This window comes from Methylibium sp. Root1272, from assembly GCF_001425905.1.
In the GTDB taxonomy this organism is placed as follows: domain Bacteria; phylum Pseudomonadota; class Gammaproteobacteria; order Burkholderiales; family Burkholderiaceae_C; genus Methylibium.
In genome coordinates, this window is record NZ_LMDY01000019.1 from 109160 (window position 1) to 159036 (window position 49877).

At 69.9% G+C, this 49877-nt stretch carries 44 protein-coding genes (1 of these 44 cut by a window edge); 21 read left to right on the forward strand and 23 right to left on the reverse strand.

From position 1 onward, the window contains the following. Positions 1–457 carry the 3' portion of a fumarate/nitrate reduction transcriptional regulator Fnr gene (fnr, locus tag ASC67_RS19860; protein WP_404932895.1) on the forward strand. The gene continues 284 nt to the left of window position 1, outside the view, so 457 of the gene's 741 nt are visible here — the last part of the coding sequence; its start codon lies beyond the left edge, outside the window; the stop codon is at positions 455–457. A gap of 29 nt (positions 458–486) precedes the next feature. On the opposite strand, the gene ASC67_RS19865 is transcribed toward fnr, so the two are convergent. From ASC67_RS19865 to ASC67_RS19905, 9 genes are all read right to left on the reverse strand, one after another. Continuing rightward, the gene (locus tag ASC67_RS19865) at positions 487–741 is read right to left on the reverse strand and encodes a hypothetical protein (protein WP_056326584.1); all 255 of its coding nucleotides are present in this window, start codon (positions 739–741) and stop codon (positions 487–489) included. 31 nt (positions 742–772) lie between these two features. Continuing rightward, positions 773–1021 carry a nitrogen fixation protein FixH gene (locus ASC67_RS19870; RefSeq protein WP_156466840.1) on the reverse strand — a complete coding sequence of 83 codons (249 nt, stop codon included), beginning with the start codon at positions 1019–1021 and terminating at the stop codon, positions 773–775. A 26-nt stretch (positions 1022–1047) separates the two neighbouring features. After that, positions 1048–2538: a cytochrome c oxidase accessory protein CcoG gene (gene ccoG / locus ASC67_RS19875; protein WP_056326443.1), complete on the reverse strand. Its 1491-nt coding sequence runs from the start codon at positions 2536–2538 to the stop codon at positions 1048–1050. Positions 2539–2566: 28 nt separating this feature from the next. After that, positions 2567–3487, reverse strand: coding sequence for a cytochrome-c oxidase, cbb3-type subunit III (gene ccoP / locus ASC67_RS19880; protein WP_056326448.1), 921 nt, complete (start codon positions 3485–3487; stop codon positions 2567–2569). Continuing rightward, a complete protein-coding gene (locus ASC67_RS19885; protein WP_056326451.1) occupies positions 3480–3650 on the reverse strand; it encodes a CcoQ/FixQ family Cbb3-type cytochrome c oxidase assembly chaperone in 171 nt (56 codons plus the stop codon). The genes ccoP and ASC67_RS19885 overlap by 8 nt, the downstream gene beginning before the upstream one ends. Positions 3651–3666: 16 nt before the next feature. Next, positions 3667–4296 (reverse strand): cytochrome-c oxidase, cbb3-type subunit II, encoded by a 630-nt coding sequence (ccoO, locus tag ASC67_RS19890; RefSeq protein ID WP_056326455.1) that lies wholly within the window; start codon positions 4294–4296, stop codon positions 3667–3669. Between the two features lie 22 nt (positions 4297–4318). Further along, complete coding sequence (gene ccoN / locus ASC67_RS19895; protein WP_056326458.1) at positions 4319–5761, reverse strand: cytochrome-c oxidase, cbb3-type subunit I; 1443 nt, start codon at positions 5759–5761, stop codon at positions 4319–4321. A gap of 70 nt (positions 5762–5831) precedes the next feature. Further along, a complete protein-coding gene (ccoS, locus tag ASC67_RS19900) occupies positions 5832–6029 on the reverse strand; it encodes a cbb3-type cytochrome oxidase assembly protein CcoS (protein ID WP_082536137.1) in 198 nt (65 codons plus the stop codon). A gap of 28 nt (positions 6030–6057) precedes the next feature. Continuing rightward, on the reverse strand, positions 6058–8352 hold the full coding sequence (locus ASC67_RS19905; RefSeq protein ID WP_056326462.1) for a cation-translocating P-type ATPase: 2295 nt from the start codon (positions 8350–8352) through the stop codon (positions 6058–6060). 93 nt (positions 8353–8445) lie between these two features. Between ASC67_RS19905 and ASC67_RS19910 the strand changes: the two genes are divergently transcribed. Beyond that, a complete protein-coding gene (locus ASC67_RS19910; RefSeq protein WP_056326466.1) occupies positions 8446–8913 on the forward strand; it encodes a DUF192 domain-containing protein in 468 nt (155 codons plus the stop codon). Between the two features lie 60 nt (positions 8914–8973). Here the strand turns inward: ASC67_RS19910 and sodB are convergent, their stop codons facing one another. After that, on the reverse strand, positions 8974–9555 hold the full coding sequence (gene sodB, locus ASC67_RS19915; RefSeq protein WP_056326472.1) for a superoxide dismutase [Fe]: 582 nt from the start codon (positions 9553–9555) through the stop codon (positions 8974–8976). Between the two features lie 94 nt (positions 9556–9649). Continuing rightward, positions 9650–10993 (reverse strand): exodeoxyribonuclease VII large subunit, encoded by a 1344-nt coding sequence (gene xseA / locus ASC67_RS19920; RefSeq protein WP_082536138.1) that lies wholly within the window; start codon positions 10991–10993, stop codon positions 9650–9652. A gap of 333 nt (positions 10994–11326) precedes the next feature. Between xseA and ASC67_RS19925 the strand changes: the two genes are divergently transcribed. From ASC67_RS19925 to ASC67_RS19970, 10 genes are all read left to right on the forward strand, one after another. Continuing rightward, complete coding sequence (locus ASC67_RS19925; protein WP_056326477.1) at positions 11327–11968, forward strand: MotA/TolQ/ExbB proton channel family protein; 642 nt, start codon at positions 11327–11329, stop codon at positions 11966–11968. Between the two features lie 30 nt (positions 11969–11998). Further along, entirely contained in the window at positions 11999–12436 is a 438-nt protein-coding gene (locus ASC67_RS19930; protein ID WP_036235919.1) for a biopolymer transporter ExbD, read from the forward strand. Beyond that, positions 12433–13509 carry a tetraacyldisaccharide 4'-kinase gene (lpxK, locus tag ASC67_RS19935; protein WP_056326481.1) on the forward strand — a complete coding sequence of 359 codons (1077 nt, stop codon included), beginning with the start codon at positions 12433–12435 and terminating at the stop codon, positions 13507–13509. The genes ASC67_RS19930 and lpxK overlap by 4 nt, the downstream gene beginning before the upstream one ends. A gap of 2 nt (positions 13510–13511) precedes the next feature. Continuing rightward, positions 13512–13709, forward strand: coding sequence for a Trm112 family protein (locus ASC67_RS19940; protein ID WP_056326484.1), 198 nt, complete (start codon positions 13512–13514; stop codon positions 13707–13709). Next, positions 13706–14500, forward strand: coding sequence for a 3-deoxy-manno-octulosonate cytidylyltransferase (kdsB, locus tag ASC67_RS19945; protein ID WP_056326487.1), 795 nt, complete (start codon positions 13706–13708; stop codon positions 14498–14500). Before ASC67_RS19940 ends, kdsB begins: the two co-directional genes overlap by 4 nt. A 133-nt stretch (positions 14501–14633) precedes the next feature. Continuing rightward, on the forward strand, positions 14634–15287 hold the full coding sequence (gene adk, locus ASC67_RS19950; protein WP_056326490.1) for an adenylate kinase: 654 nt from the start codon (positions 14634–14636) through the stop codon (positions 15285–15287). Positions 15288–15399: 112 nt separating this feature from the next. Further along, a complete protein-coding gene (locus tag ASC67_RS19955) occupies positions 15400–16158 on the forward strand; it encodes a 3-hydroxyacyl-CoA dehydrogenase (RefSeq protein WP_056326493.1) in 759 nt (252 codons plus the stop codon). Between the two features lie 47 nt (positions 16159–16205). Then, positions 16206–18026, forward strand: a complete 1821-nt coding sequence (dnaG, locus tag ASC67_RS19960) for a DNA primase (protein ID WP_056326496.1) — start codon at positions 16206–16208, stop codon at positions 18024–18026. A gap of 316 nt (positions 18027–18342) precedes the next feature. After that, positions 18343–20586: an RNA polymerase sigma factor RpoD gene (rpoD, locus tag ASC67_RS19965; RefSeq protein WP_056326499.1), complete on the forward strand. Its 2244-nt coding sequence runs from the start codon at positions 18343–18345 to the stop codon at positions 20584–20586. A gap of 121 nt (positions 20587–20707) precedes the next feature. Then, positions 20708–21649, forward strand: a complete 942-nt coding sequence (locus ASC67_RS19970) for an adenylate/guanylate cyclase domain-containing protein (RefSeq protein WP_056326502.1) — start codon at positions 20708–20710, stop codon at positions 21647–21649. A 6-nt stretch (positions 21650–21655) separates the two neighbouring features. On the opposite strand, the gene ASC67_RS19975 is transcribed toward ASC67_RS19970, so the two are convergent. Next, positions 21656–22363 carry an HAD family hydrolase gene (locus ASC67_RS19975; protein ID WP_056326507.1) on the reverse strand — a complete coding sequence of 236 codons (708 nt, stop codon included), beginning with the start codon at positions 22361–22363 and terminating at the stop codon, positions 21656–21658. 127 nt (positions 22364–22490) lie between these two features. Between ASC67_RS19975 and ASC67_RS19980 the strand changes: the two genes are divergently transcribed. The 8 genes from ASC67_RS19980 (at position 22491) to ASC67_RS20015 (ending at position 34414) form a co-directional block, all read left to right on the forward strand. Then, entirely contained in the window at positions 22491–26450 is a 3960-nt protein-coding gene (locus ASC67_RS19980) for a PAS domain S-box protein (protein ID WP_056326512.1), read from the forward strand. Further along, on the forward strand, positions 26450–27541 hold the full coding sequence (gene hemH / locus ASC67_RS19985) for a ferrochelatase (RefSeq protein ID WP_056326515.1): 1092 nt from the start codon (positions 26450–26452) through the stop codon (positions 27539–27541). Before ASC67_RS19980 ends, hemH begins: the two co-directional genes overlap by 1 nt. Continuing rightward, positions 27538–27951 carry an RNA-binding S4 domain-containing protein gene (locus ASC67_RS19990; RefSeq protein ID WP_056326518.1) on the forward strand — a complete coding sequence of 138 codons (414 nt, stop codon included), beginning with the start codon at positions 27538–27540 and terminating at the stop codon, positions 27949–27951. The genes hemH and ASC67_RS19990 overlap by 4 nt, the downstream gene beginning before the upstream one ends. A gap of 141 nt (positions 27952–28092) precedes the next feature. Then, positions 28093–28641 (forward strand): nucleotide exchange factor GrpE, encoded by a 549-nt coding sequence (grpE, locus tag ASC67_RS19995; protein WP_056326521.1) that lies wholly within the window; start codon positions 28093–28095, stop codon positions 28639–28641. A gap of 76 nt (positions 28642–28717) precedes the next feature. Beyond that, entirely contained in the window at positions 28718–30679 is a 1962-nt protein-coding gene (gene dnaK, locus ASC67_RS20000) for a molecular chaperone DnaK (RefSeq protein ID WP_056326526.1), read from the forward strand. A gap of 79 nt (positions 30680–30758) precedes the next feature. After that, positions 30759–31901: a molecular chaperone DnaJ gene (dnaJ, locus tag ASC67_RS20005; protein WP_056326529.1), complete on the forward strand. Its 1143-nt coding sequence runs from the start codon at positions 30759–30761 to the stop codon at positions 31899–31901. Positions 31902–31986: 85 nt separating this feature from the next. Further along, positions 31987–33708, forward strand: coding sequence for a phosphoethanolamine transferase (locus ASC67_RS20010; RefSeq protein WP_056326531.1), 1722 nt, complete (start codon positions 31987–31989; stop codon positions 33706–33708). Beyond that, positions 33695–34414 (forward strand): phosphatase PAP2 family protein, encoded by a 720-nt coding sequence (locus ASC67_RS20015; RefSeq protein ID WP_235566400.1) that lies wholly within the window; start codon positions 33695–33697, stop codon positions 34412–34414. Before ASC67_RS20010 ends, ASC67_RS20015 begins: the two co-directional genes overlap by 14 nt. A 12-nt stretch (positions 34415–34426) precedes the next feature. Here the strand turns inward: ASC67_RS20015 and kdpE are convergent, their stop codons facing one another. The 10 genes from kdpE to ASC67_RS20065 form a co-directional block, all read right to left on the reverse strand. Next, positions 34427–35131 (reverse strand): two-component system response regulator KdpE, encoded by a 705-nt coding sequence (gene kdpE / locus ASC67_RS20020; RefSeq protein ID WP_056326534.1) that lies wholly within the window; start codon positions 35129–35131, stop codon positions 34427–34429. Further along, on the reverse strand, positions 35128–37848 hold the full coding sequence (kdpD, locus tag ASC67_RS20025) for a two-component system sensor histidine kinase KdpD (RefSeq protein ID WP_056326539.1): 2721 nt from the start codon (positions 37846–37848) through the stop codon (positions 35128–35130). Before kdpD ends, kdpE begins: the two co-directional genes overlap by 4 nt. A gap of 125 nt (positions 37849–37973) precedes the next feature. Then, entirely contained in the window at positions 37974–38939 is a 966-nt protein-coding gene (gene corA / locus ASC67_RS20030) for a magnesium/cobalt transporter CorA (protein ID WP_056326594.1), read from the reverse strand. A 37-nt stretch (positions 38940–38976) separates the two neighbouring features. Further along, positions 38977–39552, reverse strand: a complete 576-nt coding sequence (kdpC, locus tag ASC67_RS20035) for a potassium-transporting ATPase subunit KdpC (RefSeq protein WP_056326543.1) — start codon at positions 39550–39552, stop codon at positions 38977–38979. Between the two features lie 16 nt (positions 39553–39568). Then, positions 39569–41665 carry a potassium-transporting ATPase subunit KdpB gene (gene kdpB / locus ASC67_RS20040; RefSeq protein ID WP_056326546.1) on the reverse strand — a complete coding sequence of 699 codons (2097 nt, stop codon included), beginning with the start codon at positions 41663–41665 and terminating at the stop codon, positions 39569–39571. Positions 41666–41681: 16 nt separating this feature from the next. Further along, complete coding sequence (kdpA, locus tag ASC67_RS20045) at positions 41682–43412, reverse strand: potassium-transporting ATPase subunit KdpA (RefSeq protein ID WP_056326548.1); 1731 nt, start codon at positions 43410–43412, stop codon at positions 41682–41684. Beyond that, positions 43412–43501 carry a K(+)-transporting ATPase subunit F gene (kdpF, locus tag ASC67_RS20830; RefSeq protein WP_011830096.1) on the reverse strand — a complete coding sequence of 30 codons (90 nt, stop codon included), beginning with the start codon at positions 43499–43501 and terminating at the stop codon, positions 43412–43414. Before kdpF ends, kdpA begins: the two co-directional genes overlap by 1 nt. A gap of 230 nt (positions 43502–43731) precedes the next feature. Next, complete coding sequence (locus ASC67_RS20055) at positions 43732–44832, reverse strand: PA0069 family radical SAM protein (RefSeq protein ID WP_056326551.1); 1101 nt, start codon at positions 44830–44832, stop codon at positions 43732–43734. A 43-nt stretch (positions 44833–44875) separates the two neighbouring features. Continuing rightward, a complete protein-coding gene (locus ASC67_RS20060; RefSeq protein WP_056326555.1) occupies positions 44876–47356 on the reverse strand; it encodes a bifunctional diguanylate cyclase/phosphodiesterase in 2481 nt (826 codons plus the stop codon). Then, positions 47353–48693 carry an HD-GYP domain-containing protein gene (locus ASC67_RS20065; RefSeq protein WP_056326558.1) on the reverse strand — a complete coding sequence of 447 codons (1341 nt, stop codon included), beginning with the start codon at positions 48691–48693 and terminating at the stop codon, positions 47353–47355. The genes ASC67_RS20060 and ASC67_RS20065 overlap by 4 nt, the downstream gene beginning before the upstream one ends. A 119-nt stretch (positions 48694–48812) precedes the next feature. Between ASC67_RS20065 and ASC67_RS20070 the strand changes: the two genes are divergently transcribed. Continuing rightward, positions 48813–49442, forward strand: a complete 630-nt coding sequence (locus ASC67_RS20070; RefSeq protein ID WP_056326561.1) for a LysE family transporter — start codon at positions 48813–48815, stop codon at positions 49440–49442. Positions 49443–49472: 30 nt separating this feature from the next. On the opposite strand, the gene ASC67_RS20075 is transcribed toward ASC67_RS20070, so the two are convergent. Further along, positions 49473–49877, reverse strand: a 405-nt coding sequence (locus ASC67_RS20075) for an AMP-binding enzyme (RefSeq protein WP_404932896.1), incomplete at its 5' end; no start/stop codon positions are given.

The window sequence follows — 49877 nt, forward strand, 5'->3', positions numbered from 1 at the left end:
ACTGTTGGGCCTGGACGGCATCAGCACCGACCGCCATGCCTGCGACGCGGTGGCGCTGGAGGACTCGCAGGTCTGCCAGATCCCCTATTCGCAGCTGGAGAAGCTGTCGCGCGAATCCATACCGCTGCAGCACCAGTTCCACAAGATCATGAGCCGCGAGATCGTGCGCGACCACGGCGTGATGCTGCTGCTCGGCAGCATGCGGGCCGAAGAGCGGCTGGCCGCCTTCCTTCTCAACCTGACGCAGCGACTGCAGGCGCGCGGCTTCTCGGCTTCGTCGCTGGTGCTGCGCATGACGCGCGAGGAGATCGGCAGCTACCTCGGCCTCAAGCTCGAGACCGTCAGCCGCACGTTCTCGAAGTTCCAGGACGACGGCCTGCTCGAGGTGAAGCAGCGCGACATCCGCGTCCTCGACGAATCCGGTCTGCGCCGGCTCGTCAACGGCCCGGCCTGCTGAAGACTCGCCGCACTGCCTCGCCCGGCGACTCAGGGCCAGCGGCGCGGTTCGGTATTTGCCGGCTCCGGCGTCGCCAGCAGCAGCGTCAGCATCGACGCCAGCGCACACACGATCCAGAACGCGAAGAAGGCCAGCGTGTAGACGCCGGCCGGCGACACCGTCGCCAGCGCGCGACCGACCCAGCCGCTCAAGTCCGCCGGATCGGCAGCGCTGAACACCAGGATCTCCAGCACCCCGGCCATCAGGAACGACGGCCAGGCGATCCACAACGTGCGTTGTCTCATCGTCGCCATTTCGGGTCGGTACGCGCCACGTTCAGCGCTCGGGTCGCGGCGTGGCCGCGTGATTGCGCGCCTGCACGGCCGGCGTGTCGCTGCCCAGCGGCTCGCTGCTTCGACTGAGCACCGGATCGCTGCCGCGCACGGCGATCACCGCGGTCGCGATCGCGGCCACCACCACCGCGAGCGGACCGCCCAGCACCAGCCAGAGCATGGGCTCGCGCCACCAGGGCAGCGGTCGGTCGGGTGCGGGCATCGCGCTCGGGGTCTTGTCGCTCGGGGCCATGGGCATCTCCGGTGAGGCGTGCGCGCTCATCGCGGCACGACGAAAGTGGATTTCTCGGTCACGCTGGCCGCCGACTGCACGCCATCGGCCTCGCGGGTGATCTCGAAGCGCAGCGGGTGAGCGCCCGGGCCGAGTGCCGCGGCGGTCTGCGGCGGCACCTGCACCGCGACCGGCACCCAGCGCGATTCGGCCGGGGCCAGCAGCACCTCGCCACGCACCTGCGCCTGTGCGCCGGCAATGCCGCTGACCACCACCCGGTAACGCTGCGCCGACTCGGTGGCGTTCATGACCTGCAGTCGGTAGACGTTCTCGATGCGGCCTTCGTCCACCAGCCGCGCCAGCGTGCCGCGGTCGCGCACCACGTCGACGCGCAGCGGGCTGCGCAGCGCGAGGCTGGTGACGAAGCCGCCCGAGATCAGCAGCAGGATCACGCCGTAGACCAGCACCCGCGGGCGGAACACGCGCGGCCAGTCCAGCGCGCTCCGGCCGGAAGCGAGGCCGTTCTGGGTGGCATAGCGGATCAGGCCGCGTGGATACGCCATCTTGTCCATCACGCCGTTGCACACGTCGATGCAGGCCGCGCAGCCGATGCACTCGTACTGCAGCCCCTCGCGGATGTCGATGCCGGTCGGGCAGACCTGCACGCACAGCGTGCAGTCGATGCAATCGCCCTTGCCCTGCGCGGTCAGCGCGTCATGCGCCAGGCTGCGCGGGCGCGAGCCCCGCGGTTCACCGCGCGCGGGGTCGTAGCTGATCACCAGCGTGTCGCGATCGAACATCGCACTCTGGAACCGCGCATAGGGGCACATGTACTTGCACACCTGCTCGCGCATGAAGCCGGCGTTGCCGTAGGTCGCGAAGCCGTAGAACAGCACCCAGAACGCTTCCCACGGGCCTGGCCCTGCCGCGCCTGCACCCGCGCCGGCCAGGCCCACCAGGCTCAGGGCCTCGCTGCCCAGTTCCCGGATCGGCGTGAAGTAGCCGACGAAGCTGAAGCCGGTCCACAGGCCGATCGCCAGCCACACCGCGTGCTTGGCCGACCGGCGAGCCAGCTTCGCGGCGCCCCAGGGCGCAGCGTCGAGCTTCAGGCGCGCCTGGCGGTCGCCCTCGATGTGGTGCTCGACCCACATGAAGATCTCGGTGTAGACCGTCTGCGGGCAGGCGTAGCCGCACCACAGGCGGCCGGCCACCGCGGTGAACAGGAACAGCCCGTAGGCCGACAGGATGAGCAGGCCGGTGAGGTAGATGAAGTCCTGCGGGTAGAGCACCAGGTCGAAGATGTAGAAACGCCGCGCGCCCAGATCGAACAGCACTGCCGGGCGGCCGTTCCATGGCAACCAGGGCAGCCCATAGAACACGAGCTGTGTCGCCCACACCAGCGCCCAGCGCCAGGCGGCGAACCAGCCGTGCACCGAGCGCGCGTGGATCGTCGCCTGCTTGGCGTACAGCGAGACCATCTCGCCGGTGTCGTCGGACACCGGTTCGATCGGGATCACGCGTGACGCCGATCGGCTCATCGGCAGCTCGCGTCGGGTCTGCAGCGCGTCATTTCGCCGCAGCCGTCATGGCCCCGCTGTTCGAGAGCCCCCACACGTAGGCGGAGAGCACCTGGATCTGCGCGTCGCTCAGCCGCCCGGCGTGCGCCGGCATCACGTTGGTCTTGCCCTCGGTGATCATCCGGACCACGGCCTCCTCGCCCCAGCCGTGCAGCCAGATCCGGTCGCCGAGGTTGGGCGCGCCGAGCGCCGGATTGCCCTTGCCGGTCGGACCGTGACAGGCCGCGCAGGCAGTGAACTTGGTGCGTCCGATCTGCGCGGCGATGCTGTCGTGCGCGCTGCCCGACAGGCTCAGCACGTAGTGGGCGACGTTGCGCACGTCGTCGGCACTGCCGACCGCCGCCGCCATCGGCGGCATCATGCCCTGGCGTCCCTGGGCGATCGATTGCGCGATCTGCTCGGGCGAACCGCCATGCAGCCAGTCGGCGTCGGTCAGGTTCGGGAAGCCCTTGCTGCCGCGTGCGTCGGAGCCGTGGCACTGCGCGCAGTTGTTGATGAACAGCCGCTCGCCCAGCGCTCGCGCCTGCGGGTCGCGTGCCAGATCGGCGGCCGACATCGAGGTGAAGCGCGCGTAGAGCGGCTCGACCTGGGCGCGGCCAAGCGCCATCTCCTCCTCGTATTCCGTCTGCGATGTCCACCGCAGCTGCCCGGGGTGCGTGCCCAGGCCCGGGTAGAGCACCAGGTAGAGCGCACCGAACAGCACCGTGAGCACGAACAGGCCCATCCACCACAGCGGCAGCGGGTTGTTGAGTTCGCGCAGGTCCTCGTCCCACACGTGGCCGGTGGTGTTGTCGCCGGCCATCACCTTGCGCCGGCTGGCGATGAACAGCAGCACCAGGCACGCCACCAGGCCGGCGATCGTGACGATGGCGATGAACAGCGGCCAGCCGACCGCGACGAAATCACTCATGACGGTCCCCCAGCAGGGATCCCGCCTCGTCGGCCGCGAACGGCAGGCGGGCGGCTTCGTCGAAGCTCTCGCGGCGTCGGCGTGACATCGTCCAGGCGACGATGCCGACGAAGACCAGGAAGGACAGCAGCGTCACGGCCGCCCGCAGTTCGTTCAGGCTCATTTCGCGTATCTCCTTTTTACTTCACCGCGGTGCCGAGCGACTGGAGGTAGGCCACCAGCGCGTCGAGCTCGGTCTTGCCCTTCACGTCGTCACCAGCCTTGGCGACCTCGGCATCGCTGTAGGGCGCGCCCAGCGTGCGCAGCGCTCCGAGCTTGGTGGGCATCACGGCGGCATCGACCACGGCCGTCGCGAGCCAGGGGTAGGCCGGCATGTTCGACTCGGGCACCAGGTCGCGCGGGTTCTCGAGGTGCAGGCGGTGCCATTCGTCGCTGTAGCGACCGCCGACGCGGTGCAGGTCGGGTCCGGTGCGCTTGCTGCCCCACTGGAACGGCCGGTCGTAGACGAACTCGCCGGCCATCGAGTAGTGCCCGTAGCGCAGCGTCTCGGCACGGAACGGGCGGATCATCTGCGAATGGCAGTTGTAGCAACCCTCGCGCACGTAGATGTCGCGCCCCGCCACCTGCAGCGCGGTGTAGGGCTTGAGGCCGGGCACCGGCTCGGTGGTGCTGCGCTGGAAGAACAGCGGCACGATCTCGACCAGGCCGCCGACGGCCACCACCACCAGGATCAGCACGATCATCAGCCAGTTGGTGGTCTCGATGCGCTCGTGGCCACGGGCCGGCGTCGCGTTGTGTTCGTTGCTCATGTCATCGGGTCCTTGGCAGGGTTCAGGCGCGCGCCAGCGCGGTGGGCACCGGCACGTGCGCGCGGCGGCCCGCCTTCACGGTCATCACGACGTTCCACGCCATCAGCAGCATCCCGCTCAGGTAGAGCAGTCCGCCCACCAGGCGCACCAGGTAGAACGGGAAGGTCGCCTTCACGCTCTCGACGAAGCTGTAGACCAGCGTGCCGTCGGGGTTGATCGCACGCCACATCAGGCCCTGCATCACGCCGGCGATCCACATCGCGGCGATGTAGAGCACGACGCCGATGGTCGCGATCCAGAAGTGCAGCTCGATCGCCCGCACGCTGTACATCGCCTTGCGGCCGAACATGCGCGGGATCAGGTAGTACAGCGAGCCCATCGAGATGAAGCCCACCCAGCCTAGAGCTCCACTGTGCACGTGGCCGACGGTCCAGTCGGTGTAGTGCGAGAGCGCGTTGACGGTCTTGATCGACATCATCGGCCCCTCGAAGGTCGACATGCCGTAGAACGACAGCGAGACGATCAGGAACTTGAGGATCGGGTCGTCGCGCAGCTTGTGCCAGGCCCCGCTGAGGGTCATGATCCCATTGATCATCCCGCCCCAGCTCGGCGCCAGCAGCACCAGCGAGAACACCATGCCCACGCTCTGCGCCCAGTCGGGCAACGCGGTGTAGTGCAGGTGGTGGGGCCCCGCCCACATGTAGGTGAAGATCAGCGCCCAGAAGTGCACGATCGACAGCCGGTAGCTGTACACCGGCCGCTCGGCCTGCTTCGGGATGTAGTAGTACATCATCCCGAGGAAGCCCGCCGTGAGGAAGAAGCCCACCGCGTTGTGGCCGTACCACCACTGCACCATCGCGTCCTGCACGCCGGCGTAGGCCGAGTAGCTCTTGGTCAGGCTCACCGGCAGTGCGGCGCTGTTGACCAGGTGCAGCAGCGCCACCGTCAGGATGAAGGCACCGAAGAACCAGTTGGCCACGTAGATGTGGCGCACCTTGCGGATGCCGATCGTGCCGAAGAACACCACCGCGTAGGCCACCCACACCAGCGTGATCAGGATGTCGATCGGCCACTCGAGCTCGGCGTACTCCTTGCCGCTGGTCATGCCCAGCGGCAGCGTGATCGCCGCCAGCGCGATCACCGCCTGCCAGCCCCAGAAGGTGAACTGCGCGAGCGCCGGCGCGAACAGCCGGACCTGACAGGTGCGCTGCACGACGTGGAAGGAGGTGGCCATCAGCGCACAGCCGCCGAACGCGAAGATCACCGCGTTGGTGTGCAGCGGCCGCAGCCGCCCGTAGCTCAGCCAGGGGATGCCGAAGTTGAGCTCCGGCCACGTCAGCTGCGCTGCGATCAGCACGCCCACCGCCATGCCGACCACGCCCCACAACACGGCCGCCAGCGCGAACTGCGTGACCACACGATCCTCGTAGACCGGCGCTGCACCCTGGGCCGCCATTGCGTTCATCGCACTCTCCTCGCATCCTGTCGATGACAGGGAGTGTCCGAACCGAAACCCGAATGCGGCTTGACGCCGGTCAAGCTTCGATCGATGCGTTCGCCATCGAACCCGCGGCCGTGGCGGGCGCGCCGCAGGCGCCGGGTTCCTCGAGCACGCGGGCGGCCTCGCGCTCGAGGTCGTCGAACTGGCCGTGGTGCACCGCCCAGGCGAACACGCCGAGCACCACGAGCGCGAGCAGCACCGACAGCGGCAGCAGCAAGTAGAGGCTGTCCATCCGGTCCGCCGTTCCTTCTTCTTTCTTCTCAGCGCGCGAGGCGCAGCGCGTTGCCGACCACGACGAGCGAACTCAGCGCCATGCCCAGCCCCGCGGCCCACGGCGGCAGCCAGCCCAACAAGGCCAGCGGCACGCACACCGCGTTGTAGGCCACGGCCCAGGCCAGGTTCTGCCGGACGATGCCGGCGCAGCGCCGGGCGACCGTCCGCGCTTGGGCGATCTCGCCGAGCCGGCTGCCCAGCACCACGATGTCGGCGCGCTGCTGCGCGAGCGCAGCGCCGTGGCCGAGTGCGATGGACACGTCGGCCTGGGCCAGCACCGGGCCGTCGTTCAGGCCATCACCCACCATCAGCACGCGGTGGCCCTGGCGCTGCAGCGCGCGCAGGCTGGCCAGCTTGTCCTGCGGCGTGGCGTCGTGCTGCGCACTCCCGAGGCCCAGGCGCTGCGCCACCGCCTGCACGGCCCCTGCGCGGTCGCCCGAGAGCAGGCGCAGCCCGATGCCCTGCTCCCGCAGCGACTGCAGCAGGCTGGCCGCATCCGGGCGCAGCGCCTCGTCGAACTCGAAGCGCGCGTGCGGCGGGGCCGCCGTCCCGTCCTGCGGCGCCAGCCACACCGCCGGCCGCGCGAGATCGGTGGGCGGCACGGCGCCGACCCAGGCCGCCGAGCCGAGCCGCCAGCGCCGGCCGTCGGCATCGAGCGCCTCGAGGCCCTGCCCGGCCTGCTCACGCACGCCGTGCCAGGGCCAGGACGGGGTGTTTGCGGAGGGCGTCGCGCGCACCAGCGCCTGTGAGAGGGGATGCCGGGAGTGGGCGGCCAGCGCCGCCGCACGCACCTGCCACGCCGGGCGGTCGACACCGTCCGGACAGGCCACCTGCGCGAGCGCCAGGCGGTCCTCGGTCAGCGTGCCGGTCTTGTCGAAGCAGGCGACGTCGATCTGGGCCAGCGTCTCGAGCGCATCGAGGCGCTGCACCAGCACGCCACGACGCGCCAGCGCGCCGGTGGCCGCGATCAATGCCGACGGCGCGGCCAGCGACAGCGCGCACGGGCAGGTCACGATCAGGATGGACACCGCCACCCAGACGGCCCGCGACGGATCGATGTTCATCCAGGCGCCGAAGGCCACGGCCGCCAGCAGCAGCACGCCGCCGACGAAGGGCGCGGCGATGCGATCGGCCCAGCGCACCGTCGCCGGCCGCTCGGTCAGCGCGCGCTGCATCAGCGCGACGATCTGCTGGTGGCGCGTGCCGCCGCCGGTCTGCGTGATCCGCATCAGCACCGGTACGCCGAGGTTCAGGCTGCCGGCGATCACCGCGTCGCCGACGCCGCGTGTCTGCGGGCGCGCCTCGCCGGTCAGCAGCGATTCATCGGCCTGGGTACGGCCTTCGATCAGGCAGCCATCGGCCGGAAAGGCCTGCCCCGCCGCGACGCGGACCCGATCGCCGATCGCCAGCCGCGCCACCGGCACCCAGGCCACGCTGCCGTCTGCGGCGAGGCGCTCGACGCTGTCGGGCAGACGGCGCAGCAGGGCGTCGAGCGAGCGTGTGCTGCGCTCGCGCGAACGCGCCTCCAGCCAGCGGCCAGCCAGCAGGAAGCAGACGAACATCGTCAAGGAGTCGAAGTAGACCTCGTGGCCGAACAGCCCACCGGGGTCGAAACTCGCGCCGCTGCTGGCGACGAAGGTGACCGCGATGCCGAGAGCCACCGGCACGTCCATGCCGATGCGCCCCTGGCGCAGCGATTGCCAGGCGCCGCCGAAGAAGGGCCGCGCCGAGAACAGCAGCACCGGCAACGTCAGCACCCAGGCCGACCAGCGCAGCAGTGCGGCCAGGTCGGGCGCGATGTCGCCCGACGCCGCGAAGTAGCCTGGCGCCGCGGCCATCATCACCTGCATCATGCAGAAGGCCGCGACGAACAACCGCCACAGCGCCTGGCGCGACTCGGCCTGGCGGGCCCGCAGGGCGTCATCGGCGTCGGCCAGATAGGCCTGGTAGCCGGCCCGCTGCACGGCGTCGATCAGGACGGACGCGCGGGTGCGGGCGGGGTCCCAGTCGACCTCGGCGCGCTCGGACGCACCGTTGACGCGCGCTGCATGCACGCCATCGAGCCGCTCCAGTGCTGCTTCGATGAGCCCGGCGCAGGCCGCGCAATGCAAGCCTTGCAAGACCAGCCGCGTGCGCGCCTCGCGCCGGCCGTCGCTGCCGGTTTGCCAGGTGGTGCAGGCGGCCAGCGCCGCGTCGTCGTCGAGCGCGACGCGCTGCCGCCCCGACAGTTCGATCGGCGGGGCAAGCGCAGGGGTGGCAAGCGTCAGGCTGGTGGCAGGCATGGGGCGTCGTCGGGACCCGGCAGGCGTCAGCTTGCGGTCGGCTGCGCAAGGCCCCGTGCGTTAATCTAGGACTGAACTCCGCCTGCCGAACTGATGCAGATCAAGCCCGCACGACTCCACCGCCTCCGTCTCGTCGTTCCCGCGCTGCTTTCGCTGCTGGCGGCAACCGCGCCCGCGCAATCGGGCCCGCAGAAGCTGCCGTCGGTGCGCCTCAATGCGGGCATCCACAACATCCAGGCCGAGGTGGCTCGTACGCCCGAGCAGCGCGCCATCGGCCTGATGAACCGGCCGACGATGCCCACCAACGACGGCATGCTGTTCGTCTTCGACGAGGCCGCGACACAGTGCTTCTGGATGAAGAACACGCTGCTGCCGCTGTCGATCGCCTACCTGGCCGACGACGGCACGATCACGCAGATCGTCGACATGCCGCCGCAGACGCTGGATTCGAAGTGCTCGACGCAGCCGGTGCGGCTGGTGCTCGAGATGAACCAGGGCTGGTTCGCCAAGCGCGGGCTCAAGCCGGGCAGCCGGCTCAGCGGCGCCGCCTTCAAGCCCTGAACGCTTGCGGCATGAAAAAGGCCGGCACGCGGCCGGCCCGGGTGTTCGCGAAAGCGTCGCTCAGGCGAAGTTCTTCGCCGCGAAGTCCCAGTTCACGAGCGAGCCGAGGAAGGTCTCGACGAACTTCGGGCGCGCATTGCGGAAGTCGATGTAGTAGGCGTGTTCCCACACGTCGACCGTCAGCAGCGCCTTGTCGGCGGTGGTCAGCGGCGTGGCGGCGTTGCTGGTGTTGACGATGTCCACCGAGCCGTCGGCCTTCTTCACGAGCCAGGTCCAGCCGGAGCCGAAGTTGCCCACGGCACTCTTGGCGAAGGCTTCCTTGAAGGCCGCCAGGCTGCCCCACTTGGCGTTGATGGCAGTCGCCAGCGCGCCGCTCGGCTCGCCGCCGCCCTGCGGCTTCATGCTGTTCCAGAAGAAGGTGTGGTTCCAGATCTGGGCGGCGTTGTTGAACACGCCGCCGCTGGACTTCTTGACGATCTCTTCCAGGCTCAGCGACTCGAACTCGGTGCCCTTGATCAGGTTGTTGAGGTTGGTCACATAGGCTTGGTGGTGCTTGCCGTAGTGGAACTCGAAGGTCTCCTTCGAGAGGTGCGGCGCGAGGGCGTCCATCGCATACGGCAGCGGCGGCAGGGTGTGTTCCATGAGGTCTGTCCTTCCTTGGTCTTGAGCCTGGGGGATGAGACAGCCATTGTAGGCAGCGCCTGTCGGCTCGCCGGCCGCGCGGGCGATGCCTGCGTCAGGTGGGGGGCTTGTCGGGCTCGATGCCGATCACCTGCGCCTCGATGCGTCCGTCGGCCAGCCGCGCCTGCACGGCCTGACCCGGCTGCAACCCGGCCACCGAGGTGAGCGCGCGGCCCTCGGCGTCACCGAGCCACGCATAACCGCGCGACAGCACGCGCTGCGGGTCGAGCGCACCCAGTCGGGCCGCCAGCACGTCGAGCCGCTGGACGGCGCGCAGCCGCAGTTGCCGCGCCGCCTGCATCCAGCGCGAGGCCAGCACCGCCTGGCGCTGCTGCTGGCGCTCAAGGTGGCGGTGGACCGCGGTGTGCTGCCGTTGCGCCAGCAGCGCCAGCCGCTCGCGGTGGGGCGCCAGCGCCTGGGCCGGCCGCGCGAGCCGCAGCGCAGTCCGGTCGAGCCGCTGGGCCTGGCCGTCGAGCCGCAATGCCACGCCGCGCCGGGCGCGCCGCGCCAGGTCGTGCAGCACCGCCAGCGCCTCCTCGCGCGGCATGGCGGCCAGTTCGGCCGCCGCAGTGGGTGTCGGCGCGCGCAGGTCGGCGGCGAAGTCGACCAGGCTCACGTCGGTTTCATGGCCGATGCCGGCGATCACCGGAATGCGGCTGGCTGCAACAGCGCGCACCACCACGGCCTCGTTGAAGGCCCACAGGTCTTCCAGCGAACCGCCGCCTCGCGCGACGATCAGCGTGTCGGCCCGGCCGTGCCGGCCGGCGGCCTCGATCGCCGCGGCCAGCGCGGCCGGGGCCTCTGCGCCCTGCACCGGGCTCGGGTAGACGATCACGCGCACCTGCGGCGCTCGGCGCTGCAGGGCGGTCAGCACATCGTGCAGCGCCGCCGCCGCGAGCGATGTGACCACGCCGATGCAGGCCGGATGGCGGACGATCGTTCGTTTGCGCGCCGCGTCGAACAGGCCCTCGGCCTCGAGCTGGGCCTTGAGCCGCAGGAAGCGCTCGTAGAGGGCGCCGGCGCCGGCGCGCTGCATCGATTCGACGACGAACTGCAGCTCACCGCGCGGCTCGTAGACCGCAAGGCGGCCGCGCAACTCGACGAGATGCCCCTCCTCGGGCATGAAATCGAGCAGGCTCGCCGCGCGGCGGAACATCGCGCAGCGCAGCGCGGCCGTGCCCTCGGCATCCTTCAGCGTGAAGTAGCAATGGCCGCTGGCGGCTCGGGTGTAGCCCGACAGCTCGCCGCGGACGGCGACGGACGCGAAGCGCGCCGTCAGCGCGTCGGCGACCGCATGCACCAGCGCCGCGACCTCCCAGACCCGGGGCCCGGCGGCACGGCCTGCGCCTTCGTCCGTCGGCAGCACACCGCGCCCCGCGTGGCGGTCAGCCGAGGTCATTGCAAGAGGCTCGACCCGCTCCGAACCCCCTCGATATGCGGGGCCGGAACTCCACAGCCGCGCCAAATAAGGCCGCGCACCGCACTGACCCCGTCATGAGCCTGTCAAAGTTGTGCAAGCCGTTGATTCTCAAGCGTTTTTTTGTGCTCATTGTTTGAGCAATCTGTTCGCGGCCTTGACTGGCGGGCGTTTGGGGCGGGGGGCGAGGCGGTTGCCCACAAAGTTATCCACAACAACGGTGGACGATTGCGGTGGTGAGCTCGAGGGCACTGTCACGGCGGGCACCGCCAGGGCCGGGCCATAATCGCCGCGACTCGAATCAGGAGAACCTCGTTGTTTTCGATCATACAAGCCGCGGGCTGGCCGATCTGGCCGCTGATCCTGTGTTCCATCGTTGCGCTGGCGCTCGTGATCGAGCGATTCAGCAGCCTGCGCAGCGTCCGCGTCGTGCCGCAGCGGCTGCTCGATGAAGTCATCTCGGTCACCAGCAAGAGCCTGCCGGCCCCCGAGGTGGTGAACAAGCTGTCGGCCAACTCGGTGCTGGGCAGCGTGCTGGCCAGCGGCCTGCGCGCGGTGATCGCCGACCCACGCATCACGGAGGACGGTCTGCGCATCGCCTTCGAGACCGCCGGACGCGCCGCCGTGCACCGGCTCGAGCGCTACCTGAACACGCTGGGCACCATCGCCTCGGCGGCGCCGCTGCTCGGGCTGTTCGGCACGGTGGTCGGCATGATCGAGATCTTCGGTTCCCAGGCTCCGGCGACCACCGCCGGCGTCGGCGGCAACCCGGAGCAGCTGGCGCACGGCATCTCGATCGCGCTCTACAACACCGCCTTCGGGCTGGTGGTGGCCATCCCGTCGCTGATGTTCTACCGCTACTTCCGCGGGCGGATCGACGAGTACACGATCGATCTCGAGCAGGCCAGCGAACGCATCATGCCGCACCTGCTGCGCTTCACCTCGCGCCAGAGCTGAGCGGCAGCACCGGGCCCGACGACCATGGCGATGAACTTCCGCCACCGCCGCAGCGAGGAACCGGAGATCAACCTGATCCCGTTCATCGACGTGCTGCTGGTGATCCTGATCTTCCTGATGCTCTCGACCACGTACTCCAAGTTCACCGAGCTGAAGGTGAACCTGCCGGTGGCCGATTCGGAGCGCGCCCGTGACTACCCGAAGGAGATCATCGTCGGCGTCGCGAGCGACGGCCGCTACACGGTCAACCGCGACGCGGTCGCGGGTCGTGACCTCGCCACGCTGACGGCCGCCCTGGCCGCCGCCGCCGCGGGCCAGAACGACCGCGTGGTGATCGTCTCCGCCGACGCGAGCGCGGCCCACCAGAGCGTGATCAACGTGCTGGATGCGGCCCGCCGTGCCGGCCTGCAACAGCTGACCTTCGCGACCCAGGGCAGCCGCAACGGCGCCGACGCCGAGCCGCGTTGAATGCGGACCCGCCCCGCGAGCCGCGGCGCGCACGGCTCGAAACCTTCCTGACCCACCACTGGCTGCGCCGCGGGCCGGTCGCCTGCGCGCTGTGGCCGCTGGCCGCGCTGTACGGCGCGGCCGTGGCGCTGCGCAACCACCGCTACCGGCGGGACCCCGGTCGCAGCGTGCGGGTCGACCGGCCCGTCGTGGTGATCGGCAACCGCATTGCCGGCGGCGCCGGCAAGACGCCCACGGTGATCGCCGTGCTGGAACACCTGCGCCGGCAGGGTTGGCGTCCCGGCGTGGTGTCGAGGGGACATGGCCGCGCGGACGACAGCGTGCGGGCCGTCACCGTCGACACGCCCGCCGACGTGGTGGGGGATGAGCCCTTGCTGATCCATCTGCGCAGCGGCGCGCCGGTGATGGTCGGCCGTGACCGGGTGGCGGCCGCCCGCGCGTTGCTGCAGCGCTGGCCGGATGTCGACGTGGTCGTGGCCGACGACGGCCTGCAGCATCGGCGCCTGGCGCGCGATGTCGAGGTGGTCGTGTTCGATGCCCGAGGGGCCGGCAACGGCTGGCTGCTGCCGGCCGGACCGCTGCGGGAGCCGATCGACACACCGGCCGGCGCCGGGACCGCGCTGGTGCTCTACAACGCCGACCGGCCCAGCACGCCGCTGCCCGGCTACGCGACGCGGCGCACGCTGACCGGCGCCGTGGCGCTCGCCGCGTGGTGGCAGGGCGCGTCGGCCGCCGCCGCCGCCCTCGACTCGCTGCGCGGCCGGCCCGTGCTCGCCTGTGCCGGCATCGCGCAGCCGCGGCGCTTCTTCGAGCAGCTGCGCAGCGCCGGCCTCATCGTGCAGGAGCGGCCCTTGCCAGACCACGCCGCGTTCGACGCCCTGCCCTGGCCGGCCGAGACCCGCGACGTGATCGTGACCGAGAAGGACGCCGTCAAGCTCCCGGTCGACCGTGTGCGGCGCGAACGACCCGGCACGCGGGTCTGGGTCGCGCCGCTAGACTTCTCTCCCGAGCCGGCGTTCTTCGCCGCACTCGACGCCGCATTGGCACCCCTGTCACCGCGCCGCGAAGGATGAGCATGGACACCCGATTGATGGACCTGCTGGTGTGCCCGATCTGCAAGGGCCCGCTGACACACAACCACGCCAGCCACGAATTGAATTGCGCCGCGGACCGGCTGGCGTTCCCGATCCGCGACGGCATCCCGGTGATGCTCGAGTCGGAGGCGCGCGCGTTCGACGAGTCCCCGTCGCAAGCCGCGCCCTTGTCGGAATGAGCTTCACGGTGCTGATCCCGGCACGGCTCGGCTCGAGCCGCCTGCCGGACAAGCCGCTGGCCGACATCGCCGGCCTGCCGATGGTGGTGCATGTGGCCCGGCGGGCCCTGGCCAGCAGCGCGGGCGCGGTCGTGGTGGCGGCCGACGATGCGCGCACCGTCGACGCCTGTGCACGGCACGGCGTGCATGCGCTGCTGACGCGCCGCGACCACGCGACCGGCAGCGACCGCCTGGCCGAGGCCTGCGACCTGCTCGGACTGCCGGATGCCGAGATCGTCGTCAACGTGCAGGGCGACGAGCCGCTGATCGAGCCGGCGCTGATCGACGCCTGCGCGCGGCTGCTGGCCGAGCGCCCCGAGTGCGTGATGGGCACCGCCGCGCACGCGATCGACAGCATGACCGAGTTCGAGAACCCGAATGTCGTGAAGGTGGTGTGCGATGCGCACGGCCGCGCGCTGACCTTCTCGAGGGCGCCAATCCCCTGGTGGCGCGACGGCTACGCCGCCGGCCTGCACCAGGCGGCCGCGCTGAGCGATCCACCGCCGCTGCGGCACATCGGCCTGTATGCCTACCGAGCCGGCTTCCTGCGCCGCTACCCGACGCTGCCGCCGAGCCCGATCGAGGCGATCGAGTCGCTTGAACAGCTGCGCGTGCTCTGGCACGGCGAGCGCATCGCGGTGCACGTGAGTCCGCTGCGTCCCGGACCCGGCGTCGACACGCCCGAGGACCTGGCGCGCGTGCGCGCTCTGCTCGTCAACCAGGCGCAAGAACGGCCGCGCGAGTCAGGCTGACGAAAGGCTGCGTGGTATTCTCATTTGGTCACCGAGGGAGCTCATCCGTCGGAGTCGAACCCCTGCGAGACAAGCCGCGTGCCGCCCCGGGCGTCATCGTGCGCGAACCGACAAGAAACCACGAGGACCCGCGATGAAACTGATCCTGTTGGGCGCACCCGGCGCTGGCAAGGGCACGCAAGCCACCTTCATCTGCCAGAAGTTCGGAATCCCGCAGATCTCGACCGGCGACATGCTGCGCGCAGCCGTCAAGGCCGGTACGCCGTTGGGCCTGGAGGCGAAGAAGGTGATGGACAGCGGCGGCCTCGTCAGCGACGACATCATCATCGGCCTCGTCAAGGAACGCATCACGCAGCCGGACTGCGCCAAGGGCTTCCTGTTCGACGGTTTCCCGCGCACGATTCCGCAGGCTGACGCGATGAAGGCCGCCGGTGTGAAGCTCGACCTCGTGCTCGAGATCGACGTGCCCGACGAGGCCATCATCGAACGCATGAGCGGTCGCCGGGTGCACGTGGCCTCGGGCCGCACCTACCACGTCAAGTTCAACCCGCCCAAGGTGGCCGGCGTCGACGACGTGACCGGAGAGCCGCTGATCCAGCGCGACGACGACAAGGAAGCTACCGTGCTCAAGCGCCTGCAGGTCTACCAGAGCCAGACCCGGCCGCTGGTCGACTACTACGCCGCCTGGGCCGCCACCGGCGACGCGGCAGCCCCGAAGTACCGCAAGATCGCCGGCACCGGCAGCGTTGACGAGATCACGACGCGGGCACTGGCGGCCCTGGCCTGAGGCCGGCCGACGGGCGGCTCGCGGCTCTTTCCTCTTTTTCCTTCTTGCACCGGGGCCGCAGCAGCGGCCCTTTTTCTTTCCTTCCTCCACCCACTCACCACCGGAGCTCCGCATGGACATCGCAGGCAAGGTCTACATCGTCACCGGCGGCGCCTCGGGCCTGGGTGAAGGCACCGCGCGCATGCTGGCCCGCGAAGGCGGCACCGTCGTGGTGGCCGACCTGCAGGCCGAGGCCGGCGAGGCGGTGGCGCGCGACATCGGCGGCGCCTTCGTCAAGTGCGACGTCGCCAGCGAGGCCGACGGCCAGGCGGTCGTCGCGAAGGCCGTCTCGCTGGGCAAGCTGATGGGGCTGGTGAACTGCGCCGGCATCGCGCCGGCCGTCAAGACGGTGGGCAAGGATGGCGCCCACCCGCTGGCGGTGTTCTCCAAGGTGATCACGGTCAACCTGGTCGGCACGTTCAACATGATCCGGCTCGCCGCCGAGGCGATGAGCCGCAACGCCCCCGAAGCCACCGGCGAACGCGGTGTGCTCATCTCGACCGCCTCGGTGGCGGCCTACGACGGCCAGATCGGCCAGGCCGCGTACGCCGCCAGCAAAGGCGGCGTGGTCGGCATGACGCTGCCGATCGCGCGCGACCTGGCCCGCAGCGGCATCCGCAACATGACGATCGCGCCGGGCATCTTCGGCACGCCGATGCTGTTCTCGATGCCGCAGGACGTGCAGGACGCGCTGGCCGCCGGCGTGCCCTTCCCGTCGCGCCTGGGCACCCCCGCCGACTACGCGAAGCTGGTGCAGCAGATCCTCACCAACGAGATGCTCAACGGCGAGGTGATCCGCCTGGATGGCGCCATCCGCCTCGCGCCGCGTTGATGAAGTCCGGTGGTCCCGCGGTGGCCCTGCGGTCTTAGACTGAGTCTGTGATCCCGCCCGCCTTCATCCAGGACCTGCTGGCCCGCACCGACGTGGTCGAGGTGGTCGGGCGGCACGTGCAGTTGAAGAAGGCCGGCGGCACCCTCAAGGGACTGTGCCCGTTCCACGGAGAGAAGTCGCCCAGCTTCACGGTCAGCCCGACGCGCCAGACCTACCACTGCTTCGGCTGCGGCGTGCACGGCAACGCGATCGGTTTCCTGATGGAACAGGCCGGCCTCGGCTTCATGGATGCCGTGCGCGACCTCGCGCAGCAGGCCGGCATGACGGTGCCCGAGGACGACAGCTCGCCCGAGGAGCGCGAGCGCGCCAGGGCGATGAAGGAGCGTCAGGCCACGCTGAGCGAGGTGCTGGCGAAGGCCGGCGAGCACTGGCGCAAGCAGCTCAAGGTCAGCCCGCGCGCGGTGAACTACCTCAAGGGCCGCGGGCTGACGGGCGAGATCGCGGCACGCTTCGGCATGGGCTACGCCCCCGAAGGCTGGCGCGGCCTCGCCAGCGTGTTCCCGCGCTACGACGACCCGCTGCTCGCCGAATCGGGACTCGTGATCGTGCAGGGCGACGACGGCCCGGACCAGAAGCGCTACGACCGCTTTCGCGATCGCATCATGTTCCCGATCCGCTCGGTGCAGGGCGAGGTGATCGGCTTCGGCGGCCGGGTGCTCGACGTCGGCGAGCCGAAGTACCTCAACTCGCCGGAGACGCCGGTGTTCGTCAAGGGCCGCGAGCTCTATGGCCTGCACGAAGCCCGCCAGGCGCTGCGCGAGCGCGGCTACGCACTGGTGGTCGAGGGCTACATGGACGTGGTGGCCCTCGCGCAGCTCGGCTTCCCGAACGCGGTGGCGACGCTGGGCACCGCGTGCACCGCGGAGCACGTGCAGAAACTGCTGCGATTTACCGACCGCATCGTCTTCAGCTTCGACGGTGACGCGGCCGGCCGCCGTGCCGCCGGTCGCGCGCTGGAGGCGGCCCTGCCGCACGCCGGCGACACGCGCAGCGTCAAGTTCCTGTTCCTGCCGGCCGAGCACGACCCCGACTCGTTCGTGCGCGAGCACGGCGCTGCCGCCTTCGAGGCCTGCGTCGAGCAGGCGGTGCCACTGTCGCGCCAACTGCTCGAGGCGGCCCGCGAAGGCTGCGATCTCGACAGTGCCGAAGGCCGTGCCCGCATGCTCGCCAACGCCAAGCCGCTCTGGTCGGCGCTGCCGGACGGCGCGCTGCGGCGCCAGCTGCTCGGCGAGCTCGCGCGGGCCGGAGCCCTCGAGTCCTCGGAGCTGCAGGCGCTGTGGGGCGGCCCGGCGCTGCCCCGGCGCGAGGCCGCGCGCCCGCCGCCGCGATCCAATCGGCGGGCGCTGCGTGCGGCGACCAGCTCGCTCGACCGCGGGGCTTGGCTGCTGGTGCAGCGCTGCGACCTGTGGGATCGGCTCGACGTGGCGACCCACGAGCTGTTGTGCGAGGTGCTCGATCCCCACGGCAGCTTCTTCCGGTGGCTCGATCGCCGCTACCACGAGGAAGGCCCGCTGTCGCCGCAGACCCTGCTCGCCGAGATGCAGGCGGGCGGCGAGGGTGCGGGGCTGGCGGACCTGGCCCAGCGCATCGGCGCGCTGCACGAGGTCGAGGTCGGCGAACACGCCGAAGCCGAGTTGCGCGTCGTGGCGGACCGCGTGCGCCTGGATGCACTGGAGCGCGATCTGGAAAGCCTCACCGCTGCCGAACCGCTCACCGCGGACATGCTGGACACGATCCGCCGCACCCGCCAGAGCGCCGACGAGATCAAGCGCCGCCTCGCCCGCGGCCAGACCACGGCGAGTTCCTGATCCTGCGGCCTTTGACGCCCGGCCGGGAATCGCCGATAATGATCGGCTAGTCGTATGCGGCAAGAGTGAGCGCAGCACCTCCGGGCCCCGGCCACCCTCGACAAGGGTTACCAACAGGCCATCCTCCCCCGCCAGGGCTGCACCTTCCGGACACTCACGCGAGCTTGCCCGCCAACGCCGAAGACCCGACGGCCGCCTCCGGCCCGAAGGCTGCCCGACCTGTGTTTGCACGGTGCCTTTCGAGGCCGTCCAATGCCGGGCCGGAGCACGGCGCATGGCTTCAGGCACCCGAGACACCCATCCTCCAAGGAATCGCATGACCGCGAAGAAGAGCGCTCCCGCCCCTGCGAGCAAGCCGGCCAAGGCCGCCGCGCCGGCGCCCGCCGCCAAGGCTTCGGCCAAGGCGGGCAGCAAGGCCGAGACCGACCCGAAGAAGGCCAAGGCGGCTGCCGCCCCGGCCAAGCCCGCCGGCAAGATGGCCAAGGCCGCCGCGGCCCCGGAGCCGGCCAAGGGCAAGCCGGGCCGCAAGCCGACCGCCAAGCAGGCGATGCCGGTGATCGACGAGGACCTGGGCGACATCGAAGCCGACATCGAAGGCGAAGCCAGCGTCGAGGACACCGGTGGCGACAAGCCCAAGGCCAAGCCGCTGCGCATGAAGGTGTCGCGCGCCAAGGAGCGCGCGCTGATGCGCGAGTTCGGGCTCGACGAGACGGCGCTGACCGAGGACGAGGTCGCCAAGCGCCGCCAGGAGCTCAAGACCCTCATCAAGATGGGCAAGACCCGGGGTTTCCTGACGCATCAGGAGATCAACGACCACCTGCCCGAAAAGCTGATCGAGGCCGAGATCCTCGAGGCCATCGTGTCGATGCTCAACGACATGGGCATCGCCGTCTACGAGCAGGCGCCGGATGCGGCCACGCTGCTGATCGCCGGCGGCTCGACGGCCACATCGACCGATGAGGAAGCCGAGGAAGAGGCCGAGGCCGCGCTGTCGACCGTCGATTCCGAGTTCGGCCGCACCACCGACCCGGTGCGCATGTACATGCGCGAGATGGGTACGGTCGAGTTGCTGACGCGTGAGGGCGAGATCGAGATCGCCAAGCGCATCGAGGGTGGGCTGCAGGCGATGATGCTGGCGATCAGCGAGTCGCCCACCACGATCGCCGAGATCCTGGTGCTGGCCGACAAGATCCGCGCCGGCGAGATGCAGATCTCGGAGGCCGTCGACGGCTTCGTCTCGAACGAGGAGGCCGACGATTACGTGGCCGAGGAAGACTTCGACGAATTCGACGAGGAAGACGACGACGACGGCAACGGCGGCTCGAAGGCGCTGACCAAGAAGCTCGAGGAGCTGAAGACGCAGGCGCTGGTGCGCTTCGACGAACTGCGCACGCACTTCGACCGCATGCGCAAGGCCTACGAGAAGGAAGGCTACAAGTCGCCGGCGTACAACCGTGCGCAGATGGGCGTGAGCTCCGAGATCATGAGCCTGCGCTTCACGGTCAAGACCATCGAGCGGCTGTGCCAGATCCTGCGCTCGCAGGTCGACGACATCCGCCGCTACGAGCGCGAACTGCGCAAGATCGTGGTCGACAAGTGCGGCATGCCGCAGGACCACTTCATCAAGACCTTCCCGCCGAACTCGCTGAACCTGAAGTGGGCCGAGAAGGAGATCGCGGCCAACAAGTCCTACAGCGCGGTGATGGCGCGCAATCTGCCGCCGATCCAGGACCTGCAGCAGAAGCTGATCGACCTGCAGAGCCGTGCGGTGGTGCCGATCGACGACCTCAAGCTCATCAACAAGAAGATGAACCAGGGCGAGAAGGCCTCGCGCGACGCGAAGAAGGAAATGATCGAGGCCAACCTGCGCCTGGTGATCTCGATCGCGAAGAAGTACACCAACCGCGGCCTGCAGTTCCTCGACCTGATCCAGGAAGGCAACATCGGCCTGATGAAGGCCGTCGACAAGTTCGAATACCGCCGCGGCTACAAGTTCTCGACCTACGCCACTTGGTGGATTCGCCAGGCCATCACGCGCTCGATCGCCGACCAGGCGCGCACCATCCGCATCCCGGTGCACATGATCGAGACGATCAACAAGATGAACCGCCTGTCGCGCCAGCACCTGCAGGAGTTCGGCTTCGAGCCGGACGCCCCGACGCTGGCCGAGAAGATGGAGATGCCCGAGGACAAGATCCGCAAGATCATGAAGATCGCCAAGGAGCCGATCTCCATGGAGACGCCGATCGGCGACGACGACGACTCGCACCTGGGCGACTTCATCGAAGACACCAACAACACGGCGCCGATCGAGGCGGCGATGCAGGCCGGCCTGCGCGACGTGGTGAAGGACATCCTCGACTCGCTGACCCCGCGCGAGGCCAAGGTGCTGCGCATGCGCTTCGGCATCGAGATGTCGACCGACCACACGCTCGAAGAAGTGGGCAAGCAGTTCGACGTGACGCGCGAGCGCATCCGCCAGATCGAGGCCAAGGCGATCCGCAAGCTCAAGCACCCGAGCCGTTCCGACAAGCTGAGGACGTACCTGGACAATCTCTGAGCACGGCCCTGCCCGCCCGAAGCCCGGCCTTGCGCCGGGCTTTTTTGTGGCCGTCTTGTTGGGGATGGAGGCGTCATGCCACGCGGGATAAACTTTGCGTGACATATCTCACGCCGGCTTGATGACCTCATTGCTCCAACGCACCGTTCTGTTTGCCGACCTGCGCGGCAGCACCGGCCTGTTCGAGAAGCTCGGCAACGCCGAGGCGGCCTCGGTCGTGACGCAGAGCGTTGCCTTGATGGCTCAGATCGTCGGCAGCTGCGGCGGCCAGGTCGTCAAGACGCTGGGCGACGGACTGATGGCGGTGTTCGAGCAGCCGCAGGGTGGCATCGAGGCTGCCGACGAAATGCACGAGTCGCTGGACCGCATCGTCGCCGGCGCTCCGCAGAGCGGTGCGCGCCGGCAGGCGCTGAAGCTGCAGGTCGCGATGGCGCACGGCGAGGTGGTGGAACTCAACGGCGACTGCTTCGGCGACGCCGTGAACGTGGCAGCCCGCCTGCTCGACAGCGCCGGCGACAACGAGACGCTCACCACCCAGCAGGTCCTCGACGGGCTGGAAGCCGAGCACCGCAGTCGCTTCCGCTCGCTCAGCAAGCTGCAGTTGCGGGGCCGCCAGGAGCCGGTGCAGGTCTACCGGCTCGATGCGCGGCGCTTCGGCGAGACCGTGGCCACGCTGTTCGAGGGCTCGGCGCCGATGCTGGCGCCGGATGGCATCCGCCTGGCCTGGCTGGACGTCACCCGGGTGTTCGCCGGCGTCGACCTGCCCGCCGTGCTGGGCCGCAGCCCGCAGGCCACCTACTGCATCGACGACACGCGCGTCTCGCGCTCGCACGCCCGTGTGGAATGGCACGGCGGCACCTTCCAGGTCAGCGACCTCAGCTACAACGGCACCTACGTCCGCTTCGCCGGGCGCGATGAGGTGATCGCGCTGCGCCGCGGCAGCTGCACGCTGCACGGCCGCGGCGTGATCTGCCTCGGCGCCTCGCCGACCGACCCGACGGCCCCGACCGTCAACTTCGACGTGCTGAGCTTCCAGGACACCGAGCCGCGCTCGACCGACTGAGCCCCGTCAGACGCCCAGTCGGTCGGCGAGCGCGAGCAGATCGGGCCCCTGCCAGCAGCGTGCCCCGAGGGCCGCGTTGTCGTCTAGTCCGCGCTCGCCGTCGCGGCGCACCCAGGCGGCCTGCAAGCCCGCGTCGAGCGCGCCGTGCACGTCGAGCCTCAGGTCGTCGCCGACGTGCAGCACCTCGTTTGGCGCGCAGCCCAGGCGTTCGCAGGCTGCCGCGAAGATGCGAGGATCGGGCTTGCCGACACCGAATTCGCGCGCCGCGAGGCTCCCTCGGAACCAGGGCTGCAGCCCGATCTGCACGAGATCGGCATTGCCGTTGCTCAGCGCGAACAGCGGCCAGCGCGCGGCCAGCCGCCGCAGTGCCGGCAGCGCGTCGGCATAGAGATCGACGCGCTGCCGCTCGGCGAGAAAGACCGAGAACGCGGCGTCGAGCAAGGATTCCGCTTCGCCCGCTGCGACCAACAGGCGCCGGATGCTTTCGCGCCGCAGGGCGCTGAGATCGTGTGCCCAGTCGGGTCGCTCGCGCGCCACCGCCTCGCGGTCGGCCCGCATCGCGGCCAGGTCGAACCGCTCGGTGACGCGCGGCGCGTGCCGCTGCAGCCAGGCCTGCAAGGCGGATTCGGCGCGCGCGATGGTCGGCCAGATCGGCCACAGCGTGTCGTCCAGATCCAGCGTCAGTGCGCGGAACTTGTCAATGTCCAGATTCATTGCAGATCGTCCCTGGCCGCAGTGTGACCGAAGCACGACGCCCCGATGCCGGCCGCGGTCGGCGCCGCCTCCGGGCATGGCGCTCCGCTACATTACGTTGCCCTTCCACCCGGTGACCGACCGCTGAATGAAATCGGCCCCAGCGCCCGCCGACGATGCCGAGCGCCTGCGCGTCCTGCATGAACTGCGCGTCCTCGACACCGAGGTGGACCCCGCTTTCGCGGCGATCGCGCGGCTTGCTCAGCAACACAGCGGCTGGTCCGTCGGCGCCATCAGCCTGGTCGCCGCCGACCGCCAGTGGTTCCCCGCAGCGGTCGGCCTCGAGGTTCGCGAGACGCCACGCAAGCTCGCGTTCTGCGCGCACACCATCCTCGGGGACGATGCGATGGAGGTCGTCGATGCGCTGCAGGACGAGCGCTTTGCGGACAACCCGCTCGTCGTCGGCGCACCGCACATTCGCGCCTATGCCGCGATGCCCGTGCAGGTCGACGGCCAACGGATCGGCACCGTTTGTGCGATCGACGCACGGCCCGGGCGGCTGACCCCCGATGCCTTGGCCACGTTGCGCGACCTGGCGACGTTGGCCGGTGCCCTGCTGCAGGCACGGTTGCTCGAACAGCGCTCTCGCCTGCAGGAAAGCCGCGTGCGTGCCGCCAGCCGCGCCGGCAGCGACTGGCTCTGGGAGACCGACGAGCACGGCACGATCAGCTGGGTGTCGGACAGCGTGGAGGCCCACACCGGCCACCCGCCGAGCCATGAGGTGGGCCGGTTCGGCCAGGGCATGCACCGACCGCGCGAGGACGAGCACCGCGCATCCTGGGAGGCTCTGGTGGCTGCCCGAGCGCAGCGGCGGCCCTTTCGCAACGCCGTCGCCGACCGCGACGCGGCCCACGGCACGATCACGATCTCCACCAGCGGCGACCCGGTGTTCGACGCCGCGGGACAGTTCCAGGGCTATCGCGGCGCCGCGCGCAACATCACCGAGGAGCTGAACCGGCGCACCCAGGAGCAGCGCACCCAGGCGCTGCTGCAGGCGGCCATCGAAGGCGTCGCCGCCGGCGTGATGGTCAGCGACCCCAGTGGCCGCATCGTGCTGAGCAACACCGCCTGGCGCACCGGCATGCAGCGCTTCCTGCCCGAATGGCCGTCCCACTGGCCCGATCTCGTTCAGGCACTGCTGCGCGCCGGCGCCTACCCTGACGCCATCGGTCGCGAGGCCGAGTTCGCCGCATGGCGGCTCGGACTCACGACCGCCGAAGGTCGCCAGCACGAACTGCGCTTCGGCGAGCAGCACGTGCTGGTGACCGACCAGTTGCTGGCCGACGGCAGCGTCATCCACCTGTCGATCGACATCACGCGGCGGCGCCGCACCGAGCTCGAACTCGCCGAACAGCAGGCCCGGCTCGGCGCCGTGCTGCGTTCGCTGCCGGATCTGTGGTTCGTGATCGATGCCGAAGGCCGCCACGTCGAGTGCAGCGACGAGCGGCACCCGAGCCTGCTGCGGCCTTTCGAGGAGTTGCGCGGCAAACGCTTTGCCGAGGTCGTTCCCGAACCGCTGGCCAGCCTGGCCATGCGCGCCATCGCCGAGGCGCTGCGCAGCGGCGAAGTGCAACGGATCGAGTACGAATTGCCGACGCTGGACGGCCGGGTCCGCAACTTCGAGGCCCGCATCTCGCCGATGGGCGGTGACCGTGTGCTCTACCTGACGAGAGACCTGACCGAATTGCGCCACCTGGAGCGCAATGTGCACCTGATGCAGCGCGCACTGGAGGCCGAGGCCGCCCTGCCGATGGTGGTGGCCGACGCCACCCAGCCCGATCTGCCGCTGATCTACGCCAACACCGCCTTCGAACGCCTGAGCGGCCTGCCGCTCGACCAGATGATCGGCCGCAACTGTCGCTTCCTGCAGGCCGGCGATCGCGACCAGCCCGGGCTGGCCCTGCTGCGCGAGGCACTCGCCGCCGAACGCGCCTGCACCGTCACGCTGCGCAACCGGCGCGCCGACGGCACGTCTTTCATCAACGAGCTGCACGTGGCGCCGGTGCGCGACGCGCTGGGCCGCGTGACCCATTACATCGGCGTGCAGCACGACGTGACGGAGCGCAGCCGCGCCGAGCGGCAGCTCGCGCTCAGCGAGACGCTCTACCGCTCGGTGGCGGCGTCGATCACCGACGGGCTGCTGGTCATCGGGCCGGACCGCCGGATCGTCACCGCGAACCCGTCCGCCTGCGCCCTGCTGGGAGCCCGCGCGACGACCCTGGCAGGTCAGCGCCTCGGGCGCCTGGGCTATCAGCTGCTGGAGGAAGATGGCCGCCTGGTCGAGCGAGACCGGCACCCGGTGCGGGAGGTGCTCCGCAGCGGCCGGAGCGCGCTCGATCGCGTGCACCGGTTGCGGCGACCGGACGGCAGCGAGCGCCTGGTGCGCCTGAACGTGCAACCGCTGCGCGCCCATCCCGACGACAGCCAGCTCTCCTGCGTGGTGACCTTCCGCGACATCACCGCGCAGCGCGGCGCGGAGGCCGAACTGGCCCAGGCCGAGGCGCGCTGGAAGTTCGCCCTCGAAGGCGCCGGCGACGGTATCTGGGACTACGACGAGGACACGCAGCGGGTCTTCTTCTCGCCGCGCTGGAAGGCCATGCTCGGCTACCGCGACGACGAGATCGGCACCTCGACGCGCGAATGGTCGCGCCGCATCCACCTCGAGGATCGACCGGGCGTGATCGACGCCCTTCGGCGCTACCGCGCCGGCGAGATCAGCGAATACCGCACCGAGCACCGCCTGCGCCACAAGGACGGCCACTGGATCTGGGTCTACGAGCGCGGCAAGATCGTCGAGCGCCGGCCCGACGGCAGCCCGCGGCGCATCGTCGGCACGCACACCGATGTCACGCGCCAGAAGATGGCCGAGCAGGCGATGCGCGACAAGGCCGCCGCTGAACTGGCGAGCCAGGCCAAGAGCGCATTCCTCTCGCGGATGAGCCACGAGATGCGCACTCCGCTGAATGCCGTGATCGGTTTTGCGCAGTTGCTGCGCAAGGACGACGCGACCGGCAGCGCGCGCGTCGCCCAGTTCGGCGACCACATCCTGCAGGCGGGCGAGCACCTGCTGGCGCTGGTGAACGATGTGCTCGACCTGCAGCAGGTCGAGGAGGGACGGCTGTCGATCCGGCTCGAATCGCTGCCGCTGCGTGAAGCGGTCGACGCGGCGCTCGAGTTGATCCGTCCCCAGGCGGCGCAGCGCCGCGTGACGGTGCTCAACCGCATCGAACCGGACCTGGCGGTGCTGGCCGATCCGCAACGCTTGCGGCAGGTGCTGCTGAACCTGCTGTCCAACGGCGTCAAGTACAACCGGGAAGGCGGCGATCTGCACTGCTCGGCGGTGCTCGACGGCGCGACCCGGTGCTGCACGCTGCTGATCGAAGACCAAGGCTTCGGTCTGGAGGCCATCGATCTCGCCCGGCTGTTCCAACCCTTCGAGCGGCTGGGCCGCGAGACCTCGGGGATCGAGGGCACCGGACTGGGGCTGTTCATCGCGCGGCGGATGACCGAGGAGATGGGCGGCCGCCTGTCGTTGAACAGTCGCCCGGGGCACGGTGCGCAGGCACGGCTGGAGTTGCCGCTGCCGCCGCCCGCCACGCCGGCCGGCGACGGGGACATGGCGACGAGCACGGCTTCGCCTCCCGCGGCGGATGGCCGCACCACCACCGCCCTGCCGCTGCGCATGCTCTACGTCGAGGACAACCGCATCAACGCCATCCTGTTCGAAGAAGCGATCAAGCTGCGCGGCGGGATCGACCTGCGAATCGCCGAGGACGGCCCGGAAGCGCTGACAATGGCCGACGAATGGCAACCCGACGTGCTGGTCCTCGATGCCCACCTGCCCAGCACCACGGGCTATGACGTGCTGGCCGAGTTGCGTCGCCGGCCGGACTTCGAGCACACGCCGGCCTTCATGTGCTCCGCTGACACGATGCCGCAGGATCTGCAACGCGCGACCGACGCCGGATTCGCCGGTTACTGGACCAAACCGATCGACATCGACCGCGTGATGAACGACCTCGACGCCCTGCGCCTCGCCGCCCGCTGATGAAGCACGCCCCCGAACCCGCGCACCGCCACGGCGGAGCCGAACGCTGCGCGATCCTGCTCGTCAACCTGGGCACACCGGACGAACCGAGCGCGCCCGCGTTGCGCCGCTACCTCGCCGAATTCCTGAGCGACCCGCGCGTTGTCGAGATCCCGCGCGCGGTGTGGCTGCCCATCCTGCACGGCATCGTCCTGCGGGTGCGTCCCGCCAAGTCGGCCGCCAAGTACGCCAGCATCTGGACGGCCGAGGGCTCGCCGCTGAAGGTCTGGACCGAGAAGCAGGCCAAGCTGCTGACCGGCTACCTCGGCGAGCGCGGGCACCCGGTGCTGGTGCGCGCGGCGATGCGCTATGGCCAGCCCTCGGTGGCGAGCCAGCTCGACGCACTGAAGGCCGACGGAGCGACGCGCATCCTCGTGTTGCCGCTGTACCCGCAGTACGCCGCCGCCACCACCGCCAGCGTGTTCGACGCCGTCTATGCCTGGGCCGCTCGCACCCGGCGCGTGCCGGAGCTGCGCTTCGTCAATCACTACCATGACGACCCGGGCTACATCCTCGCGCTCGGTCGCTGCATCGAGGATCACTGGATGCGCAACGGCCGGGCCGAGCGGCTGGTGCTCAGCTTCCACGGCGTACCGGAGCGCACGCTGCGCCTCGGCGATCCGTATCACTGCGAGTGCCAGAAGACAGCGCGGCTGCTGACCGAGCGACTCGGACTGCGGCCCGGCCAGGTGCTGGTGACCTTCCAGAGCCGCTTCGGCAAGGCCAAGTGGCTGGAGCCCTACACCGAGCCGACGCTGGTGCAGCTGGCGCAGCAGGGTATCAAGCGCGTGGACGTGGCCTGCCCCGGCTTCACGTCGGACTGCCTGGAAACGCTGGAAGAGATTGCACAGGAAGCCCGCGATGCCTACCTGCATGCCGGCGGCGAGGAGTTCCACTACATCCCCTGCCTGAACGACCGGCACGAGTGGATCGCCGCACTCAGCGACATCGCGATCCGCCACCTGCAAGGCTGGCCGACCCAGGCGGTGCCGGACCCGGCGGCCCTGCAGGCCCAGGCCGAACGCGCGAGGCAGCTGGGGGCCCCGGCATGAGCGCAGCCGGACCCGGGGTGCGCCTCGACAAGTGGTTGTGGGCGGCGCGCTTCTACAAGACACGCAGCCTGGCCGCCGAGGAGATCGGCAAGCACCGCATCGAGGTCAACGGCCTGCCCGCCAAGCCGTCGCGCGAACTCCGGGTCGGTGACGAACTGCTGCTGCGCCAGAGTGGCGGCCTGTCGCGCACGGTGATCGTGCGCGGGGTGTCGAGCGTGCGCGGCCCGGCACCGCAAGCCCAGGCCCTTTACGAAGAGACCGCGGCGAGCGTCGCGCAGCGTGAAGCGCGCGCCGCGCAGCAGCGCATCGCGCCCGAGCCGGCCCTCAGCATCGATCAGGGTCGCCCCACCAAGCGCGACCGGCGCCAGCTCGCCGACTGGGACCGCTGGAGCGCCGCGCTGGACAAGTAGCGCGATCGGCGGGCCGCCGACCGCGGCGACGCCCCGCCGCACCGGTCGGAGCCGGGGCTCGCCACAGATCAAAATGCCCCTCTTGAAAATACGGGCTCCGGCCCAAGTTGCTGTCCGACCCCGCAGAAGCTCACGCTGAAAATGGAAAAACCTGAAGAAAATCAAGCACCTGGCGCAATCGAACCGTCCTTTTCCGCGGACACGCCGGACTTGAGCAACGCCGCCGCCGCATCGACGCCCGAGCAGCGCCTGGCCGATCTGGAAGCCAAGCATTCCGAGATGGCCGACGCCTACCTGCGCGCCAAGGCCGAGGCCGAGAACACGCGTCGCCGCGCCGAAGAGGAAATGAGCAAGGCCCGCAAGTTCGCGGTCGAAGGCTTCGCCGACAGCCTGTTGCCCGTGAAGGACAGCCTGGAAGCCGCACTCGCGATCGAGAACGCCACCGTCGAGCAACTGCGCGAGGGCACGCACGCCACGCTGCGCCAGCTGTCCACCGCGCTGGAGCGCAACAAGGTGATCGAGATTTCGCCGCCGGCCGGCACCAAGTTCGATCCCCACCAGCACCAGGCGATCACGATGGTGCCGGTCGAGCAGGAGGCCAACACCGTGGTGGCCGTGCTGCAGAAGGGCTACCTGATCGCCGACCGCGTGCTGCGCCCGGCGCTCGTCACCGTCGCGGCGCCGAAATAACACCGCGCCACCTTGAATCAGCGGAAGTTATCCACAGCTTCCCAGCAACAGATTTCAGTTTGAAGGAGTTTTGACCATGGCCAAGATCATCGGCATCGACCTGGGGACCACCAACTCGTGCGTCGCCATCATGGAAGGCAACACCACCAAGGTGATCGAGAACAGCGAGGGTGCGCGCACCACGCCCTCGATCATTGCCTACCAGGAAGACGGCGAGGTGCTCGTCGGCGCGTCGGCCAAGCGCCAGGCCGTCACCAACCCGCGCAACACGCTGTACGCGGTGAAGCGGCTGATCGGCCGCAAGTTCACCGAGAAGGAAGTGCAGAAGGACATCGACCTGATGCCCTACACCATCGCCGCCGCCGACAACGGCGACGCCTGGGTCGAAGTGCGCGGCAACCGGCTCGCACCGCCGCAGGTGAGCGCCGAGGTGCTGCGCAAGATGAAGAAGACCGCCGAGGACTACCTGGGCGAGACGGTCACCGAGGCCGTGATCACGGTGCCCGCCTACTTCAACGACGCACAGCGCCAGGCCACCAAGGACGCCGGCCGCATCGCCGGTCTGGACGTCAAGCGCATCATCAACGAGCCGACCGCGGCCGCGCTGGCCTTCGGCCTGGACAAGCACAACGACGGCAAGGGCGGCGACCGCAAGATCGCCGTCTATGACCTCGGCGGCGGCACCTTCGACATCTCGATCATCGAGATCGCCGACGTCGACGGCGAGATGCAGTTCGAGGTGCTGTCGACGAACGGCGACACCTTCCTCGGCGGTGAGGACTTCGACCAGCGCGTCATCGACTACATCATCGCCGAGTTCAAGAAGGAGCAAGGCGTCGACCTGAGCAAGGACGTGCTCGCGCTGCAGCGGCTGAAGGAAGCCGCGGAGAAGGCGAAGATCGAACTGTCCAACAGCACGCAGACCGACATCAACCTGCCCTACGTGACCGCCGACGCCAGCGGCCCGAAGCATCTGAACATCAAGCTCACGCGCGCCAAGCTCGAGGCGCTGGTCGAGGAGCTGATCGAACGCACGATCGCGCCCTGCCGCACCGCCATCAAGGACGCCGGCGTCTCGACCAGCCAGATCAACGACGTGATCCTGGTCGGCGGCATGACCCGCATGCCCAAGGTGCAGGAGAAGGTGAAGGAGTTCTTCGGCCAGGAGCCGCGCAAGGACGTGAACCCCGACGAGGCGGTGGCCGTCGGTGCCGCGATCCAGGGCCAGGTGCTGGCCGGCGACCGCAAGGACGTGCTGCTGCTCGACGTGACCCCGCTGTCGCTCGGCATCGAGACACTGGGCGGCGTGATGACGAAGATGATCACGAAGAACACCACGATCCCGACCAAGTTCGCGCAGACCTTCAGCACGGCCGACGACAACCAGCCGGCGGTGACGATCAAGGTGTTCCAGGGCGAGCGCGAGCTGGCCTCGGGCAACAAGATGCTGGGCGAGTTCAACCTCGAGGGCATCGCGCCGTCGCCGCGCGGCATGCCGCAGATCGAGGTGAGCTTCGACATCGACGCCAACGGCATCCTGCACGTCGGCGCCAAGGACAAGGGCACCGGCAAGGAAAACAAGATCACCATCAAGGCGAACTCCGGCCTCAGCGAGGAAGAGATCCAGAAGATGGTGAAGGACGCCGAGCTCAATGCGGCCGAGGACAAGAAGAAGCTCGAGCTCGTACAGGCCCGCAACCAGGCCGATGCCATGGTGCACAGCGTGAAGAAGAGTCTCGCCGAGCATGGCGACAAGCTCGACGCCAGCGAGAAGGAAAAGATCGAGTCCGCGTTGAAGGACACCGAGACCGCGCTCAAGGGCGAGGACAAGGCCGAGATCGAAGCCAAGACCGAGGCACTGATGACCGCGAGCCAGAAGCTCGGCGAGAAGGTCTATGCCGACATGCAGGCGGCCCAGGCTGCGGCCGGGGCGGCAGCGGGCGGCGGCGAAGCGCCGGCGGCCGAGGCGACCGCGTCGAAGCCGGCCGATGACAACGTCGTCGATGCCGAGTTCAAGGAAGTCAAGGACCAGAAGTAAGACGAGCCCACCCCGGTGAGCCTCCCCCGTGAGCCGTCATCGGCGCACGGGGGCTTTGCACATTAAGAAGGCAGCCCTCATGGCGAAGCGTGACTACTACGAGACCCTCGGCGTCGCCAAGAACGCCAGCGAAGAAGACATCAAGAAGGCCTACCGCAAGCTGGCCATGAAGCACCACCCCGATCGCAACCAGGGCGACGGGGCCAAGAAGGCCGAGGAGAGCTTCAAGGAGGCCAAGGAAGCCTACGAGATGCTGTCCGACGGCCAGAAGCGAGCGGCCTACGACCAGTATGGCCACGCCGGCGTCGATCCGAACATGGGGGGCCGCGGCGCGGGCGGTCCCGAGGCCTACGGTGGCTTCGCCGAGGCCTTCGGCGACATCTTCGGCGACATCTTCGGCCAGAACGGTCAACGCCGCGGCCCGGGCGGCCAGCAGGTCTACCGCGGCAATGATCTCAGCTACGCGATGGAGATCACGCTCGAGGAAGCGGCGCGCGGCAAGGACACGCAGATCCGCATCCCGAGTTGGGACAGCTGCAGCACCTGCGACGGCACCGGCGCCAAGCCCGGCACCAGCGCGAAGACCTGTCCCACCTGCAGCGGCTCCGGCCAGGTGCATCTGCGCCAGGGCTTCTTCAGCATCCAGCAGACCTGTCCGAGCTGCCACGGCACCGGCAAGATCATTCCCGAGCCCTGCACGGCCTGCAACGGCGCTGGCCGCATCAAGAGCAACAAGACGCTGGAGGTCAAGATCCCGGCCGGGATCAACGAGGGCATGCGCATCCGTTCGGCCGGCAACGGCGAGCCCGGCACGAACGGCGGCCCGGCCGGCGACCTGTACATCGAGATCCGCATCAAGGCGCACGACATCTTCGAGCGCGACGGCGACGACCTGCATTGCACGATCCCGATCGGCATCGCGACGGCGACACTGGGTGGTGCGATCGAGGTCCCGACGCTGGGCGGCAAGGCCGAGATCGAGTTGCCCGAAGGCACGCAACACGGCAAGACTTTCCGGTTGCGCGGCAAGGGCATCAAGGGCGTGCGCTCCAGCTACCCGGGCGACCTGTACTGCCACGTGGCGGTCGAGACTCCGATCAAGCTGACGGAACACCAACGCAAGCTGTTGAAGGAACTTGACGAGAGCCTGAAGAAGGGCGGCGAGCGCCACTCGCCGAATGCCAAGAGCTGGACCGATCGGGTCAAGGACCTGTTCAAGTGACCAAGAGCGGTCGGGCATCCCCCGGCCGCCGCCCGGTGCCGCAGCCTTAAGGCCGCGCTAATGCGGCGCCGGCACAGTCTGCCGGATGCTGTTGCCCCATTCGCTGCCCCGGGTCCCCTTCCTCCTCCGCCAGCGCAACGCCCCCGACACCGAGACCCACGCTGCGCCCCTCCGCAGTCCGCTCGCTCTGGCCTGGCTGGTCTCCTTGTGGATCGCCGGCCCGGCCAACTGGCCGCTCTGGAAGGCCTTTGCGGATCTGCCCGACGTCACTGGCACGCGCGGTCTGCTGTTCGGCATCGGCTTCGGGCTGATGGTCGCCGCGGCGATGGCCGCGTTGCTGAGCCTGCTGGCCTGGCGATCGACCTTCAAGCCGGTCCTCACGGTGGTGCTGCTGACGGCGGCGGTCAGCGCCCATTTCATGGGCAGCTACGGCGTGGTCATCGACCCCACGATGGTCCTCAACGTGCTGGGCACCGACGTGCGCGAGACGCGCGACCTGCTGAGTCTGCGCCTGCTGGAAACGCTGCTGCTGCTGGCCGCGCTGCCGCTGTGGTGGCTGTGGCGCCAGCCGGTCGACTACCGCCGCTGGCCGACGCGGGCGCTCCGCAATGCATTGAGCCTGATCGGCGCGCTGGCGGCGCTGGCGGCGCTGACGCTGCTGTGCTTCCAGGACCTGTCGGGGACGATGCGCAACCACAAGGAACTGCGCTACCTCGTCAACCCGCTCAACGGCTTCTATTCGGTCGGCCGCGTCGCCTATGCCAAGCAGGCCAAGCCCGCCGGGCCGCCGCTGCCGATCGGCCTCGATGCACGTCCGCTGGCGCCGCTGGCCGGCCAGCGCACGCCGCTGCTGCTGCTGGTGGTGGGCGAGACCGCTCGCGCCGATCACTTCGCGCTGAACGGCTACCCCCGCGACACCGATCCGGAACTGCGCACGCTCGACGTGCTCAGCTTCCGCAATGTCACGTCCTGTGGCACCAACACCGCGGCGTCCCTGCCCTGCATGGTGTCGCACCTCGGCCGCACAGCCCACGACGCACGGACGCACGACTACGAGAACCTGCTCGACCTGCTGCAGCGCGCCGGTCTCGCGGTGCTGTGGATCGAGAACCAGGCGGGCTGCAAGGAGGTGTGCGATCGCGTGCCGCATACCCGCCCCGAACTGCCGGCGCCCGGCGCGACAGCCCCCGATGCCCGCCTGTGCCCGCACGGCGAATGCCTCGACGAGGCGATGCTGCACGGACTCGATGCAAGGCTCGCGGCGCTGCCGGCGGCGCAGCGCGCGCGCGGCGTGGTGCTGGTGATCCACCAGATGGGCAGCCATGGGCCGGCGTACTCGCAACGCTCACCGGCCGATCGCAAGCGCTTCACGCCCGAGTGCACGAGCACCGTGCTGCAGCAGTGCGACCACCAGCAGCTCGTCAATGCCTACGACAACTCGATCGCCTACACCGACCACGTGCTGGCTCAATCGGTGGGCTGGCTCAAGCAGCAGACCGCCGCCTACGACCCGGCGATGCTCTACCTGTCGGACCACGGCGAGTCGCTGGGCGAGAACAACCTCTACCTGCACGGCCTGCCCTATGCGATCGCGCCTCGCGAGCAGAAGCAGGTGCCGCTGATCGCCTGGCTGCCACCGCAGCGGCTGCAGGCCGACCGCCTCGACCTGTCCTGCCTGCGCGGCCACCTCGACACCGCCTTGAGCCACGACAACCTGTTCCACACCGTGCTGGGTCTGGCGCGGGTGCGGGCCGGCGAGTACCGGCCCGCGCTCGACGCGCTGGCCCCCTGCCGTGCCGCGTCCTGACGCCGCGCGCCTGTCGAGCGCCCAACGCGACCTGTTGCTCGCACTGGCCGGACTCGGCCTGCTGATGCTGTGGGACAGCAGCGGTCTCGATCTGGTCCTGCTGCGGCAGGTCGGCGATGCAGACGGCTTCGCCTGGCGCACCCATTGGCTGACCGCGGGGCTGCTGCACCAGGGCGGGCGCTGGCTCAGCGTGGCGCTGTTCGTGCTCACGGTTGCGATCACGCTGCGCCCTTTCGGCCCCTGGCGGTGCGTCACACTGCGCGAACGCCTGTGGGGTCTGGGCATCACGATCGTCTGCCTGGTGCTGATCCCGCTGCTCAAGCGCCACAGCCTGACCAGCTGCCCGTGGGAACTGCAGGAGTTCGGCGGTGTCGCGCACTACGTCTCGCACTGGCGCTTCGGCGTCGGCGACGGCGGCCCGGGCCATTGCTTCCCGTCCGGCCACGCCTCCGGCGCGTTCTCCTTCCTCGCGCTGGCGGTCATGCTGCGGACGCGACGCCCTGCCGTGGCGCGCGCCCTGCTGATCGCACTGTGCGGGCTCGGCATCGTGTTCGGCCTCGCCCAGATGATGCGCGGCGCGCATTACCTGAGCCACACGCTCTACACCGCATGGCTGTGCGCCAGCCTGACCTCGCTGTCGTGGCAGGCCCTGCAGCAACCGGCATCGCGAGCGCGGCCGCTGACGCACCGCCGGCCGGCGGACTGAGCCGGGGCACCTTCAGCCCATCGCCCGGGTCACGAAGCGATAGCCGACGCCGGTCTCCGTCAGCAGGTACTCCGGTCGCGCCGGGTCGGCCTCCAGCTTGCGCCGCAACTGGCTCATGTAGATGCGCAGGTAGTGGCTGTGCTCCACCGCATTCGGTCCCCAGACCTCGCGCAGCAACTGCCGGTGCGTCAACACCTTGCCGGCGTTGGCGATCAGCAGCGTGAGCAACCGGTACTCGATCGGCGTCAGGTGCACCGGTTCGCCGTCGCGCGCCACGACGCGTGACGCGAGATCGACGTCGACCGCGCCGAAGCGCACGTGCGCCGTCCCGGCGTCGGAGACGCCCTGCGCGCGCCGCTGCGCCACTCGCACGCGCGCCAGCAATTCGCCGACGCCGAAGGGCTTGGTCAGGTAGTCGTCAGCACCGGCATCGAGCGCCGCGATCTTGTCGGCCTCGTCGGCGCGTGCCGACAGCACGATCACCGGCACCTGGGACCAGGCCCGCAGGTCGTGCAGGTAGCCGACCCCGTCGCCGTCGGGCATGCCGAGGTCAAGCACGATCAGATCGGGCCGCCGCGTACCGGCCTCGACCAACCCCTGCCGGAGCGTCGTCGCATCGAACACCAGCCAGCCCTCGCCCTCCAGCGCGATGCGCACGAAGCGGCGGATCTGCGGCTCGTCCTCGACGATGATCGCGGTGGGCATGGGATCGCTCATGGTGCAGCGCCGTCGAGTGCGGTGCCCCCCGTCACGGCCTCGGGCTGCGGCAGCGCCGGCGGCGTGCCGAGCGGCAGGCTGAAGCCGAAGCTCGCGCCCGGCCGCTCGGGCGGGCCGTCGCCGCGCCCGGCGCGAATGCGACCACCGTGCGCCTCGACGATCGCGCGGCAGATCGCGAGGCCCAGCCCCACGCCGGCGGTTGCCGACTCGCGCTCGCCCCGCACGAACTTCTCGAACAGCGCCTCCTCCCGGCCGGCAGGCAGGCCGGGGCCACGATCGCTCACGCTGACGACCAGCTCGTCGCCCTGCACCCGGGCGGTGATCGTCACCGCGCTGACGGAGGGCGTGTACTTGGCGGCGTTCTCCAGCAGGTTGCACAGCACGCGCTCGATCAGCGCCGCATCGAAGCACACCAGCGGCAGGCCGTCCGGCAGTTCGGTCCGCACCGGGTGGCGCGCCAAGGCCGGGCCGAGCGAGCGCAGCGCGCTGCCCACCACCTCCTCGATCGGCTGCCACTGCCGGTCGAGCTGCACCGTGCCGCTCTGCAGCCGCGCCATGTCGAGCAGCTTGCCGACCATCGCGTTCAGGCGCCGGGCTTCCGCCCCGAGGGACCGTGCCATCTCCTGCGCCTCGCCCTGCGTGCCGTCGACCAGCGTGTCGGCCAGGCCGTAGAGCGCCGCCAGCGGCGTGCGCAGGTCGTGCGACAGCGCCGACAGCAGCGAGTTGCGCAAGCGCTCCGACTCGATCTGCACCGTCGCCTGCTGCGCCACCTCGACGTAATGCACGCGCTCCAGCGCGATCGCCACCAGCACCGCGAAGGTCTCGAGCTGGCGGCGCTGCTCCGGGACCAGCAGCAGCCGCGGCTGCGCGGGCTGCAGCGCCAGCACGCCGCGCGTGCGCATCGGTGCCTTCAGCGGCAGGTAGAGCCAGGCGGTGCCGGGCAAGGTGTCGGTGCCCAGCCCGGCCGCTTCGCCATGGTCCAGCACCCACCGGGCCGTGCCGAGGTCGAGTCCGGGCGCATCGGCGCCGCTGCGCGGCCACTGCAGGTCGCCCGCGTCGTCCTGCAGGAAGGTGCGTGCCCGGCCGCGGAACTCGCGTTCGATCGCCAGTTCGGCCGCGTGGACGACCTGGTCGGTCAGCAGCTCACCCGACAGGTCACGGGCCAGCTCGAACAGCGCCCGCGAGCGCGCCTCGCGGTGCGTCGCGACGCTCGCCTGGTAGCGCAGGCCGGCGGTGAGCTGGCCGGTGAGCAGCCCGACCACCAGCATCACCGTGAAGGTCAGCAGGTACTGCAGGTCGGACACCGCGAACGACAGCTGCGGCGCGACGAAGAAGAAGTCGAAGGCGGCGACGTTCAGGAAGGCCGCCAGCGCCGCCGGGCCGCGGCCGAAGCGCAGCGCCACACCCACCACCGCGAGCAGGAACAGCATCACGATGTTGGCGAGCTCGAACACCGGCTGCAAGGGCAGCGCCACCAGCGTGGTCAGGGCGCAGGCCGCCGCCGCCCAGAGGTAGCCTCGGGGCCGGCCGGGCGCGGCGTGGCCTTCGCCCTGGTGCTCGCGCGGCACCGGCACGGCGTGTCGCTGGCCTTCGCCGACTTCGATCAGATCCACGTCGGGCGCCAGCCGCGCCAGCCGCTGAGAGAAGGTGTCGCGCCGCCACCAGGGGCGTTCGCGGTTGTGGCCCATCAGCAGCTTCGAGAGGTTGTGCTCGCGCGCATGCGTGGCCAGCGCGGTCGCCACGTCCTGCGCCGACAGCACGGCAGTGTCCGCCCCCAGCTCGCCGGCGAGCTTCACGGTCCGCAGGATGCGTTCGCGCTGCGCCGCCGGCAGCCGCTGCAGCGCCGGGGTCTCGACGTAGACCGCGTGCCACGCCACCGCGAGCTGCTGCGCCAGGCGCGCGGCGCTGCGCACCACGTGGTCGGAATCGTCGCGCGGCCCGATGCAGCACAGCAGCGCGGCCTCGGTCTTCCACACCGGCGCGATGGCCCGGTCGATGCGGTAGGCCTGCACGTCGTCCTCGACGCGGTCGGCGGTGCGGCGCAGCGCCAGCTCGCGCAGCGCCATCAGGTTGCCCTTGCGGAAGAAATGTCCTGCCGCGCGCTCGGCCTGCGCCGTCAGGTAGACCTTGCCGGCCTTGAGCCGCTCGATCAGCTCGTCGGCCGGCGTGTCCACCAGCACCACCTCGTCGGCGCGGTCGAAGAAGGTGTCGGGCAACGTCTCGTGCACGCGGATGCCGGTGATGCCGCCCACCACGTCGTTCAGGCTTTCCAGGTGCTGCACGTTCAGCGTGGTGTAGACGTCGATGCCCGCGTCGAGCAGCTCCTCCACGTCCTGCCAGCGCTTCGGGTGGCGCGAGCCCGCGACGTTGGAATGCGCCAGCTCGTCGACCAGCAGCAGCGCGGGCCGGCGCGCCAGCGCGGCGTCGAGGTCGAACTCCGGCAACGTGCGGTCGCGGTGGTGCACGGCCGCCGGCGGCAGCAGTTCCAGGCCTTGCAGCAGCGCCTGCGTCTCGGCGCGGCCATGCGTCTCCACCACCCCGGCCAGCACGCCGACGCCCTCGTCGCGCAGCTTGCGCGCCGCCTGGAGCATCGCGCAGGTCTTGCCGACGCCGGCCGACGCACCGAAGTAGATGCGCAGCCTGCCGCGAGCGGCCCGCGCTTCGTCGTCGCGCAGTTGTGCCAGCAGTTGGTCGGGATCGGGCCGCGACTCGGTCATACGGCGCTCACGCCGTCACACCGTCATGCCGCCCCGCCAGCAGACGCCGCGGATCCGGCTTCGCCGATCCGCCAGCGTCGCCCCCTCGAGGGGGAGCGGCGCAGCCGCAACGGGGGTGGTCGACCTCACAGCCAGCCCGAGCGCCGGAAGCGCCACCACACGAAGCCGCAGGTCGAGGCGATCAATCCCAGCGCCAGCGGATAACCCCACTTCCATTTCAGCTCGGGCATCCAGTCGAAGTTCATGCCCCAGATGCCGGCGAAGGCGGTGGCCACCGCGAAGATGCCGGCCCAGGCCGCCAGGCGCTTGGTGACCTCGCTCTCCTCGATCGCCACCATCGACAGGTTGACGTGGATCGCGGTGCCCACCGTGTCGCGGATCGACTCGATGGAGGCGTTGATGCGCGTCAGGTGGTCCACCACGTCGCGGAAGTACTCCTGCGTGCCGGCGCACATCTGCGGCACCCGGCCGCCGTGCAGCTTGGCTGCCGCCTCCAGCAGCGGCGCGACCGCATGCTTGAGCACCATCACGCGGCGCTTCAGGTCGTAGAGCCGCTCGATGTTGGTCCGCGCCGTGCCCTTGACGAAGATCTGCTCCTCGATGGTCTCGAGCTCGGACTCGAGCGTGTCGATGATGGGGAAGTAGCGGTCGACCACGGCGTCCATCAGCGCGTACAGCACGAAGCCGGAACCGCGCTTGAGCAGGTGCGGCTCGCGCTCGCAGCGATCTCGCACGCCGAGGAAACCCTGCGTGCTGCGGTTGCGCACCGACAGCACGTAGTTGGGACCGACGAATACGTCGACCTCGCCGACGTTCAGGTCCTGGCCCACCGACTCGACCAGATGCAGCACGGCGAACATCGAGTTGCCGTACTCCTCGATCTTGGGACGCTGGTGGCCGTGCTGGGCATCCTCGACCGCGAGCTCGTGCAGGCCGAACTCCTGGCGCATCTCTTCCAGCTCCTCGGTGCTGGCGTCCTGCATCGCGACCCAGACGAAGCAGCCGGGCCGCGAGATGTAGTCGCTGATCTGTTCGACGGGCAGGTCCGCGAGCTTGCTGCCGTCCTGGTAGGCCACGCAATTGATGAGCATGGGCGATTGTGCTTCGCGCGCGGTGGCCTCGGAAGCCTCAGCGTTGTTGGGCATCCAGTGTCAGGTTCAGCGCCAGCACGTTGACGCGCGGCTCGCCGAGGAAGCCGAGCCACCGGCCCTGGGCATGCCGATCGATCAGTGCCAGCACGTCCGCTTCGCTCAGGCCGCGCGCCCGGGCCACCCGAGCGGCCTGGTAACGGGCACCGGCCAGACTGATCTCCGGGTCGAGCCCGCTCGCCGAGGCGGTGACCAGATCGACCGGGATCGGCGAGGTGTTGCCGGGATCCGCCGCTCGGAGCGCCGCGACGCGGGCTTCGACGGCCTGCAGCAGCGCCGGATTCGACGGCCCCAGGTTCGATCCCCCGGAGGCCTGGGCATTGTTCGGCATCGACGCGGTGGCCGAAGGACGGCTCCAGACGTACCGCGGCTCGGCGAAATGCTGGCCGATCAGCGCCGAGCCGATGGGCCGGCCGTCACGGAACAGCAGGCTGCCGGCCGCCTGCGCCGGGAACAGCGCCTGGCCGAGGCCGGTCACGAGCAGCGGATAGGCGACGCCGGTCAGCAGCGTCAGCGCCAGGAACAGCACCAGCGAGGCGCGCAGCGTGGTTTTCATATCGCATGTCTCCGTGTCAGACCCAGTGCGCCGCGCTCAGCAGCAGGTCGATCGCCTTGATGCCGATGAAGGGCACCGCCAGTCCGCCCAGGCCGTAGACCAGCACGTTGCGACGCAGCAGCGCGGCCGCGCCGATGGCGCGGTAGGCCACGCCCTTCAGCGCGAGCGGGATCAGGAACACGATCACCACGGCGTTGAAGATCACCGCCGAGAGGATGGCCGACGACGGGCTCGCGAGATGCATCACGTCGAGCGCCTGCAGCTGCGGGTAGGTGCCGGCGAAGGCGGCCGGGATGATGGCGAAGTACTTCGCCACGTCGTTGGCGATCGAGAAGGTGGTCAGCGAGCCGCGCGTCATCAGCAGTTGCTTGCCGGTCTCGACGATCTCCAGCAGCTTGGTCGGGTTCGAGTCGAGGTCGACCATGTTGCCGGCCTCCTTTGCGGCCTGCGTGCCGGTGTTCATCGCCACCGCCACGTCGGCCTGGGCCAGCGCCGGCGCGTCGTTGGTGCCGTCGCCGGTCATCGCGACCAGGCGCCCTTCGGCCTGGAACTCGCGGATCAGCTTCAGCTTGGCCTCGGGCGTGGCCTCGGCGAGGAAGTCGTCGACGCCGGCCTCGGCCGCGATCGCCGCCGCGGTGAGCCGGTTGTCGCCGGTGATCATCACCGTGCGGATGCCCATGCGGCGCAGTTCGGCGAAGCGCTCCTTGATGCCGCCCTTGACGATGTCCTTCAGTTCCACGACGCCGAGCACGCGCGCGCCCTGCCCGTCGGACTGCGCCACCAGCAGCGGCGTGCTGCCGCGGCGCGCCACCTCGTCGGCGATGCGCTGCGCCTCGACGGGGAAGTGACCGTGCTGCGCCTCGACCCACTGGCGGATCGCTTCGCCCGAACCCTTGCGCAGTTGCCGTGTCTCGCCATCGATGGTGCAGTCGACGCCGCTCATCCGCGTCTGCGCGCTGAAGGGCACGAAGCTCGCACCCAGGGCCGCGAGCTCGCGCTCGCGCAGGCGGAACCTCTGCTTGGCCAGCACCACGATGCTGCGGCCCTCGGGGGTTTCGTCGGCGAGCGATGCGAGTTGGGCCGCGTCGGCCAGCACCGGCTCGCTCACACCCGGCGCCGCGAGGAAGGCGGCGGCCTGCCGGTTGCCGAGCGTGATGGTGCCGGTCTTGTCCATCAGCAGCACGTCGACGTCGCCGGCCGCCTCGACCGCACGGCCCGAGGTGGCGATCACGTTGGCCTGCATCATGCGGCTCATGCCGGCCACGCCGATGGCCGACAGCAGCGCGCCGATCGTCGTCGGGATCAGGCACACCAGCAGCGCGACCAGCGCGGTGATCGTGACCGCCGTGCCCTGCTGCGCCGTCTCGACGGCGAAGATCGACATCGGCAGCAGCGTCACCACGACCACCAGGAACACCAGGGTCAGCGTGACCAGCAGGATGTTCAGCGCGATCTCGTTCGGCGTCTTCTGGCGTTTCGCGCCCTCCACCATCGAGATCATGCGGTCGAGAAAGGCCTCGCCCGGGTTCACCGCGATGCGCACCACCAGCCAGTCCGACAGCACCCGCGTGCCGCCGGTCACCGACGCGAAATCGCCACCGGACTCGCGGATCACCGGCGCCGATTCGCCGGTGATCGCGCTCTCGTCGACCGAGGCCGCCCCCTCGATCACCTCGCCGTCGAGCGGGATGGTGTCGCCGGCCTCCACCAGCACGACAGCGCCCCGGCGCAGCTCGTCGGCCGGCATCGGGTGCCAGGACGAACCATGGCGCGGCTGCTCGAGCTTCTTCGCGATCCCCTTGCGCTTCATGCCGCGCAGCGAGGCGGCCTGGGCCTTGCTGCGGCCCTCGGCCAGCGCCTCGGCGAAGTTGGCGAACAGCACGGTGAACCACAGCCCCGTGGCCACCGCGAGGATGAAGGCCGGCGGCGCTTCGCCGGTGCCCATCAGCGCCTGGATGCCGAGCCCGGTGGTCAGCAGGCTGCCGACGTAGACGCCCAGCATCACCGGGTTGCGCCACTGCAGGCGCGGGTCGAGCTTGCCGAACGCCGCGCCGATGGCCGGCCGCAGCAGCACGGGGTCGAGGAGCGCGAGGGAGGTCCTGTCGTTGTTCATGGGGTTCTCCGCCCGCTCAGCGCGCCGCGGCCTGCATCAGGTGCTCGACCACCGGACCGAGGGCCAGTGCCGGGATGTAGTTCAGCAGCCCGACCAGCAGCACCGTGCCGATCAGCAGCGCGACGAAAAGAGGCCCGTGCGTCGGCAGCGTGCCGGCCGTGACCGGCAGGCGCTTCTTGGCCGCCAGGCTGCCGGCGATCGCCAGCACCGGCACGATCACGCCGAAGCGCCCGCACCACATCGCCACCGCGAGCAGCAGGTTGTAGAACGGCGTGTTGGCCGACAGGCCGGCGAAGGCGCTGCCGTTGTTGTTGGCCGCCGAGCTGAGCGCGTAGAGGATCTCTGTGTAGCCGTGCGGCCCCGGATTGCCCGGGCCCGCCGCGCCGGCCGGGGAGGTGAGCGCGACGGCGGTTCCCAGCAGCACCAGCAGCGGCGTGACGAGGATGACGACGGCCGTCATCTTCATCTCGTAGGGCTCGATCTTCTTGCCCAGGTACTCCGGCGTGCGACCAATCATCAGCCCGGCGATGAAGACCGTGAGGATGGCGAACACCAGCATCCCGTACAGGCCGGATCCGACACCCCCGAACACCACCTCGCCGAGTTGCATCAGCATCAGCGGCACCGCGCCGCCGAGTGGCGTGAACGAGTCGTGCATCGCGTTCACCGCGCCGCAGGAGGCCGCGGTGGTGACGGCCGCGAACAGCGCCGAGGCGGCAACGCCGAAGCGCGCTTCCTTGCCTTCCATGTTGCCGCCGGGCTGCAGCGCACCTTCCGTCGCATCGATGCCCAGCGCGGCAAGCTGCGGGTTGCCCTGCTGCTCCAGGCTCGTGACGGCCACGACCGCGAGCACGAAGATCAGCGTCATCGCCGCCAGCAGTGCGCCACCCTGGCGCGAGTCGCCGACCATGCGACCGAACGCGAACACCAGACCGGCCGGGACCAGGAAGATCGCCAGCATCTGCGCGAAGTTCGACAACGGTGTCGGGTTCTCGTACGGATGCGCCGAGTTGGCGTTGAAGAAGCCGCCGCCATTGGTACCGATCATCTTGATCGCCTCCTGCGACGCCACCGGGCCCATCGCCAGCGTCTGCGGGGCGATCGCCGCGCCCTCCAGCGTGGTCACGTCCTGGTCGGGCTGGAAGTTCTGGATCACGCCCTGGCTCACCAGGAACACCGCGAACACCAGCGACAGCGGCAGCAGCACATAGGCAGTGATGCGCGTCACATCGACCCAGAAATTGCCGATGGCCGACGACGAGCGCGCGGCAAAGCCGCGGATCAATGCGAAGGCCACCGCGATGCCGGTCGCGGCCGACAGGAAGTTCTGCACCCCGAGCGCGAGCATCTGCGTCAGATGACTCATCGTCGCTTCGCCGGCGTAGCCCTGCCAGTTGGTGTTGCTGACAAAGCTGACCGCGGTGTTGAACGACGAGTCGGCGCCGACCCCCGGCAGGCGCTGAGGGTTCAGCGGCAGCCCGCCCTGCAGCCGCTGCAGTGCATAGACCGCCAGCGTGCCCAGCGCATTGAAGGCGAGCAACGCGAGCGCATAGGCCTTCCAGCCCATGCCGGCTACAGCGTCGATGCCGGCCGCGCGGTACAGCGCGGACTCGGTACGGCCCAGCGGCGCCAGCGCCCGCGGCAGGTGCCCTTCTGCCACGGCCGCGAGCCAGCGGCCCAGCGGCCAGGCCAGCAGCATCAGCAGCGCGAGGAAGACCGCGAGCTGGATCCAGGCTTGCGCACTCATCAGTAGTCCTCGGCCTTCAGCAGGGCATGCAGCAGGTAGACCAGCAGGCCGGCGGCGACTGCACCGCCGAGCAGGTAGAGGCCGCTCACGGCCGGGCTCCCAGCGATTCGCAGACCCGCACCAGCCCCGCGATCGCCATGACGAACAGGGCCCAAAGCCCCAGCATCACGACGTCCATGCGCACCTCTCGGCAACGGTGTTTTCCATGCACGAGATGCTAGGAAGCGCCGCCTCAGGACGGCATACAAAGCCGCGCCGGGCGCATCAAGAAAGCGTAAAGACGGCGGCGCGGGCGGCGCCAGATCGCGCGGCGCAGGTGTCAGAACAGCGTCTGCTGCGCCGGGTCGCCGAGCGGAGGGCGGAAGCGGCTCGTGTCGAGCACCAGGCGCTCGTGCGCCAGGCCCTGCCGCGCCTCGGCCTTGCGAACGCGCTGGCGGATCAGGTCGGCCCACGGCCCGGCGCCCTTCATGCGGGTGGCGAAGTCGGCGTCGTAGTCCTTGCCGCCGCGCATCTCCTGCACGCGGGCCATCACGCGCGCCGCACGCTCCGGCAGGTGCTGCTCCAACCACTGGCGGAACAGCGGCGCCACCTCCCAGGGCAGGCGCAGCACCGTGTAATGGATGGATTTCGCCCCCGCCAGCGCGGCCGCCTCGACGATGCGCTCGATCTCGGGCTCGTTGACGAAGGGGATGATGGGCGCCACGTTCACGCCCACCGGCACGCCAGCCTCGGCGAGCCGCTGCACGGCCCGCAGGCGGCGCTGCGGTGACGCGGCCCGCGGCTCGAGCCGGCGCGACAGGCCACTATCGAGCGTGGTGATGCTGATGAACACCATCGCCTGCCGGCGGCGCGCGGCCGGCGCGATGAGATCGAGATCACGTTCGACGCCGGCCGACTTGGTGACGATGCTGAACGGGTGCTCGCAGGCGGTCAGCACCTCCAGCACCGCGCGGGTGAGGCGCAGCCGCCGCTCGATGGGCTGATAGGCATCGGTAACCGAGCCGATGTTGATGGCGCTGGGCCGGTAGCCCGGCCGCCCCAGCTCGGCACGCAGGCGCTCGGCGGCATTGACCTTGGCGACCAGCCGCGTCTCGAAGTCCAGGCCGGGCGACAGGTTCAGGTAGCTGTGGGTGGGCCGCGCATAGCAGTAGCTGCAACCGTGCTCGCAGCCCCGGTAGGGGTTGATCGACAGGTCGAAGGGGATGTCCGGCGAGTCGTTCGCACTGAGGAGGGTCTTGACACGCTCCTCGCTGACCTGGGTCACCGGCGGGGGTCGCCCGCCGTCATCGTCGGCAGTCGGCGATTCCCAGCCATCGTCGACGGCCTCGCGCTGGTCACGCTCATAGCGGTGGGCGATGCGCACCGGGGTGCCGCGGCCCTTGATCGGGTCGGCCAGGGGCGCGGGGCGGATCGTGGCCATGAGGGCCACAGGATACTGTATTTATATCCAGTCTTTATGGAGCTCAGGCCAGAGCGCGCGCCTTCACCCCACTGGGGAGGTCGAGCATCGTCGCGGTCCGCGCCTCGAACTCCGCTACCGGCAGGGCCGGCGCGAACAGGAAGCCCTGGATCTCGTCGCAGCCGGCGCGTTGCAGGAAATCGCGCTGCGCCACCGTCTCCACACCCTCGGCGATCACGCGCAGCCGCAGCGCACGCGCCACCTGGATCACCGCCTGCGCGATGCCGGCATCGCTCTCGTCACCCGGCAGGCCCTTGATGAAGCTGCGGTCGATCTTGAGCTTCTTGATCGGAAAGCGCTTCAGGTAGCCGAGGCTCGAATAGCCGGTGCCGAAGTCGTCGATCGCGAGCTGCACGCCGAGCCGGTCGAGCGCACGCAGGCGCTGCAGGGCCTCGTCGGCGTCGCGGATCAGGATCGACTCGGTCAGCTCGAGCTCGAGCCAGGGCGCCGGGAGCTTGGCCTCGGCCAGCACCGTCGCCACGCGGTCGACGAAGTCGGCCTGCTGGAACTGCAGCGCCGACACGTTCACCGACACCACCATCGAGCGGCCCTGCGCACGCCACAGCGCGGCCTGGCGCACCGCCTCGCGCAGCACCCAGTCACCCAGCGCGACGATGAAGCCGCTCTCCTCCGCGACCGGAATGAACTCGCCCGGCGAGACGTCGCCGAGGTCGGGATCTCGCCAGCGCAGCAACGCCTCGGCACCGACCACCGCGCCCGAGGCGATGTCGATCTGCGGCTGGTAGTGCAGCCGGAAGTCGCCGCGCTCCAGCGCCAGGCGCATGGAGTGGTCCAGCTTCATGCGCGCCAGCAGGTCGACGTTCATCTGCGGCTGGTAGAAGCGGAAGCCGGCACGCCCGCGCTCCTTCACGCGGTACATCGCGGCGTCGGCGTTCTTGATCAGGTCGTCCATCGACTCGCCGTCGTTCGGGTACATCGCGATGCCGATGCTCGCGGTGACGCTGAAGCTCATGCCCTCGAGCGTGAACGGTTGCCCCAGCACCTCGAGCACGCGCCGCGCAATGGCCTCGGCACCGCGCGCATCGGTCTGGTTCAGCAGCATCACGAACTCGTCGCCACCGAGCCGCGCCACGGTGTCGATCTGGCGCAGGCAGGTCTTCAGCCGCTCGGCCACCTCGACGAGCACACGGTCGCCGAACACGTGACCGAGCGAGTCGTTGATCTGCTTGAAGCGGTCGAGGTCGAGGAACAGCAGCGCGAACGGCGCCTGGTGGCGGTGCGACATCGCCAGCGCGAAATCCAGGCGCTCGGCCAGCATCACGCGGTTGGGCAGGCCCGTCAGCGCGTCGGTGAAGGCCAGCTCCTCGATGCGCTTCTGCGCCGCCACGGTCTCGGTCAGGTCCTTGAAGAAGCCGACGTGGCGCACGCCGGTCTCGCCCGGGTCTGCGGCATTCGCGGCCAGCCGCACCAGCGACACCTGCCCCGGCAGCGTGCTGCCGTCGGCGCGGCGGTGCCACAGCTCACCCTCCCACACGCCGCGGCGCGCGAGCTGCTCGCGCACCGGCTCGAACCAGGCGATGTCGGCGTCGTCGGCGCCGGGCGGGTGCAGCAGGGCCTCGGTGCGCAGGCCGACGAGTTGCTCGCGGCCGAGCCCGGTGACGCGCTCGCAGCTGGCATTGACGGCAGCGATGCGGTGTTCGCCGTCGGTCACGAAGATCGCGTCGAGGCTCGATTCGAACACCTGGGCGGCGAGCTGCAGGCGCGCGGCGCTGGCCAGTTGCTCGGTGATGTCGCGGAACGAGCAGACCCGGCCGATCGGCTGGCCGCGGCCGTACTGCGGCAGCACCACGCGCTCCAGCACGCGCCCGGAGCGCAGGCGCAGCACGTCGCTGGCCCGCAGCAGCGGGTCACGGTCCAGTTCGTCCAGCCGCTCGACGAACACCTGTTCGTCGACGACCTGGCGGCGCATCCATTCGAGGATCTGGCTGTCGTCGCGCTGCGTCAGCAGCTCGACCGGCATGTCCCACAGCTGCGCGAACAGCTGGTTGCAGCCACGGATCGCGCCGTGCAGGTCGGTGACGAGGATGCCCTCGGCGGTCGACTCGAGCGTGGCGCGCAGTTCGGCCACCAGCTTCTCGAGTTCGTCCTCGGCCTGGCGCTGGGCGCTCTGGTCGCGCAGCCCGAGCACGTAGATCGCCTGCCCCGGCCGCATCCAGATGCGGTTGACGCGCCGCTCGACCGGGATCATGCGGCCGTCGGCATGGCGCACGAAGCTGTCCGAGTGGATCTGCGGGCCTTCGGCCGTGCCGACCCCAGCCGCCATGTCCTCCCAGAAGCACTCGTCCTCGGGGGTGGCCGACAGCTCGATCACCGGCCGACCGACCAGCGCCGACAGCGGCTGGCCGAACAGGGCGGCCGCGGCCTCGTTGGCCGCGACGACGTGCAGGGTCAGCGGCTCGACCAGGCAGACGGCCTCGAGCAGGCTGCCGATCAGCGGTTCCCACACGGGCGGCGGCGTCGTCATGCGGCTCCCCGGGCGTCGAGCGCGCCGGTCTCGCGGGCGCGCTCGAAGAAATAGCAGACGCGCGGCCGCGGCGACAGGTAGTCGAGCGTGGCCCGCGGCAGGTGTTGCGGCTTCAGGCTGCGGCGGATGCCGAGCGTCGGCGTGGTCTCGAGGTTCAGCGGTACGGCTTCGTTGCGCGGCTGCTTGGGCTCGTGCACCAGCACGCAGGGCTTGAGCGGCCGGGCCGAGTTGACCGAGACCACCATGCCGTAGCGGTCGTCGGTCAGCTGCACCACCGAGCCGGGCGGGTACACGCCCATCATCTTGACGAAGGCGCCGAACACCGCGCTGTCGAACTTGGCCTTCATCTGTCCGTACATCAGCGCCAGCGCCTCGTGCGGCGTCAGCGCCTGGGCCGGCGTCGCCGGGTTGCACAGGTTGTCGTAGCGATTCACCAGCGCGACGATCTTGGCCGCGGCGCTCATCCGGTCGGCGCCGAGCTTGAGCGGAAAGCCGGTGCCGTCGGCGTATTCGTGATGCTGTGCGAGCACCAACAGCGCACCGGGCGCCAGCGTCATCTTGCGGCCGAGCGTCACGCCGTGCGAGACGTGCTCCTGGTAGAACTGCCGCTCGTGGCTGGACACGCTGGGCGACAGCGGGTCGAGCCAGCGCACGCGATCGGGCAGCTCGATCTTGCCGATGTCGTGCAGCATCGCGCCGGTGCCCAGATCGAACATCTCGGACTTGCTGAGCTCCATCTGCTTGCCCAGCAGCAAGGAGATCACGGTGACGTTGATCGCATGCATCGAGCCACGGTCGCCCGCGCCTTCGTTGAGCAGGCGGATCGCCATTTCCTGCGCGCCGAGCACCTTGTCGAGAAAACCGTTGACCTGCGCCTCGGTCTGTTCGCGTGCGGCTTGCGGCTGGCTGCTCGCCAGTTCGAAGCTGCGCCTCAGCACGCGCCCGGCTTCGCTGTAGTGGCGCTCGGCCTGGGCCGCACACGCCTGCTCCGCCAGCAGGGCCTCGCGGCGCAGGCGGCGCTCGACTGCTTCGGGCGTTTCCACCGGCGCGACGGGCACCGCGGCGGCATCGGCAGCCGCAGCCGCCGGCGCCTCGACGCCAGCCGCCTCGGCACTCAGCACGCCCTCGCCGACCAGGCTCTGCAGCGTCGTGCTGTCGCTGCGCTGCGGCGAGATGCGCACCCGTTGCAGGCCCAGCCCGAGCAGCGTCTCGAGTTGCTGCTCGGTCGAGATGCGGAAGTTGTTGAGCGGGAACGGGTGCTCCATCCACCCCAGGTCGAGGTGAACGTGCAGTCCGATCCGCAGCTTCCGAACGTCGATGGTGGGGCTGTCGTGCATGAGGTTCTGGCCGGGGAATGGCCCCGGCGTGCCCTTTTTTCGGCACTTGCCGGCCTTCCTTGAGCGGCGCAAACCCGGCACCGCTAAAGTGCCGGGCTCGAACTCCTGCCGAGGCCCCCATGTCGCTGACCGTCTGGTTGACCTTTTTCCTGGCCGCCTGGGCCATCAGCATCTCGCCCGGCGCCGGCGCCGTGGCGGCCATGAGCGCCGGTGCGCGCTACGGTTTCGTGCGCGGCTACTGCATGACCTTCGGGCTGGTGCTGGGCATCCTGACCCAGGTGCTCGCGGTCGGCCTGGGCCTGGGCGCGCTGATCGCCACCTCGGCCACGGCCTTCGCAGTGATCAAGTGGCTGGGCGTCGCCTACCTGCTGTGGCTGGGCGTGCAGCAATGGCGCGCCCCGGCGGTGCCGCTGGTGCAGGCGACAACCGAGGCCACCGTTCCGCGCATCGGCACGCTCGTGCTGCGAGGCTGGATGGTGAACGCCGTGAACCCGAAGGGCACCGTGTTCCTGCTGGCCGTGGTGCCGCAGTTCCTGGACCTGGCCGCGCCGCTGGCGCCGCAGTACCTGGTGATCGCCGCGACGCTGGGCTTCACCGACCTGGTGGTGATGGCGGTCTACACCGCACTGGCCGCCCGGGTGCTGCGCGCGCTGCAGACGCCGCGGCAGATCCGCTGGATCAACCGCGTGTTCGGCAGCCTGTTCATCGCGGCCGGCGCGCTGCTGGCGAGCTTCCGGCGCGGCGCCTGAGGCCCGCGGCGGCAGCCGCCCGCGCCGGCCTCACCTGCCGAGCAGTTCCCGGATGGCCTGCAGGGCCGAGGGGTCCTCGATGGTGGTCAGGTCCCCGGGGTCGCGGCCCTCGGCCACCGCCTGCAGCGCCCGGCGCAGCAGCTTGCCCGAGCGGGTCTTGGGCAGCACCGTCACGAAGTGCACCCGCGCCGGCCGCGCCACCGCCCCGAGTTGCTGGTCCACCGTCTTCATGATGTCGCCCTCGAGCTTCAGCCGCGCCGCCGGCTCGTCCAGCCCCCGCGCGTCCTTGGGCACCACGAAGGCGACGGCCACCTGGCCCTTGAGTTGATCGGCCACGCCGACCACCGCGACCTCGGCCACGTTGGCGTGGCTGGAGACGCTTTCCTCGATCTCTCGGGTGCCCAGGCGGTGGCCGGCGACGTTGATGACGTCGTC

Excerpts from the sequence above, each read along its gene's own strand:
- ASC67_RS19865 (WP_056326584.1), bottom strand. The coding sequence starts at position 741 with ATGAGACAACGCACGTTGTGGATCGCCTGGCCGTCGTTCCTGATGGCC.
- ASC67_RS19870 (WP_156466840.1), bottom strand. The coding sequence starts at position 1,021 with ATGGCCCCGAGCGACAAGACCCCGAGCGCGATGCCCGCACCCGACCGA.
- ccoG (WP_056326443.1), bottom strand. The coding sequence starts at position 2,538 with ATGAGCCGATCGGCGTCACGCGTGATCCCGATCGAACCGGTGTCCGAC.
- ccoP (WP_056326448.1), bottom strand. The coding sequence starts at position 3,487 with ATGAGTGATTTCGTCGCGGTCGGCTGGCCGCTGTTCATCGCCATCGTC.
- ASC67_RS19885 (WP_056326451.1), bottom strand. The coding sequence starts at position 3,650 with ATGAGCCTGAACGAACTGCGGGCGGCCGTGACGCTGCTGTCCTTCCTG.
- ccoO (WP_056326455.1), bottom strand. The coding sequence starts at position 4,296 with ATGAGCAACGAACACAACGCGACGCCGGCCCGTGGCCACGAGCGCATC.
- ccoN (WP_056326458.1), bottom strand. The coding sequence starts at position 5,761 with ATGAACGCAATGGCGGCCCAGGGTGCAGCGCCGGTCTACGAGGATCGT.
- ccoS (WP_082536137.1), bottom strand. The coding sequence starts at position 6,029 with ATGGACAGCCTCTACTTGCTGCTGCCGCTGTCGGTGCTGCTCGCGCTC.
- ASC67_RS19905 (WP_056326462.1), bottom strand. The coding sequence starts at position 8,352 with ATGCCTGCCACCAGCCTGACGCTTGCCACCCCTGCGCTTGCCCCGCCG.
- ASC67_RS19910 (WP_056326466.1), top strand. The coding sequence starts at position 8,446 with ATGCAGATCAAGCCCGCACGACTCCACCGCCTCCGTCTCGTCGTTCCC.
- sodB (WP_056326472.1), bottom strand. The coding sequence starts at position 9,555 with ATGGAACACACCCTGCCGCCGCTGCCGTATGCGATGGACGCCCTCGCG.
- xseA (WP_082536138.1), bottom strand. The coding sequence starts at position 10,993 with ATGACCTCGGCTGACCGCCACGCGGGGCGCGGTGTGCTGCCGACGGAC.
- ASC67_RS19930 (WP_036235919.1), top strand. The coding sequence starts at position 11,999 with ATGAACTTCCGCCACCGCCGCAGCGAGGAACCGGAGATCAACCTGATC.
- ASC67_RS19940 (WP_056326484.1), top strand. The coding sequence starts at position 13,512 with ATGGACACCCGATTGATGGACCTGCTGGTGTGCCCGATCTGCAAGGGC.
- kdsB (WP_056326487.1), top strand. The coding sequence starts at position 13,706 with ATGAGCTTCACGGTGCTGATCCCGGCACGGCTCGGCTCGAGCCGCCTG.
- adk (WP_056326490.1), top strand. The coding sequence starts at position 14,634 with ATGAAACTGATCCTGTTGGGCGCACCCGGCGCTGGCAAGGGCACGCAA.
- ASC67_RS19955 (WP_056326493.1), top strand. The coding sequence starts at position 15,400 with ATGGACATCGCAGGCAAGGTCTACATCGTCACCGGCGGCGCCTCGGGC.
- rpoD (WP_056326499.1), top strand. The coding sequence starts at position 18,343 with ATGACCGCGAAGAAGAGCGCTCCCGCCCCTGCGAGCAAGCCGGCCAAG.
- ASC67_RS19970 (WP_056326502.1), top strand. The coding sequence starts at position 20,708 with ATGACCTCATTGCTCCAACGCACCGTTCTGTTTGCCGACCTGCGCGGC.
- ASC67_RS19975 (WP_056326507.1), bottom strand. The coding sequence starts at position 22,363 with ATGAATCTGGACATTGACAAGTTCCGCGCACTGACGCTGGATCTGGAC.
- ASC67_RS19980 (WP_056326512.1), top strand. The coding sequence starts at position 22,491 with ATGAAATCGGCCCCAGCGCCCGCCGACGATGCCGAGCGCCTGCGCGTC.
- hemH (WP_056326515.1), top strand. The coding sequence starts at position 26,450 with ATGAAGCACGCCCCCGAACCCGCGCACCGCCACGGCGGAGCCGAACGC.
- ASC67_RS19990 (WP_056326518.1), top strand. The coding sequence starts at position 27,538 with ATGAGCGCAGCCGGACCCGGGGTGCGCCTCGACAAGTGGTTGTGGGCG.
- grpE (WP_056326521.1), top strand. The coding sequence starts at position 28,093 with ATGGAAAAACCTGAAGAAAATCAAGCACCTGGCGCAATCGAACCGTCC.
- dnaK (WP_056326526.1), top strand. The coding sequence starts at position 28,718 with ATGGCCAAGATCATCGGCATCGACCTGGGGACCACCAACTCGTGCGTC.
- dnaJ (WP_056326529.1), top strand. The coding sequence starts at position 30,759 with ATGGCGAAGCGTGACTACTACGAGACCCTCGGCGTCGCCAAGAACGCC.
- ASC67_RS20010 (WP_056326531.1), top strand. The coding sequence starts at position 31,987 with ATGCTGTTGCCCCATTCGCTGCCCCGGGTCCCCTTCCTCCTCCGCCAG.
- kdpE (WP_056326534.1), bottom strand. The coding sequence starts at position 35,131 with ATGAGCGATCCCATGCCCACCGCGATCATCGTCGAGGACGAGCCGCAG.
- kdpD (WP_056326539.1), bottom strand. The coding sequence starts at position 37,848 with ATGACCGAGTCGCGGCCCGATCCCGACCAACTGCTGGCACAACTGCGC.
- corA (WP_056326594.1), bottom strand. The coding sequence starts at position 38,939 with ATGCTCATCAATTGCGTGGCCTACCAGGACGGCAGCAAGCTCGCGGAC.
- kdpC (WP_056326543.1), bottom strand. The coding sequence starts at position 39,552 with ATGAAAACCACGCTGCGCGCCTCGCTGGTGCTGTTCCTGGCGCTGACG.
- kdpB (WP_056326546.1), bottom strand. The coding sequence starts at position 41,665 with ATGAACAACGACAGGACCTCCCTCGCGCTCCTCGACCCCGTGCTGCTG.
- kdpA (WP_056326548.1), bottom strand. The coding sequence starts at position 43,412 with ATGAGTGCGCAAGCCTGGATCCAGCTCGCGGTCTTCCTCGCGCTGCTG.
- ASC67_RS20055 (WP_056326551.1), bottom strand. The coding sequence starts at position 44,832 with ATGGCCACGATCCGCCCCGCGCCCCTGGCCGACCCGATCAAGGGCCGC.
- ASC67_RS20060 (WP_056326555.1), bottom strand. The coding sequence starts at position 47,356 with ATGACGACGCCGCCGCCCGTGTGGGAACCGCTGATCGGCAGCCTGCTC.
- ASC67_RS20065 (WP_056326558.1), bottom strand. The coding sequence starts at position 48,693 with ATGCACGACAGCCCCACCATCGACGTTCGGAAGCTGCGGATCGGACTG.
- ASC67_RS20070 (WP_056326561.1), top strand. The coding sequence starts at position 48,813 with ATGTCGCTGACCGTCTGGTTGACCTTTTTCCTGGCCGCCTGGGCCATC.